Consider the following 48,354-nt stretch of genomic DNA (forward strand, 5'->3'; position numbering starts at 1 on the left):
AGGCGCGTGGCCGCTTCGCGCATGGTGTTGAAGCTGCCCTGCACATTGATGGCGAAGGTGCGCGCGAACAGTTCGTCGCTGGTATCGGCCAGCGGCACCGTCTTGAGGATGCCGGCATTGTTGACCAGGACGTCGACCTTGCCCAGCTCGCGCTCGGTGGTGTCGAACAAGGCGCGCACCTGGTCGGGCTGGGCGACGTCGGCCTGGATCGCGATGGCCGTATGGCCGGCGGCGCGCAGGGCGGCGACGGTTTTCTCGGCTTCCTGGGTATTGCTGGCGTAGTTGATGGCGACGCGGTAGCCGTCTTCGGCCAGGCGGCGGGCGACGGCGGCGCCGATGCCGCGCGAGGCGCCGGTGACGATGGCAACTTTGGATGGGGTCATGGATGCTCCTCGGGTTGGTTGAGGACTCCATGATGCGCTGCTATCGGAAAAAGATCATTCCTGCGAAACCACCATCATTGTTTCGTTGCGGATAATATTTAGTAGCAGGGATTATTATCGGCAGTCATGCAGACGGTGGCGACCCGTTTGCGTTCCACGTAGTCCGGCCGTGGGACGCTGCCGTCGTCCGGGCAAGCGCCGGGGCCATTGCGGTTGCAGGCGACCGACTGGATCGTGTAGATGTGCTTGACGGTCGCTTCCGGCTCGCCGTTGGCGCCGGGGTGTTGGCCTTCGCGGAAGACGCGGTAGGAGCAGGTGACCGTGACCCGGAAACCGCTGTCGTCGACGAAATCGCCGAGGTCCGTGGCGGCGCCCGTTTGCGTGCAACGGCTGCCGAGGCCCTGGTAGACCCATTCGATGCCGGCGCGCGCCGCCAGGCCGGCGCGGGCGCCGAGCAGGGACTGGTTGACGGTGGCCTGCTGGGTATTGGTCAGCTGCAGCAGGGCCACCGCGATCCCGGCGACCACCACCAGGAACACGATCGCCGCGATATAGGCGAAGCCGGATTGGGGGCGCGCTTGGCTCATGGCACGTTGTCCACGTGGGCGCCGATGGTGAGCGGGACCGACTCGCCCTTGTCGCTCAGGGTCAGCTGCAGCTGGATGAAGCCGCTTTCCTGGGTCGCGCCCTGGTTGGGAGAATAGATGAAGGCGCAATGCGATACCTTGTCCGCCACCAGCGCGGCGCCGGCCGGCGCCGCTGCCGGGCAGGTTTCGTTGAAGTGGAAGCTTGCGTCGGCGAGGCGGTACAGCTTGCCCGCGCCGGTGCCTCCGGCCAGCTCCGCGCCGAGGCACAGGTAGGTGACGACTTTTTCGTCCTTCGGCACGATGACGAAACGTCCGCCGTCATAGCCCGGCGGGACCCGGATGGGGGCGTCGAGGGTGATGCTGGACACCCCGGTGGCGGCGTTGGTGGGAGCGCCCGATGCATTGACGATGCCGACGTTCACCTGGTCATAAACGTCGCTCGTGTTCTGGTTGCCGATCACGATGGCATCGCCCGGCACGGGCGCATTGACGTAGTCGGTCAGCACGTCGAAGCGGTCCCTGGTTTCGGTATCGTCGAGGAAGTCGCCGGCCACAGTGTTGCCTTCGATGTGGGGACCCATGCGGTAGCGGCCGCCGTCTTTGGTCGGCACCAGTTCCATGCACGTTGACGATCCGAGCCGCAGCGAATTGGGCACCGCGCTGCGCACTTCGCCGACGATCTTGCGCAGGGCCGTGTCGGCCTGGTTGGTCAGCGCCGCGCGTTGCCCGACCAGCAGGTAGCTGCGGATCGCCGGCAGCAGCTGCAGGACGAGCACGCCGCCGATGATGCCGATCAGGACGATGACGACGATCAGCTCGACCAGCGTGAAGCCGCGCGCGAGGGGGCGCTTCATGGCTGTCATGGCCTGGTCCTCCAGCCGGTGAGCTGCAATTGCTGGCCGCCGCGTTCCGTCACCACCACCTGGATGCGCCGGACATTGTCTGCATCGGCGATGTCCGTCAGCGTTGCCGGTGTGACGCTGACCGCGACGTCGTAGCGGTCGAGGCCTGCGATCGGAGCGCCGGCCACGTCGACGATGCCGCCGCTGGTCGCATATCCGTTGTAGTGAGTGACTTCGGTATAGTCGGCGCGGTTTTCAGGCTGTGCGGCACTGCCGCCCTCTGTGACGTAGGGCTTGAGCATGACCTCTTCCATCATGGTTTCGGCGATCGCCAGCATCTGCTGGGTGATCAAGGGGTCGGCGCTGGCGACGTTGGCGCGGTTGTAGGCCGCGACCAGGCCGGCCAGCGCCGTGCCCACGATCGCGATGGCGATGATCAGCTCGACCAGGGTCATCCCGGCCATGCGCTTAATTGACAAGGCCGGTCCTCCCGTCGACGTGGATCGTGCGCCGCACGCCGCTCGAATCGCTGACCGTGATGTCGAAGCCCGCGAGCGGCGCATTGCCCGCCGCGGCGGCGACCGTGCCGTCCGGACGGAAGAACAGGGCGGGCTGCGGGTTGTTCATGCTGACCTTGCCATCGTTGCTGTCGAAGGCGCCATCGTTGGCGCCGTCGAGCTGCAGGTTGCAGGCGGCCGTGCCGGCAGCCGTGCTGATGCGCAGTTCAATGCGCCGCTCGAAGGTCGTCACGCACACGATGCGGCGCTTGGCCACCGCGCTCTTCTGGGCGGTGCGCAAGGCGCTGGCCACCTGGTCGCCGAAGACGACGGCATTGATGCTGTTCCCGCCCATCAGCCGCGGAATGCCGATCGCGGCCAGCACGCCGATCAGCACCATCACCGTGATCAGTTCGACCATCGAGAAGCCGTCCTGGCGCCGCCATGCGCGCTTCAATTGAACACCTCGCGCATGTGGATGATGCGTTTGCTCTCGGGCGCGAAGATGCCGAAGGTGGCGCGGCCGGATGGATCGGCGCAGCCGCCGAGCGATTGCAGCCAGGGCAGCTTGGCGCCAGCACTGGTGCGGATCGGGTCGGCCTTCAGGCAGGACTGGTCGTGCGTGGTGTCGATGCCGAGGTTGAAGGCAATGTCGATCCAGCCCGCCGCATCGCCCTGGACTGGCAATTTGGCCTTGCCGCCATCGAGCTTCAGATCGGAAAAGACCTGGGTCTTGGGCTTGGCGCCGCTGCCGTTGGCGTGGGCATGCGAGGTCTGGGCGATGGCCGCGGCAGGCACGATGGTGAAGTCATCCCTGTTGTTGAGGAGCCAGCTGGCGCCGCTCCAGTATTCCACCGTGACCGGTAGATCGAGCGTGGAGCCGGCGCGGCCGAACAGCGTGGCGATGCGCAGGCGCCCGCTGCGAATTTCCGGCTGCGCTTTTTCATGACTATCGTCGCCGCCCGAGCCGACCGTATTGTCGGCGTTCTGCGCACGCAGGCGCATCACGCCGGGCGCGAGCGGCAGTCGCTTGCCATTGGCGCCGGCCGGCGAGGAATAGGTGGGATTGGCGCGCGCCACGCCCTTGGCGAAGGCGCTCGCCGCGATCGTCGCGGATCCCAGGACACCGCCGTTCGGGTTCGCTGTCTTGCCTTCCTTGTCGTAGGCAGTGAGCGTGACAGTCTGGCTGACGATGCCGTCCGAATAGTTTTCGGTCGCCTGGCCCGCGGCGTTCATTGCCGTGACCTTGACGGGAATCGGCTCGCCCGCATAGAAGAAGTCGAGCGGCTTGCGTGGCTCGTTGAACTGCTCGACCAGGAAGTACTTTGGAATGACCGGCCCGACGCTGGTGCAATGGTCGGTTCCGTTGGTGGCCTGCGTGCTGCCCACGGTGTCCAAGCCGGTATTCAGGAATGTCGTCTCCGTCTTTGCCGTCAGCTGAAGGCTGCCGGCTTCGTTCCACGACACCGCCGCGGTGGCCTTTCCTTCGCCGAACTCGAATGCTTTCTTCGTGAGTTGACCGGCTATGGCGCCGACCGGACGCACGCAGTTCAGGGAAATATTCGTCATGGTCGCGCTAGGCGGCAGCTTCGCCTTGTCGAAGTTCGCCGTGACCTTGTTGTTCTTGCTGAGCGCCGACACTGCCACATCGAACGTATCGCCCGCGTGGATCGGCCCTGCCGGCGGTGTGAGCCCGAACTTGTAAGGTGCGACGCCAAAGGTGGCCTCGCCTTCCACTTCGCCGGACTTCGCTTTCAGGCCCAACTCACCGGCATCCTCGTAGGCCAGCGTTACCTTGGCGTCGCCATACCTGTCGAACGAGGTCGCCAGGGTTTGCGCCTTGCCGGCAGCGCAGGCGAGGGCGATGCCGCTGCCGCCGGTCACGTTCAGGGCTTCGCCGCCGGTGCCCGGCCGGACATAGGCGCAGCTGTATTCGACGTCGATCGTCTGTTCCTTGAACTTGGCGACGCAGGAGTCGGTGTTGTCGCTTTTCTCCCGGGCCTTGATGATCGCCTGGATGCTCTCGCCCGCCCTGAATGGCTGGACCTCGATCTCGAAGCCGGCGCCGGCAAAGCTCATGTCGCAGCTATTCACGCTGTTCTCGCCGGGAGTACTGCGGATGCAGCGTACCGGCGTGGTGCCGCCGGACGTCAGGCGCAGCGTTTCGGAGCCCACCGTGTGGCGCGAGACGGTCGCCTTGACCGTGCCGGTGCTGCCGGTGTCCGCGCTCACGTTGCCGGGGAATAGCTTGACCTGCGCGCCGCCGGTGAACTTGCTGCTGCAATCGGCATTGGCGCAGGCGGCGACCGTCACCGATTCCGGCGCGCACACCGAGCCGCTGCCATCGTGCGAAATCAGGAAGTGGTCGAGCGCCCCGGCTGCCGGCTTGGGTGCCTCGCAGCGTGGCCCGTTGGCGGTATTGACCGGATAGTCGCTCTGGTTGTCGACGCAATCGCAGTAACCCGGCCGCGTGCCCTTCTTGCAGAAGATCTTTTCGCTGACGCGGCCATGCCAGTACAGGGTCGCGAAGTCGACCGCCGCATTGCCGTTGATGAGCGCGTCGGAGGCTTCCAGCTTGAGCTGGCCGGTGTCGACGTCGCCGTTGATGCGCACCGCGTGTCCCATGGTGAGGTATGTCGACGCCGTGACCTTGCCGGTGACGATGCTGCTGGCCGCATACATCTCGATTTCAGGCGAGGTGATATTGCCGTTGACCGTGCTGCCCGACGCCAGCGTGAAGCGGCTGGTGGCGACGATATCGCCTTTCAGGGTCACCGGCGAGCCGGTAGTGACGACGGTGCCGCTGATCGCGCCATCGATGTTCGCGTGCGAGCCGATCGTGATCGGCCCTTTCGAGCTCACCGTGCCGACGATGGTCGACGGGGAGTTGAGCGTGATCGAGTTCGTGCCGCTGACCGGCCCGCGGATCGTCGAATGGGAGCCGACCGTCAGGACGTCGCTGGCCTTGACCGTGCCGGTGATCGTGACCGAAGCGTCGGTGGTGATGGAGGTGCCGGTGACATCCGCGCCGACGGTGCTGCTGGAGCCGATCGACACCTTCCCCGTCGCGGTCACGCTGCCGCTGATCTTGACCGATGAGTTGGTGGTGACCTGGGCGCCGCTGACCGAGCCGTTGACGATGCCGCTGGAGCCGATCGACACCTCGCCGGCCGACGCCACGTTGCCGGTCACGGTCACCGAGGAGTCGGCAGTGATGGACGAACCGCTGACTCCCGCGCCGATGGTAGTGCTGGAGCCGATCGACACGGCTCCCGTCCCGGCCAGGCCGCCGCTGATCCTGACCGACGAGCCGACGGTGACCTGGCCGCCGCTGACCGAGCCGTTGACGATGGCGCTGGTGGCGACCGACACCGCGCCTTTCGAGACCATATTGCCGGTGATCTGGAAGCCCGCTTCGCCCCCGAGCGTCATGGAGCCGGCCGTCACGTTGGCGGTCACGCGGACCGGCCTGGTCAGGGAGAACTCGCCGGCCGCGTCGAACGAACCCCCGGAGATTCTGATCTTTTCCGGGTTGATCCCGTTGAGGTTGATGGAACCCCCGCTGCTCAGGCGCGCGCTGCCGGACATCGACACGCCATAGTCCCAGCCCGGACTGATACTGGATCTGATATGGACGCTGTAGCCGTTGGCGATCGCCATCGAGTCGTCCCATGCGCTCGAGGGCAGGTTGCCGCAGGTGTATGCCTTGCCGTCGAGTTGGCAACCTTTCACCCTGCTTCCATTGAAGGCATGCACCTCGCCAGCTTGCGCCGGCGCCTGCGTCAGGCACAGCACGCACAGCAGCATCCACGTCCACAGGCGCAGCGCTGGAATTGCTGTAAGAACGAAAGGAAAATGCACGAAGACCCTGACGCTAAGCGTAATTCCCGAAAGTGTGCACCGGATTGCCGCCAGGCGACAATAAGTTTTTCACTTCGGCAACGATCTGGTCGCATTCCCGCCCAAGAATGCGTTCCCCGGACAACGGTGTGTGACTATCATGGAAACAGACTTACAATAGTTTCCACCTTACTAACGCTTGCGGACACCATGGCCCATATTCAACCAGCCGGCTGGCGCGAGATGGCGGTCACCGGCGCCGCCGCGCGCGAGATCGAAACCCTGACGTATCTCGAGCAGCGCCTGGCCGACACCCCCTACGTCATCTACCACGGCGTGCACTGGACCAATGTCGAGCAGGGTTACTCGGTGTATGGCGACGTCGATTTCATCGTCCTCGCCCCGAACGGCCGCATCCTGGTGATCGAGCAGGTCGCCGGCTTCCTGAACGAGACCCCGGAAGGCCTGGTGAAAAGCTACCAGGGCAAGCCGCGCAAGATCCGCAGCCAGATCCTGGCGACCATCGAGGGGCTGACCAAGCGCTACCACGGCACGCTGTCGGTCGACTATCTGCTGTACTGCCCCGACTACATCGTGCGCGACCAGCAGCTGGCCGGGATCGACCCGGACCACATCATCGACGCCACCAACAAGCCCAAGCTGGCGCGGGTGATCCGCGAGTCGCTGCCGGTCACGGACCGCACCGACGACTTCGACAAGGTCACGCGCTTTTTGGGCGACACGCTGAACCTGCGGCCCGATCCCAGCGCCATGATCGGCAATGCGGTAAAGATGGTGACGCGGCTGTCGGGCGGCCTGGCGACATGGGCCCGGCGGCTGGAATTTTCTCCGTTCCGCCTGCACGTGATCGGCACCGCCGGCAGCGGCAAGACCCAGCTGGCGCTGGCCGAATACACGGCCGCGCTCGACGCCGGCCTGCGCCCGCTCTACGTCTGCTTCAACCGGCCGCTGGCCGACCACATCGAACGCCTGGTCCCGGCCGGCGGGCGGGTGGCCACCTTCCACATGCTGTCCGACGCCTGGCTGCGCGCGCAGGACGTCACGCCCGACTACGGCGCGGCGGACGTCTGGGACAAGATCGAAACGTCGATGACGGGAGCCGAACTGCCCGAGACCTGGCAGTTCGACGTGGTGATCGTCGACGAGGGCCAGGATTTCTCGGTGGCCTGGCGCGACATCGTGCTGCGCATGCTCAAGCCCGGCGGGCGCGCGATCTGGATGGAAGACCCGGACCAGAACCTGTACGGCCGCGCGATGGTGCCGCTGCCGGGCTGGGTCACCCTGCATTCGCACACCAACTACCGCAGCCCGCGCCAGATCGTCGACATGCTGACGGCGCTCGGCGCCGCGCGCCAGCCGGTGGAGGCGGGCAGCCCGTTCAAGGGCGCCGACATCGAAGAGCTGACGTATCCGGAAGGGGACGAGGAAGCGATGCTGGCGCAGACCCGGCGCGCCGTCACTTCGTGCCTGGCTGCGGGCTTCGGGCGCCAGGACATCGCGATCTGCGCGTTTCGCGGACGCGAAAAATCGGCCATCCTGAAGCTCGACCGGCTGAGCGATTCGCACACGCTGCGCTCGTTCACCGGGGCCTATGACTTGTTCGGTAACCCGGTGTTTCGCGAAGGAGGCTTGCTGGCGGAGTCGGTGTACCGCTTCAAGGGCCAGTCGGCGCCGGCGCTGATCTTCACCGAGATCGACTTCGAGGAGCTGGACGAGCGCGCGCTGCGTAAACTCTTCGTGGGAATGACGCGCGCGCGCCTGAAGCTGGTGCTGGTGATGAGCGAGCGCGCCTCGCTGCAGATGCTGGACCGGATGAGCGGCCCGGGCGCCACGGCGTGAAGCGCGCGCCACCGGGCCCGCGTCGGCGTATAGTCGGTGCATCCGGCCACATCGGCAGGGCACAGGAGGCAGCATGCGCGAAGCGACCCCGGGCACCACGTTCCACGGCCTGCCATTGACCGCCGAACAGCATAGCGAGATCCAGCATTACATCCACCGCCGGCAGCGCGCCGGCGAAGACTGGGACACGCCGGAACTGCAGGCCATGCTGGCCGACATGCTCGATCCGCCCGAGGCGGCCGTCCATTCGCGAGCCGACGACGATGCGTCGACCGCGGCCGAACGCTTCACGGCCGGCCGCGACGACGGCGAAGAGCCGATGCCGCATTGAGACAGTACGAACATTATTTTGTGCGCCGCACAAAAATGCTGTTATACTCGGCTGCTCGATCAGGCCACGCCTGGTCGAAAGTCCTCCGATCCGTGACCGCGCCTGTGCAGTGCGCGACTTTCCGGAGGACGTGTTTTCGGTATGTCAGTCAGCCTGTACAGCGGACGCACCGCGCAGATAGCGCGGGCGCCCATAGCTCCGGCACCACGCAGATAGCATGGGCGGGAGCGGCGATAAATCGGTAATGCTTTGAAACGAAGCCCGCAGGATGCGGGCTTTTTTTTCATCCCTCTCCTGGCGCTCGATGCCGGGCCCCACGATCCCCCCGCATCAACGACGCCCGGCGCCTGCCGGCGCCGCACCTCCAGGAGAACCCGCATGGCAAAAGAAGAACTGATCGAAATGAACGGCCTCGTGTCGGAAGTGCTGCCCGAACTGCGTTTTCGCGTCGAGCTGGAAAACGGCCACAAGATGATCGCCTACACGGCCGGCCGTATGAAGAAGAACCACATCCGCATCCTGATGGGCGACCGCGTCACGCTGGAGCTCTCGCCCTACGACCTGACCAAGGGTCGCATCGTGTTCCGCCATCTCGAGTCGCGCGGACCGGCCGGCCCGCGCCGCGCCCCGCAGCGCCGCCGCTGATCGATCGGCGCAGGCAGGGCGTGCGCCGCCCCGCCTGGAACTTCAGGCCGCCAGCGCGGCCGGATTCTCTGCGCTCGCCGCCATGTGACGGTTCACCGCCGACAGCACCGACTTGAACGAGGCGGTCACGATATTGCTGTCGATGCCCACGCCGAACAGCGTCGGGCCATTCCCCACGCGCAGTTCGACGTAGCAGGCCGCGCGCGCATCGGCGCCCGAGCCGATCGCATGCTCGTGGTAGTCCATCAGGCGGATCTCCAGGCCCAGCGCGTTCACGAAGGCGTCGATCGGACCATTGCCGGTGCCGGCGAAGGCTTGCTGCGCATGGTGGCGCGCCACGTTCACGTCGAGCTGGACCTCGTGCTCGCTGTCTTCGACCATGCGGTGCGAGATGTAGTGATACGGCTCGTCCTGCTCCAGGTATTCGCGCGCGAACAGGGCGTGCAGGTCGCCCGCGTTGATCTCGCGGCCGCTCTCGTCGGCCACGCGCTGCACGGCGCGCGAGAATTCGATCTGCAGGCGCCGTGGCAGCTGCAGGCCGTATTCCTGTTCCAGCAGATAGGCCATGCCGCCCTTGCCCGACTGGCTGTTGACGCGGATGACGGCGTCGTAGCTGCGGCCCAGGTCGGCCGGGTCGATCGGCAGATACGGCACTTCCCAGATCGCGTCGGGCTGCTGCTTGGCGAAGCCCTTCTTGATCGCGTCCTGGTGCGAGCCCGAGAAGGCGGTGAACACCAGGTCGCCCGCATACGGATGGCGCGGATGCACCGGCAGCTGGTTGCAGTCCTCGACCAGTTGGCGCACGGCGTCGATGTCCGAGAAGTCCAGGCCGGGGTTGACGCCCTGCGTGTACAGGTTCATCGCCAGGGTGACCAGGTCGACGTTGCCGGTGCGTTCGCCGTTGCCGAACAGGCAGCCCTCGACGCGGTCGGCGCCGGCCATCACCGCCAGCTCGGCGGCGGCGACAGCGGTGCCGCGGTCATTGTGCGGGTGGACGCTGATGACCAGCGATTCGCGGTTGTTCAGGTGGCGGCACATCCATTCAATCTGGTCGGCATAGACGTTCGGCGTCGCCGCCTCGACGGTCGACGGCAGGTTGACGATCATCTTGTTATCCGGCGTCGGCTGCCATACGGCGCTGACCGCGTCGGTGATCTGCTTGGAGAAATCGAGTTCGGTGGTCGAGAACGATTCCGGCGAATACTCCAGGCCCCATTGGGTCTGCGGATGCTGGGCCACCAGTTCCTTGATCAGCTGGACGCCCTTGACCGCGATCTGCACGATCTCGTCGCGCTCCATGCCGAACACCACGCGGCGGAACACCGGCGCCACCGAATTGTAGACGTGGACGATGGCGCGCTTGGCGCCGACCGCCGATTCCACCGTGCGGCGGATCAGCTCATCGCGCGACTGGGTCAGCACGATGATGGTGACGTCGTCCGGAATGTGCTTGTCTTCCACCAGCATGCGCACGAAGTCGAAGTCGGTCTGCGAGGCGGACGGGAAGCCGACCTCGATCTCCTTGATGCCGATCTTGACCAGCATCTTGAAGAAGCGCAGCTTCTTCTCGACGCTCATCGGCTCGATCAAGGCCTGGTTACCGTCGCGCAGGTCGGTGCTCATCCAGATCGGCGGCGTGGTGATGGTGCGGCTCGGCCACTGGCGGTCGGCCAACGGGACGGCGGGGAAGGGACGGTATTTGGTGGCGGGATTGTTCAGCATGATCGGGGCTCCTGATGGGGTGGTCACTGGGCGACCTTGTGGGTCTGCGAGGTGGCGACAGGCTGCCGGACGGGCCACGAAAACGCTAGGCCCGGCAACCGATCGGTAGCTTTAGCAGCAGGCGAATGCCTGCGCGCGAGCCTGCCGCCAGGACGAGCCCGGTGGGAAAATGCGATGGTGCGAAAAATGGCGTGGTAGACATCGGTGCGAATCCTACTGCTGTTGGGGCCGGCGGTGCCGGGACGTACGGCGGAGCGTTACGCGCGTAGTAGCAGGGCAGCCAGCGATAGCGCGCCGGCGGCTGGTAGGGAGGTCGACAGATGCAGGGTGAAAGACATAATTTCGACTTTAAGGAACTCTTGGCCGTATGTCAAGCGGGAAAGTGCCGGTTGTGGAAAAGAAAGTACGGGAAATTCGCCGCGTTGATTACGTGGGTTGTTTGGCGAAAGTGTCACTTCGACGCCGTGGGGCGTACTGGCAATGCAGTTTATGCAGCTACCATGGCTGAGAACAGCGGCCGGTAGTTTGCTGCGTGGTAGCATCGAAGACGGACCTTTTTGGAGAGATTCATGACTCGCCGTTCCGTGACCGACACTGCCCGACTTCGCCTCAAGCTGTGTGGCGCCGCCGCCCTGATGCTGCTGTGCTCCGCCTGTGGCGACGGCATACCGAAGGACGAGGACGACGAGGATGGCGGCGAATCTCCCCCGCCGCAGGCCGCGCTGTCGATCCTGGCGGGCGATCCGACGATCGAGGGCACGATGGACGGCGCCGGCACGGCTGCGCGCTTCAAATGGCCGCAGGGTATTGCGATCGATGCCGATGACAATCTGTATGTCGCGGACACCGGCAACTTCGTCATTCGCAAGATCACGCCGGCAGGCGTTGTCACGACGGTGGCTGGGGCGGCCGGCACCAGCGGCTTTGTCGATGGCGACGCGGGCAATGCCCGCTTCGGTAATCCGGTGGCCGTGGCGGTGAACAGGCGCGGAACAATTTATGTCGCCGATAATCTGCGCATCCGGAGCATTACCTCCGCTGGACGCGTCAGCACGACGGCCACGATCCCCATCGGGAACAACGTCAGCGACGGCCGGCTGGCCTCCGTGGTGCCTGGCGCGATCGCGGTCGATGCTAACGATAACCTGTTCATCACCAACAGCTACAGTACGCGCAGGGTTGCGGGGGACAATACGCTGATGCTGGAAGGCCAATCCGTCGTCAACAACCTGACGGGGGGGAGCCTGTTCGAGCCGCGCGGCGTGGCGGTGGACAACAACAACAACGTGTTCGTGTTCGACCTGGATCGCGAGATCAGTCGCTGGAACCCGAACGGCGTGATTGGCGTCAACAATATGATTTTCCTGGCCGGCGCGGCGAATGCCCGGGGATCGAACAACGGCGTCGGCACCGCCGCGCGCTTCGAGCAGGTGGTGGCGCTGACGGTCGACCCGCGCGGCAATGTGTATGCAGCCGATGCGATCAACAACCTGGTGCGCAGGATCACGCCGGAAGGCGTGGTCACGACGGTGGCGGGCTCGACACGGTCGACCACCCTGCGCACCGGCGACCTGCCGGGCAGCCTGGCCGACGTGCGCGGCATCGTCACGGATGGCAAGGGCAATCTGTATGTCACGTCCGGCAATGCGGTGGTCAAGATCAGGCTGCCGTAGGCGCTGACCCGCATCTTCGGATGATCGTGCAAGCTTCCCGGATGATCGAGCTACCGCGCGCCGGCGCGTGCGCTGCACACTAGCCGGAAGCGGAAGAGCCGTGATGGCCTTCCCATTCAACGATCATCAAGGAGTGCGATATGAAATTCTTTCGATCCGGTTCGGATGGTTCGTCACGTTGGGCGGCCGCCTGGGTGTTGATGGCTGCACTGGTCTGGTCCGCGTCCTCGGCGCGTGCCGACAGCGGCTCGGCGCAAGCGCAGGCCAACAAGGAAGCGGTTAATAAAGCATTCGCGGCTTGGGCCGCCGGCGGCCGGACGTTCTTCGACGACATGCTGGCGCCGAATGTGGTCTGGACCATCAAGGGCAGCAGCCCGACCGCGCGCGTGCTTCGCGGCAAGCAGGAATTGATCGACGGCGCGGTCACGCCGCTGTCGACCCGCCTGCAACGCCAGATCCGGCCCACGATCCGCAACCTGTGGGCCGATGGCGATCACGTCATCATCGAGTGGGACGGCGAAGCGGTGGCGAAGGACGGCAAGCCTTATCGTAACAGCTATCTGTGGATTTTCCGCATGCAAGGCGGCCGCGCGATTGAGGTGACGGCCTATCTGGATCTGGCGCCGTATGAAGACGTGTTGCGGCGCGTGCCGGCCTCGCAATAGGTGCGATCAGGCCGGCATCACGACAGCCTGCTTCCCATACTCGACCATGCGCCCGCCATGTTCGCGCTGCCAGGCCGCAGCAGTCGGCTGGTCCGCAAACCAGATGTGTTCATGGTCGCCGAGCGCGCCGAGATCGAGCCGGAAGCGGTCCAGCACTTCCGGCGGACGGCGGTCGATATCGCGCTTGCACGCATCCCAGGTCGCGTAGCCCAGCTCCGCGGCCAGCGTGCGGAACATGTGCTTGAGCTGCAGCGTCGTGCGTGCGTGGTAGAGCTGTGTGACGCGCACATCCGCTGTCTTTCCAGTCGCATGCACGCGGCGGACGATGGGCAAGGCCTTGCTTGGCTGGTCCGAATGAGCGCTGCGTAGCATCCCGCGGGCGTAGCGGCGCAGGAAATCGGTATTGGTGTCTGGAGGGGTGTTTCGATGGAGGCGCATGCCAAGTCCTTTTCACATGGTATTGGCCGCTCTCGCTACGGCATCAGTGAATGAACAGGGGATGAACTCCTGAAAAACGGTCACGTCGTGGACGTCGGCAGGTGCGCTGGCTTTCGCGAGAGTGGGCGTCCTGCACAGCCCGGAGCGGATGGTAGCACGAGTTTCGCGCGGTGTAGCCGCTGTGTTGCAAACATGCCATGGCAAAAAAGGCGCAACCAGTGGGTGATCGTGTTTGATACCATCCCGAAATGAACGTTACCCCTACTCACCTGGTTGCGACTCCGCGCATCCGCTACCGCCAGAATCTGGCATTGGTCCTGCTGGTCGTCACCGGCGTCATCAACTACCTGGACCGCGCCACACTCGCCGTCGCCAATGAATTCATCCGCGCCGACCTCGGCCTCTCGCTCGGCGAGATGGGCGTGCTGCTGTCGGCCTTCTCGTGGAGCTATGCGCTGTGCCAGTTGCCGGTGGGCGCCCTGGTCGACAAGATCGGGCCACGCTGGCTGCTCGGTGCGGGACTGGTGATCTGGTCGCTGGCACAGGCGGCGGGCGGACTCGTCTCCACCTTCGGCTGGTTCGTGCTGGCGCGCGTCGTGCTGGGCATCGGCGAGGCGCCGCAATTCCCGGCCGCGGCGCGGGTGGTGAGCAACTGGTTCCCCTTGCGTGCGCGCGGCACGCCGACCGGCATCTATAACTCGGCCTCGCCGCTGGGCTTCGCACTGGCGCCCTTGTGCCTGTCGCCGCTGATTGCCGCGACCAGCTGGCACTGGGCCTTCTTCATCACCGGCGCGCTGGGCATCGTCGCGGCGGTTGTCTGGGTCATGCTGTACCGCGACCCGGTGCGCGAAGCGTTGACGGACGCCGAGCGGGCCTACCTGGACGAAGGACAGACCCTGGAGGCCGCTCCGGCGACGGGCTTCGCATCCTGGCGCGCGCTGTTTCGCCAGCGCGCCACCTGGGGCATGCTACTTGGCTTCTTCGGCTCGGTGTATTTGAACTGGGTGTTCCTTACCTGGCTGCCCGGGTATCTGCGCACGGAACGTCAGATGGACGTGGCCTATGTCGGCGTGGCCGCGACGATTCCCTTCCTGTGCGGCTTCCTGGGCGCACTGTCGGCTGGCTGGGCGTCGGACCAGATCACGCGCCGCGCGAAATCGGTCGTGGCGGGGCGACGGACGGCGGTGGTGCTGTCGATGCTGGGGATGGTGGCGTTCACGATTCCTGCCGCACTGGTCGAGAGCAATACTGCGGCGATTGCCTGCATCTCGGTCGTGATCTTCCTGGCCAATGCGGCGTCGGCCTGTTCGTGGTCGCTGGTGACGGCGGTGGCGCCGCGCAGCCGGGTTGCCTCGCTGGGCGCGATCCAGAATTTTGGCGGGTTTATCGGCGGCGCCCTGGCGCCCATCTTTACCGGATATATCGCGCAAAGCTGGTCGTTCGTGCCGGCCTTGCTGACTGGCGCCGGCATTGCTTTCCTTGGCGCGATGTCTTACCAGTTTTTGGTTGTGCAGCGTATTTTTGAAAGCGACTGACGAGCAATTTGCCGGAAAGTTTTGTTTTTAACTGTTAAGTATAGGGAATCAGAAATTTTAAGACTGCTCAGAAAATGGATTGGTGCTGACATTCAATGACCCGCTCGACACAATCTTTGACAAAAGATTCTATTCATAAACCATTTAAGCACATTCGCTAAGTTTCAGTAAAGTTAAGCGAACTTCATTCGGAGTCCGAGTTTCCCGAATGGGGGTGAGAAAGTTTTTCTCCCACTCAGCAATATCCGGATGTGCTGAACTTATAAAATCCTTAAAGGTGATAAATTCTAGGTTAATCCGAATTCCTTCTATCAGGGTTGTTTCGAATAGAGAGGATACTGCAAGACGATGAGCTACAAAGACTACTTCGATAGTCCAATCAGCTAAATCTGCTATGCCTTCAAGCTCTTGATTTCTGCTCTTTAAACTTTTTGAAATTGTGCGAAGGTGTTCATGTACGTAGACATCCGTTAATTCCCCTCCATGTGCTTCGTAAGCGACGATTAGTCGGCTGTCAGCATGTTGGAAGTCACAGTCACCTACTTTCCGCTTGCTTACATTCGTTGTATTTACGGAATCTCCTAGGCCTCGACTACGCCACCCATCAGACTGAGGGTGCTCAACAGCTGCCAATACATCAATAATCCTTTGTTCCAGTACTCCGAAGGTCTTTGAGTTTCCCTTAGCAATACCTTGCAATAAATTCGCAATCTCAGTTTGAGTGAAATTCTCAGGAATATTCACGGAATATGGAGCAGTTAAGCGCATAATTCGATGCAGCCACAGCCTTAATATTTTTGCCAGTTCACGCCGTGGCGCAAACTGCATATCGTTAAGGCCATCTAATACTTCAAATAGCGCTTTTGCACCGGGTCTATCGCGAAGTTTTTTGCTGCGAACCCAGGAGCTATCTATGGCTTCCACTGACTTTGCATTGTTCAGGAACGGATTACCTGCTTGCGACAAAATGTCAGGGTATTGTCCAAATAACCAAAGTGCTGCAATGCCGCGCGGAGAAAATTCGTACATGTCAGTCACAGCATGATCATAGTACTCAGCAATTGAACACTGATAGTGAAGAATTTGAAGATAGGGTGAGTATCGAGAAAGTTCCTCTGCTGGAGCGAGAGTGGTGAGAGCATCTTTCAGGGATTTGTTGAATCCCAGTCTATGCGCAGCACTTTCGACAGTGCTTGCTGCTAGGCCAATATCTGAGTCCGAGAAGTATGCAAGTTCGTTTGAAGAATCGCTAAGATACAAAGTCTTTAGCTTTTCGACCGAAAGCATACAACCTAAACCTAATGCACCAATAACATCGTTTACTGACTGTCGGCTAAACTGAAGTCCGTAACCCCGTCCGGTAAGAAGTCGAGAAATCTGAGCGCCAGACAGATGTTCAATTCGGGCCAAATCTGCCATTAGAAAAGTGGTCGAAAGTAATGCCCTTGCCTCGTCATGAGACATAAAATGGTTCTTTTGCAGCTCGCCGTGAACGATAAAATACTTCGAAGCTAATAGAGAGCCAAGTTTATCATCTGCATTTAAAAGAATGGTACAAACTAGTTGCTGTAAATCATAATTTGCCGAGCCAGTTTCGCGCCATTCATCAATACGAAGATGTATCCATGTTAGAAAATCGTGATGTGAGAGTTGAAGCTGCCCAAGATATTTCCCAACAATCCGTGCACAATTTACTTCACGTGTTGCTCGCATTGGAAGCAACAGTACACGAAGACAAGCCATGACATTCCCGCGCGAACTCATAAAATTATTTCACCATTTAAACAGAATTCATTGCTGCAGTTGTCGCAAGGCTGCAGGAGAAAGGAGATGGAAATCGCTAATGTGTGCTGAGTTTATGCAACACGTTAATGCCTGCATTTCGTTTGCCCCGCTACATTTAGTAATATGTGCGCGATATAATCATGCCAGTTCAGCAAGATCTTTCTAAGAAACGTCTGTTCTTAGCCGGGACTCACTAGGGTGTAATCCAAATTGGATTTTAGGATCAAGAACGAGGTGCGGCTGTCATAACCGCGTAATGGGTGCTTTGTCGACTTTGTGTCTACGAGCTATGAGTCATACTCTATAAACTGCGCAGTAATGCTTTGCCAACGGCATGTGCTAAAAGCGGGGGTACTGCATTTCCGATTTGTCGGTACTGCGCGCTTCTTGGGCCTAAAAATTCGAAATCGGACGGGAATGATTGGAGCGCAGCTGACTCTTTCACAGTTAGCCTTCGCACGCCTTCAACAATTCCACTTTTCACGTTTCCACCGCTTAGCAAATGAGAATGATAATTAAGTAGAATGCCGGTTTCATCAACAATATGAGTTCGATTGCCTCCTGCTGAGGCAGGAATTGTTTGCGAAGGAGCATCTAAATTAATTGGTCTTCCGCCGCCATTGACTAGCATTCCAGCCCAAGGACTAGGTCGAAGGATAGGAGATTTAGCGTAAGTAACAATTGCACTATTTGGTACGTCAGCCGGTGCGTTTAAGATTGCTTCACGTGCACTTTTATACGGACGCTGTTTAGTACCATGGGTCGGGGATGGAAATTTCGGAATTGAGCGATCGACGCCGATTACGATTACGCGATTACGTTCTTGAGGAACGCCGAATTGAGCAGAGTTTAAGACTTTAAATTCTACTTCATAGCCGAGTTCGGAAATTATAGCCAATTTTTCATTCAAGTATGTCTCATGACGGGAAGAAGCTAAGCCCGCAACATTTTCCATTAATACCAGTTTTGGTCGAATCTCAGCTACTGCTCGAACGAACTCAGGAAGCATGTCTCGGATATCATCTGCGGCTTTCTGATTACCAGCAACAGAAAACGGTTGGCATGGAGGACCTCCCGCCACTAGATCAATCTTTCCACGAAGACGAGTCCAGTCGACTGATCGTACATCACCTTGGTGTACATCAGTATCAGGGAAATTTCGCTTATAGGTAGCACATGCTTGGGCGTCAAAGTCAGCAGCGACCTTTGTTTTCCATCCGGCAAGTTCCAGCCCTAGGCTTAGTCCGCCAGCCCCGCAGAACAAATCTACACTTGTCGGTTTCTTCATAATTCTTAGCCTGTAACAAGCAAGTTGATTGCATCAATGTCAATTATCTTGCTTGCCACTGTTTATTGATACAGTGGTATTGTAGCGGATGCTGACTTCATATGGGGATTGCTAGCATCACTGATGGTTGTACGGGGTAGGCTGAAAGTTGCTTTAAACATATCAAAGTCTGCTGATGATGTTCTAACATGAGATTGGGAACGTAGTGTTCTCATAATTAGATTATTTTGACCTGATTGACAGACTGGGCGGTACGGTGGTAGAAGGCTACAAGATACTGAATTACGTGGACGGGACACTCATGAGTGCTGAAGGTACCAAGAAGTTCATGCTTCGTGAAGTGCAACCCTTATGCATAGGTCCGATGCATAGCGGGGGCAAATAGTACCACGACTGATGCATATTAAGACTTTATAGAAACTGAAAGCAAAAAGGGTCACCAACGGGTGACCCTTGCTAGAGTTACGCTTATTGATGATTAAACATCAATATTCCCCGCCCGCAACGCATTAGTCTCAATGAAGTTCCTCCGCGGCTCCACCTCATCCCCCATCAGCGTCGTAAAGATCTGATCCGCCGCAATGGCATCCTCGATCTGCACTTTCAGCAAACGACGCACGGTCGGATCCATCGTGGTCTCCCACAGCTGCTCCGGATTCATCTCGCCCAGACCCTTGTAGCGCTGCTTGTTCACGCCACGCTCGGCCTCTTCACGCAACCACTCCATCGCCGCGTGGAAGTCGCGCACAGCAAACTCCTTCATGCGCTCGCCTTCGCCACGGCGCACGATCGCGCCTTCGCCCATCAGGCCCTGGAAGGTGGCGGCCGAATCGGCCAGCACGGTGTAGTCGGCGCCTGCCACGAAGTCGGCGTCGATCGCGGTCACCTGCACGTTGCCGTGGTAGATGCGTTCGATGCGCAGGCCGTGCTTCTCGGACAGCTCGTCCGACTTGACCTTGACCTTCACCGCCGGATCGTTGATCGCCGCTTCCATCGCCTTGGCCGACGCTTCCGCGCCTTCGAGCGTGCTCAAGTCCAGCACCACGCCGCCGCTGACGATCGCGGTCAAGGCAGCGCGGTCGATCACGCGCGCCAGGCGCATCATGATGGCGTTGGCCAGGTTGTACTTGCGCGCCAGCTCGGCCAGCGCCTCGCCCGTCACCGCTTCGGCGCCTTCGCGCGGAATCAGCGAAGCGGTGTTCAGCGCCACGGTCATCATGTAGCTGGCTTCTTCGATATCATCCTTCAGATAACGCTCGTCGCGGCCGGCCTTGACCTTGTACAGCGGCGGTTGTGCGATATAGATGTGGCCACGCTCCACCAGCTGCGGCATCTGGCGGTAGAACAGGGTCAGCAGCAGGGTACGGATGTGGGCGCCGTCGACGTCCGCATCGGTCATGATGATGATGCGGTGGTAGCGCAGCTTGTCGACGTTGAATTCGTCCGGGCCGATCGAGGTGCCGAGGGTCGCGATCAGGGTCGTGATCTGTTCCGACGACAGCATCTTCTCGAAGCGCGCCTTTTCCACGTTCAGCACCTTGCCGCGCAGCGGCAGGATCGCCTGGAACTTGCGGTCGCGGCCCTGCTTGGCCGAACCACCTGCCGAGTCACCCTCGACGATGTACAGCTCGGCCAGCGCCGGGTCGCGTTCCTGGCAGTCGGCCAGTTTGGAGGACAAGCCAAGGCCGTCCATCACGCCCTTGCGGCGGGTCAGGTCGCGCGCCTTGCGCGCCGCTTCACGGGCACGGGCGGCTTCGACGATCTTGCCGCAGATGATCTTGGCGTCGTTCGGCTTTTCCATCAGGAAGTCGGTCAACGTCTTGGCGACGATTTCCTCGACCGGGCCGCGCACCTCCGACGACACCAGTTTATCCTTGGTCTGCGACGAGAACTTCGGCTCAGGCACTTTAACCGACAGCACGCAGGTCAGGCCTTCGCGCATATCGTCGCCCGAGATCTCGACCTTGGCCTTCTTGGCGAAGTCGTTCTCGTCGATGTACTTGTTGATCACGCGCGTCATCGCCGCGCGCAGGCCGGTCAGGTGGGTGCCACCGTCGCGCTGCGGGATGTTGTTGGTGAAGCACAGCACCTGCTCGTTGAACGAATCGTTCCACTGCATCGACACGTCGACCGAGATGTTCGTGCCCTGGTCCGACATGCGGTCGCCGGTTGCCTGGAACACGGTCGGGTGCAGGACGGTCTTCGACTTGTTGATGTACTCGACGAAGCCGCGGGTGCCGCCTTCGAAGGCGAACAGTTCTTCCTTGCCGGTGCGCTGGTCGCTCAGCTTGATGCTGACGCCATTGTTCAGGAACGACAGTTCGCGGATGCGCTTCGACAGGATTTCGTAGTGGAACTCCACCAGCGTGAAGATCTCTTCGTCGGCCCAGAAATGCACCTCGGTGCCGCGCTTGTCGGTCTCGCCGATCACCTTCATCGGGGATACTTCCACGCCGTCGACCACCTCGATCAGGCGATCCACCGGCACGCCGCGGGTGAATTCCAGCTGGTGCACCTTGCCGTTCTGGCGCACGGTCACGCGCAGCAGCTTCGACAGTGCGTTCACGCAAGACACGCCGACGCCGTGCAGGCCGCCCGATACCTTATAGGAGTTCTGGTTGAACTTGCCGCCGGCGTGCAGCTCGGTCAGGGCAATCTCGGTGGCCGAGCGTTTTGGCTCGTGCTTGTCGTCCATCTTGACGCCGGTCGGGATGCCGCGGCCGTTGTCGGCGATCGAAATCGAGTTGTCGGAGTGGATCGTGACGTGGATTTCGGTGCAATAACCGGCCAGCGCTTCGTCGATGGAGTTATCGAGGACTTCGAACACCAGATGGTGCAGGCCGGTGCCGTCCGAGGTGTCGCCGATATACATGCCCGGGCGCTTGCGCACCGCTTCGAGGCCTTCCAGGATCTGGATCGACGCTGCGCCGTATTCATCCGCCACTTCGACGGGCTTTTCTGCTGGGATATTCTCGGACATGGACTGCTTTCTATAAGACTATCTAGTTCAGGCAAATGCATACGGGCCGCCGGAGCGGCCCGCGCGACGCGTCAGATGCGCATCGGCATGACGACATACTTGAAGTCGCCATTGTCGGGAATCGAGATCAGGGCCGACGAATTCGAGTCGCCCAGGGCGATGTTCACCTGGTCGCACTTCAGGTTGTTCAGCACGTCGAGCAGGTAGGTGACGTTGAAGCCGATGTCGATCGCGTCGCCGCCGTAGTCGATCTCGAGTTCTTCGACCGCTTCTTCCTGGTCGGCATTGGTCGAGCTGATCTTCATGACGCCCGGCTCGATGATGCAGCGCACGCCCTTGAATTTATCGCTGGTCATGATCGCGGCGCGCTGCAGCGAACGCAGCAGTTCATCGCGGCTGATCGTGAAGTCGTTCTTGTAACCCTTCGGGATCACGCGGGTGTAGTCAGGGAACTTGCCCTCAACCAGTTTCGAGACCAGCTCGATATCGGCGAAGGTCAGTTTCACCTGCGAGGCCGCGATGTCCAGGCGCACGGTTTCATCGCTTTCTTCCAGCAGGCGCTGCAGCTCGATGATGGTCTTGCGCGGGATGATGACTTCCTGGCGCTCGAACTGCTGCTCGGTCTCCACCTGGCAGAACGCCAGGCGGTGGCCGTCCGTCGCCACGGCAATGATATTGCTGCCGTCCAGCACCAGGAGCAGGCCGTTCAGGTAGTAACGGATGTCCTGCTGGGCCATCGAGAAGTACACCATATTGAACAGGTGCTTCAGCGTCTTTTGCGGCAGGGTCACCGAGGCGTTGTAGCTGTCGGCCACCGAGACGGTCGGGAATTCCTCGGCCGCCAGGGTCTGCAGCGCGAAGCGCGACTTGCCGCTCTGGACCGCCAGGCGCTTGTTCTGCAGGGTCATGGTGACGTCGCCCGATTCCGGCAGCGCGCGCAGGATGTCGAGCAGTTTACGCGCGGCCACCGTGGTGCCGGTCACGTCGTCGCCCGAGCCGATATTGGCGTGCGTGGTGATCTGCACTTCGGTGTCGGTCGACAGGAAGGACACGCTCTCGCCGGTCTTGCGAATGAGGATATTGGCCAGAATCGGCATAGTGTGCCGACGCTCGACAATACCACTCACGATCTGCAGTGGCCGGAGAAGCGTATCTCGGGTGGTTTTGACCAATTGCATAGTTATCCTCAGTACGTTTGAAAGGTGGTGTGTTACTAAAGCGATATTGTGCCATTGCCTGAGGCAAACACAAATATTCCGCTCAAGGGCAGAAAATCAACCCTTGAGCGTCTGTTCCAGCACGTGCAGCTCGTGGTTGCACTCTGGATTCTTCTGGCGGTCGCCGGCAATCTTGCGCACCGCGTGCAACACGGTCGTGTGGTCGCGGCCGCCGAACAGTTCGCCGATTTCGGGCAGACTCTTTTGCGTGAGTTCTTTTGCCAGGTACATGGCGATCTGGCGCGGACGGGCGATGTTCGCCGGCCGGCGCTTCGAATACATGTCCGCGACCTTGATGTTGAAGAAGTCGGCCACCGTCTTCTGGATGTTTTCCACAGAGATTTGACGGTTCTGCACCGACAGCAGATCCTTGAGCGCTTCCTTGACCACGTCGATGGTGATGTCCTTGCCGTGGAAGCGCGAGTAGGCCAGGATCTTGCGCAGCGCGCCTTCCAGCTCACGGACGTTGGAGCGCAGGTGCTTGGCCACGAAGAAGGCGACGTCGTCCGACAGGGTCACGTCCTCGGACTGCGCCTTCTTCAAGAGGATCGCCACGCGCATCTCGAGCTCGGGCGGCTCGATCGCCACCGTCAGGCCGGAATCGAAGCGCGAGATCAGGCGGTCGTCCATGCCCGTGATCTCTTTTGGATACGTATCCGAGGTGATGATGATCTGCTTCTTGGCCGCGATCAGCGCCTCGAACGCATAGAAGAACTCTTCCTGCGTCCGGCTCTTGCCGCCGAAGAATTGAATATCGTCGATGAGCAGCATGTCGAGCGAGTGGTAATAGTGCTTGAAATCGTCGAAGCCCTTGCGTTGATAGGCGGTGACGACGTCGCGCACGTACTGCTCGGCGTGGATGTAGCGGATGCGCGCATTCGGCTGGTCGGCCATGACCTGGTTGCCGATCGCATGGATCAGGTGGGTCTTACCGAGGCCGACGCCGCCGTAGAAGAACAGCGGGTTGTACGACACGCCCGGATTGTTGGCGACCTGGATCGCGGCGGCGCGCGCCAGCTGGTTGGCCTTACCGGTCACGAAGCTGTCGAACGTCAGCTCGGTGTTGATGCGGCTTTGCTCGCGCTTGGGCGAGTTGGCGATGTTCAGGTTCTGGGTCGGGCTCGGGCTGGCGGACGGACTCGGGTTGTCGGCGCCGGGCGCAGGGCGCGGCGCATTGAAATCGACCGTGGCCGAATTGCCGGACGCGCTCGTGTCTGCCACCTTGCGGGCAGGATTGTTCTTTGGGTCGAGCACGAACTGCACCTCGACCGGCGCTTCCCAGTACTGGGCCGCCAGTTCGGTGATGCGAGTGGCGAACTGCGTCTTGACCCAGTCGAGCTTGAAGCGGTTGGGCGCAGCGATGCGCAGCTTGCCGTCTTCGTAGTCGAGGGCCACCAGCGGTTTGATCCACGCGCTGAATTGCTGCGGCGTGAGCTCGAGCTCAAGCTGCGCGGATGCTGACTGCCAAAAATTTTCCATACTTCGCTTTTGATTCGTAACACGCTATTTTACCTGTCTCGGCCGAAGTTATCCACAGGCGCTGCACATATTTTCCACCGAAACGGCAAGCCGGGGCGACCTCTTGCCAAGCTGGAAAGCTCGCACGATGGCGCTTGGCGAAACAACACCTGCCTTGACATGAGGGTGCGAAGTAGAGTCTAATTCAGGGTTCCCCGTCCGTGCGCCATGCCAGGCTGTGATTTTTCAGCGGCTGGTGGTTGGGCGACGAAAGACTTGCTGTGGCGTGACGCTGGTTTAACCTCGAGCGAAACTGTCATCGGCGCCGAATCTGACACGACGTCAGACCCGATTTTGCATCTTATTTTGCTTTAAGCGAGACCACCATGAAACGTACTTACCAACCTTCCGTCGTCCGTCGCAAGCGCACGCACGGCTTCCGCGCACGTATGGCTACCCGTGGTGGCCGTCAAGTCCTGAACGCTCGCCGCGCCAAGGGCCGCAAGCGTCTGGCTGTCTAAGTCACGCACCGCAGATCGATTGCGGTCGGTGATGACAGGCGAAGGTTCGCACGACTTCGCGCGCGTTCGGCGCATCGTTAAAACGGATGAATTTTCATCCGTTTTTCGTTTGCGGCCGACGCAAAAAACGGCGCATTTCGTGCTCTACACGCGTCCGAACGACCTGCCGCATGCGCGGCTGGGCGTCGTTGCGGCCAAGCGTTTCGCGCCGCGCGCGGTGACCCGCAATACGATCAAGCGCATGACGCGCGAGCTGTTCCGTACGAGCAGCCTGGCGCCGGTCGATTGCATCGTCCGCCTGTCGCGTCCCGTCAACGCCAAGGATGGCCCGGCCACCACGCGCGCCCTGAAGGCCGAGTTGAAAGTGGAACTGGCGCGCCTGTTCGCTTCCCAGAAGCCGCGCCCTGCGCGGGCCAGCTCGCCATGAAGACGCTGCTCGTCTGGTTGCTTCGCGGCTACCAGCTGCTGCTGTCCCCCATGCTCGGGCCGCGTTGCCGGTTCTATCCCAGCTGTTCCAATTACGCAATCGAAGCGCTGCGCGTCCATGGCGCCGCACGCGGTTCCTGGCTGGCCGCGCGCCGCGTGGGCCGCTGCCATCCGTGGAACGCGGGTGGCGTCGACCCGGTGCCGCCCAAAGACGGCGGCCCCAAGGAATCCCATTCAGCCGCTTGCGGTTGCAACCACTCCTGAAGACTCCAATGGAATTCAATAAACGTACTGTCCTGTGGATCGTGTTCGCCATCTCCCTGATTGTTCTCTGGAACAATTGGATGGTGGCTAACGGCAAGCAGTCGCTGTTCTCGGCGCAACCGCCGGCGCAAGTCGCTCAGCAGAATAAACCGTCGGACGTGCCGGCTGCCGCGCAGCCGGGCAGCGCCGCCGTGCCGGGTACTCCAGCAGCCGCGGCTACCGCCGTGCCCGGTGCTCCCGCCGCGCCGGCCGCGCCAGTCAGCCAGATCGTCACCGTCACCACCGACGTGGTGAAAGTCGACATCGACTCGGTCGGCGGTGTCATCAAGCGCCTCGAGCTGCTGCACTATCCGGATCACTTCGACAAGACCAAGAACCAGGTCCTGTTCAACGTAAACGGTCCGAACGTCTATCTGGGCCAGACCGGCCTGATCGGCACCAGCGCCGCCGGCGTGCTGCCGAACCACACCACGCCGTTCACCGTCAAGTCGGCGCAGACCACGCTGGGCGGCAACAACCAGGCGCAGGTCGTGCTGGAAGCCGAGCAGGGCGGCGTGCGCCTGACCAAGACGCTGACCTTCCGCAAGGGCGACTACCTGGTCGGCGTGCGTCATGACGTCACCAACATCAGCGCCGCGCCGATCCAGCCGTCGCTGTACCTGCAGCTGCAGCACGACGGCAACAAGCCGGCCACCGATTCGTGGTTCATGCCGAGCTACACCGGCCCGACCCTGTACACCGACGCCGACAAGTACCAGAAGCTGACCTTCGAGGAAATCGAAAAGGGCAAGGCCGATCACTCGACCAAGGCGGATAACGGCTGGGTCGCGATCTCGCAGCACTTCTTCGTCTCGGCCTTCATCCCGGCCGACAAGGCGCCGCGCGACATCTTCACCAAGAAGATCGCCAACAACCTGTATGCGATCGGCACCGTGCAATCGCTGGGCAACGTGGCGCCCGGCGCGACCGTGTCGACCGACACCCGCCTGTATTCGGGTCCGCAGGACGAGCAGATCCTGGAAACCATCACCCCGGGCCTGGAGCTGGTGAAGGACTACGGCATGCTGACCGTGATCGCCAAGCCGATCTTCTGGGTGATGACCCAGCTGCATTCGATGCTGGGCAACTGGGGCTGGACCATCGTCGCCCTGACCATCCTGATCAAGCTGGCCTTCTTCCCGCTGTCGGCCGCCGGCTACCGCAGCATGGCCAAGATGCGCGTCGTGACGCCGAAGATGCAGGCGATCCGCGAACGCTACAAGAGCGACCCGGCCAAGATGCAGCAGGCCACCATGGAGCTGTACAAGACCGAGAAGATCAACCCGCTGGGCGGCTGCCTGCCGATCCTGGTGCAGATGCCGGTGTTCTTCGCCCTGTACTGGGTGCTGCAGGCATCGGTCGAGATGCGCGGCGCGCCATGGGTCCTGTGGATCCAGGATCTGACCCAGCCCGACCCGTACTTCATCCTGCCGGTGATCTACGCGGTGTCGATGTACATCACGACCAAGCTGAACCCGCAGCCGACCGATCCGGTGCAGGCCAAGATGATGCTGTTCATGCCGATCGCGTTCTCGGTGGTGTTCTTCTTCTTCCCGTCCGGCCTGGTGCTGTACTGGGTGGTCAACAACATCCTGTCGATCGCCCAGCAATGGGTCATCACCCGCAAGTTCGAGAGCGGCGCGGCCAAGTAATTCGCAGCCTTCTCGTGAAAAGCCCGCGCTTCGAAAGCGCGGGCTTTTTGTTTTTGAAGATCCCGTATCCCTTACAATCGCCCCCATGAAACTCGATACATCACCCATCGCCGCCATCGCCACCGCTCCGGGCCGCGGCGGCATCGGCGTCGTGCGCGCCTCCGGAAAATCGCTCGCCTTCCTCGTCGACGCCCTGTTCCCCGGCGTGACGCTGGCGCCGCGCCATGCGACCTACATCCCGTTCAAGGCCGCCAATGGCGACATCATCGACGAGGGTCTGGCCCTGTACTTCAAGGGACCGCATTCCTATACCGGCGAGGACGTGCTCGAACTGCAGGGCCATGGCGGCCCGGTGGTGCTGCAGATGCTGCTGGCGCGCGTGCTGGAAGCCGGCGCGCCGTCCGGCCTGCGCCTGGCCGAGCCGGGCGAGTTCACGCGCCGCGCTTTTCTGAACGATAAACTCGACCTGGCCCAGGCCGAGGCGGTGGCCGACCTGATCGACGCCTCCACCGAAGCCGCCGCCAAGTCGGCCTCGCAATCGCTGTCGGGCGCCTTCTCGCAAGTGGTGCACAAGCTGGTCGACGGCACGATCAATCTGCGCATGCTGGTCGAGGCCACGCTCGACTTCCCGGAAGAAGAAATCGACTTCCTCGAAAAGTCGAACGCGCGCGGCCAGCTGGCCGGCATCATCGAAGCGCTGGAGAACGTGTTCCGCCAGGCGGCGCAGGGCGCGCTGCTGCGCGAAGGGCTGAACGTGGTGCTGGTCGGGCAGCCCAATGTTGGCAAGTCCTCACTCCTGAACGCGCTGGCCGGGGCCGAGGTGGCGATCGTCACCCCGATCGCCGGCACCACGCGCGACAAGGTGAGCGAGACGATCCAGATCGAGGGCATCCCGCTCAACATCATCGACACCGCAGGCATCCGCGCAGTGAGCGAAGAGATCGACGTGGTCGAGCGCATCGGCATCGAGCGCACCTGGGGAGAAGTCGGCAAGGCCGACGTGATCCTGCACCTGCTGGACGCGAATCTCGGCCCGAGCGCGGCCGACGAAGCGATCGTCGCGGCCTTCCCTCCCAACGTGCCGGTGGTGCGCATCTGGAACAAGATCGACCTGTCGGGGCACAAGCCGTCGAAGGACGAGAGCGCGGACGCCGTTCACCTGTATCTGTCGGCGCACGAAAAGCTCGGCATCGACCTGCTGCGCGCCGAACTGCTGCGCATCGCCGGCTGGCAGCAGACCGGCGAATCGCTGTACCTGGCGCGCGAGCGTCACCTGATCGCGCTGCGCGCCGCGCGCGAACACCTGGAGCTGGCGCGCCAGCATGCGATGCAGGACGACCAGTCGCTCGACCTGTTCGCAGAGGAGTTGAGGTTGGCGCAAGACCATCTGTCGAGCATCACCGGGCAATTCACGCCGGACGATCTGCTGGGCGTGATCTTCAGCCGCTTCTGTATCGGCAAGTAACGGTCAACAAGCGTCCAGCCGGCTCGTGCTAGGCTTGGAATATGGATCAATACAAGCCACCCCATCCCGCCGCGCCGATGCGGCGCACGGTCGCCAGGCTGGCCGCCATCGCGGTCGGCGCCAGCCTGCTGGCGTCCTGCTCCAGCCTGATCGGCCCGCGCCAGGTCGAGGTCCCGCTGCACAAGCTGCAGGCCGGACTGGACAAGCGCTTCCCCGTCAACGAGCGCCTGCTGGAACTGTTCGACATCCAGCTCACCCGTCCGCAACTGGCGATCCAGCCCGAGGATGACCGCGTCGCGCTGGCCGTCGAGGCCTTGGTCGCGCCGCCGTTCGCGCGCGCCTGGACCGGCAATATCGCGTTTTCCGGGCGCCTGTACATCGATCCGGGCCGCGCTGCCGTCATGATGGCCGAGCCGCGCGTCGATCGCCTGCAGCTCGGCAACCCCGAGGCGGAGCGTCACCTGACCCGCGTCGCCAACGGCCTGATCGACACCGTCGCGCGCGATATGCCGGTCTACACCTTCGAGCAGAAAGACTTGCGCTATGCGGGTGTGCAATTCGTTCCCACGCGGATCCAGACCACACGCAGCGGCCTGGTCGTGACGCTCGAGCCGGCAAAATAAGCCAGCGTACACAAGCGTGCACGCTGACAGTTGGCTTTACACTACGATTTTTGGCGGTGCATTGTGGCTCATACAGCGACAAACGTTGCACGCATGTCAAATCGCTCCCCGGCAGCCGGGCAGGGATTGCACCCGCCTGGCATTGGGCGCACACTGATACGCAACGAAAGTCGTGATGGGTTCGCCTGTCGCGGTCCGGCTTGCGCTTTCTCATGCGCACGGAGTTCCGCTGAAGTAATCTTTCTCTGACTAAAGGCTGCCGTATCAGGGGGTGGATCTTGGAAACGACACACGAGAGTCTTCCGGACAGTGGGCTGCCCGCCGAGCCGCCGGTGGCCGTCTCAATTGCCTCCACAGGCAGCATGCCGACCCGCGCCAGTCTTCCGGCCAAGGGCTCGTGCTGGTACTGCGAAAAGCCGCTCGACAGCGTGCGGCGCTTTTGCGGCAAGTCCTGCGCCGATTCATTCGACGAAGAAGCCGAGTTCACGCGCTGATGGTTAGCGCGGGCCGGCCTGCTCCAGCAGCGCCAGCGCGTTTTCGAAATCGAAGCGCCTGAGCGCCGCGTCGAACGCCGCCACCTTCTCGCTTCCCATGCCCGCCAGCAGGCGCGGACGCAGTTGCGCGGCCAGGTCCGGCGCGCGCCCGTCGCCGATGTCGAGCATGTCGCGCAGGCGCGCCAGGTCGTCCCGGGCGGCCGGCGAGGTGGTCGGCGAGCCTGCCGACGCCGGCGCCGCCGTTTCAGGCGCAGCCAGCAGCGCGTCGACTTCCGCCAGCACCCGCGCCAGCTCCTCGTCCAGCGCCGCGATCAGCGCCAGCGGCGCCGCGCCGCCGGCCTTCAGCGCCAGTTCGACGTCCAGCGCCAGCCGGCGCAGCCGGTTCGCTTCGATCATCCCCGCCGCGCCCTTGAGCGTGTGGGCGATGCGGTGGGCCAGCACGGCGTCGCCGGCATCCAGCGCCGCGTGCAGGCGCGCCGCGAGGTCGCGGTAGTCGCCGGCGAAGCGTCCCAGTACGCGCAGGAACAGCGGGCGGTCATCCATTACCCGCTCCAGTCCGGCCGCGAAGTCGATGGCCGGCGCGCCGGGCGCCGCCGCTGCGCCGCTCACCGCGTCGTGAACGACCAGGCGCGCGACACCGCCGCGCCATTGACCGTACCGGTGAAATTGACCTCGTAGGTCGTGGCCGCGCGCAGCGGGAGCACGGGGATGATGGAGGCCGCGGTCGGCTGCCCGAGCGGATCGACGCGCAGCACCTGCAGGTCGGCGCCGCCGCGCGGGCGCACCGTGAAGCTGCCGACCGCCAGCGTCGAATCGAGATTGGTGTGCACGCTGATCGGATACCCCACCTCGTTGCGGTCGGGGACCGGGTCCGGTTCCTCGGTGTCGCTCAGGAAGTTGGGCGCGACCCCGGTCTGGCCGTTGAAGGGCCAGGTGACGATCGCGCCGCGCGCGATGCCGGGGCCGTAGCCGTTGCGGCTGGCGAAATCGGCGGTGAAATAGTGGTAGCCGCGGCTGGCGCTGGCGGCGCCGGTGCCGATCTCGCGGAACATCGGCTCGAAGATCACGAAACGGTGATAGATCGCCGTGATCAGTTCTTCGGTCATGAAGAAGCCCGAGCCGTTGTTGCTGCCGGAGATGACCTCGCCATAGGCGAAACCGCGCGTCCGATCCAGCGTGTAGCCGGCCGCGTTCAGGCGATCTTCCAGCTTGGCGCCGGTGAATCCCTGGAGGCCCGGCTTCTGGTCGTGGCTCATCAGGTTGTTGATGCGCAGGTATTCGGAGTGCCCGAGCGCGGCATTGTCGATCTGCGCGTTCTGGCTGACCGTCGGCACGCCGGCCTGGGCGCGCCGGTAGTTGATCCAGTTGCGGCCATCGACGGCGATATTGGCGGTCAGGGCGGGGGCATCCGCGGCCGGGGTGGGCGCGGGCGCAGCGGGGCTTGGCGTGACCGCCATGCCGCCACCGGATTCTCCTGTCGGACTGCCGCCGCCACCGCCGCCGCATGCACTCAGGGCCAGGGCAGCGCCCAGGATCGCGGCAATCGACTGCCAGCGTGGCGTATAGCTCATCTTGCAACTCCTGTCAATACATAAGCGTGGGGCATCATTCTAGGCCAAAAACAGGGATCATGACCGCCGCTGCAACCATCGCGCAACACCCTCGCAGGGCACCCTGTAGAATAAGCCAACATTTCCCTTGTCGAGTCGACCATTGAAGCTATCTAACCAGCAACGCCTCGCGCGCGCCAAGTTCGCCCTGCCCAGTTCCGTGACGCTGCTGTCGATCGCCTGCGGCTTCGCCAGCATCGTGATCTCGGTCGACAACGCGCGCGTCGGCGACCCGGACGACTTCCGCCTGGCCGCGATCCTGCTGGTGCTGGCCGGCGTGTTCGACGCGCTCGACGGTTTCGTGGCGCGCGCCACCAATACCCAGTCCAGCTTTGGCGTGCAGCTCGACTCGATCGCCGACGTGATGAACTTCGGCTGCGCGCCCGGCCTGCTGCTGTACTGCTACGGCTTCACCCAGCTGGGCGACGTGCATCCGACCCTCGAACGCATGGGCGGCCTGGCCTGCTTCGTGTTCGTCACCTGCGGCGCGTTGCGTCTGGCGCGTTTCAATATCAGCCATGGCCGCACCGACCCGCGCTACTTCGTCGGCATGCCGATCACCGCCGGCGCGGCCTGCGTCGCCTCGGTGGTGGTGGCCTGGCCCGATCCCGTCATCGCGACGGCGCCGGCCTTCCTGGTGTGCGCACTGATGGTTTGCGTCGGCGCGCTGATGGTGTCGACCATCCGCTTCCCCAGCTCCAAGCACCCGAAGGGCAAGGTGATGCTGGCGCTGCTGGGCGTGTGCCTGGTGCTGCTGGCGCTGCTGCAGGAGCGCTTCTTCGTGCTGTTCTTCCTGCTCTACGTGTGCGCCACGCTGCTGCTGAACATCGGCTGGAAGCTGGGCTGGCGCGGCGTGGCGCCGCCCAAGGTGTTCGAAGATTAAGTCACGCGATTAAGTCACGCGAACTTGTCGAGCATCGCCGCCAGGTGCGCGGCGCGGGCGCGGGCGTCGTCCAGGTCCTCGGCGTCGCCGGTCTGGGTCAGGATCGATGAGGTCAGCAATTGCACGAAGGAGCGGTCGAGCGCCTTGCGCGCCGCCGCCATCTGCTGCGCGACGGCGTCGCAGTCCGACGGCGAGTCGGCCAGCGCGATCAGTTTCTGCACGCCGCGCAGCTGGCCTTCGATGCGGGCCAGCCGGTTCAGCAAATCCTTCTTTTGCTGCGCGCTGAGGGCCTTGCCCTCGACGATCCGGAGCGGGCCCTCGACCATCTCAGGCCACCTCGTGCCCGCGCGCGGCGCGCAGGATGCGGAACCAGTCCTCGCGTTCGAGCTCGAAGCTGGCGCCCAGCACCGCCTCGCGGATCGCCGCGATGCGCCCGCTGCCGGTGAGCGGGATTGGCCGGCAGGGCAGGCGCATGATCCACGCGAACACCACGCTGCAGAACGGCTTGCCGATGCGCTCGGCCACGTCCTGGATGACCTGGCGCAGCGCGGCGGCGCGGTCATCGGCCATGTCGAACAGGCGTCCGCCGCCCAGCGGCGACCAGATCATCGGCGCGATGCCCAGGTCTTGCAAGCCGTCGAAGGTCTGGTCGAACATCGGCGCGGTGTGCAGGGGAGAGAACTCGACCTGGTTGGTGGCCAGCGGTATGCGGCGGTTGAGCGACTCGAACTGGTGGCGCGTGAAGTTCGACACGCCGAAGTGCAACACCTTGCCGTCCTGCTTCAGGCGCGTGAAGGCCGCGGCGATCTCGTCGAATTCCATCAGCGGATCGGGACGGTGGATCAGCAGCAGGTCGAGGCGGTCGGTGCCCAGCTTGCGCAGCGACTCCTCGGCCGAGCGCATGATGTGGCTGGCGCTGGTGTCGTAGTGCTGGATGGTGTGGCCTGGGTGCTTGTTCGACAACAGCTTGATGCCGCACTTGCTGACCAGCTCCATGCGCTCGCGCAGCGACGGTTGCGCGCGCAGGGCTTCGCCGAACAACTCCTCGACGCCGTAGTTGCCGTAGATGTCGGCGTGGTCGAAGGTCGTCACGCCCAGCGCCAGGCACTGTTCGATGAAGTCGACGCGCGCCGCCACCGGCATGTCCCATTCGACCATGCGCCACATGCCGGCCACGATGCGCGACAGTTCGAGGCCGCCATCGCGCGTCGGAATGCGGGGGGTGAGAAGTTCGGCGGGCGCTTGCGGCATCGGGTTCTTTCGTGATGACTGGATGGCATCATTATAGCGGCCGGAAGCCTGGCCCGCGTCAGCCGCCGCGCATGAAAAAAGCCCGTCCGGCATAAGGCGCGGACGGGCTTTCGACGATCGAAGGCGGATGCTTACCGCATCCGGCTTATTGCATCCAGAGGCGCATCGAATCCCAGGCGCGTCCAAAAATGCTCGCTTCCTGCACTTCTTCCAGCGCCACCACCGGCAGCACCAGCAGCGGCTTGCCGTCGACCGTCATCTTGAGGGTGCCGACCTGGCCGCCCAGCGCCAGCGGCGCGACCAGCGGGTCGCGGCGCTCCAGCACCGGCTTGAGCTTGCCCGCCACGCCCTTCGGCACGGTGACCAGGATGTCGCGCGTGAAGCCGATCTTGACGGTCGATTGCGCGCCCTTCCAGATGGACGGGGTCTGGATTGCCTGGCCTTTCGAGTACAGCTTGACGGTGTCGAAGTTCTGGAAGCCCCAGTTCAGGAGCTTCTGGCTTTCCTGCGTGCGCACGTCGGTCGAGCTGGTGCCCAGCACCACCGAGATCAGGCGGCGTTCGCCGGTGCTGCCGTTGGGACGGCGCGCCGAGGTGATCATGCTGTAGCCCGAGGAGGTGGTGTGGCCGGTCTTCATGCCGTCCACGGTCGGGTCCAGCCACAGCAGGCGGTTGCGGTTCTGCTGGGTGATCTTGTTATAGGTGAACTGCTTGATCGAGTCGATCTTGTACAGGTCGGGGAAATCGCGGATCACGTGGGCGGCCAGCTGCGCCAGGTCGGCCGCGGTCGAGTAGTTGTTCGCGTCCGGCAGGCCGTGCGGGTTGGCGAAGCGGGTGCTCTTCAGGCCCATGCGCTGCGCTTCGCGGTTCATCAGGGTGACGAAGGTGGCTTCGTCGCCCGCCACCGCTTCGGCGATGGCGACCGCGGCGTCATTGCCGGACTGGATCATCAGGCCATGCAGCAGGTCGTTGATCGACACCGGCACGCGTGGATCGATGAACATCTTCGAGCTGCTGGCGTCGACTTTCCAGGCGCGCTCGGACACGTTCACCATCTGGTCCAGGGAAATGCGTTTGTCGCGGATCGCGGCAAAGGCGACGTAGGCCGTCATGACCTTCGTCAGCGATGCCGGTTCGATGCGCATATTCTGTTCTTGCGAGGCGATGACCTGGCCGCTCGTCGCGTCGAGCAGCAACCACGATTTGGCGGCGATGGCGGGCGCGGGCACGGTTTGCGCACTGGCCGAGACCATCACCAGGCTGGCGGCGAAGGCCGCTAACAGTTTTTTCATGGGGAGTATTTCGTCATTAAAAGTAGAGCGGTGGTGGAGCGCAAGGCAATGCCCCGAAGGAAGCATTGCCTCAAGAGAAGGGAATTATTATAGGGGGTTGTTGCGACTAAATGTCACGTCGCCACAGTTGAATCACGAGATTTTTAATGTGGCCGAGCTTGCGATGGAAGAAGTGGTCGGCGCCTGTAATGACGGTGACAGGCAGGTCGAGCGGTCGCGCCCAGTCGAAAACTTCCTTCAGGGTAATAGTATCGTCCAGTTCGCCGTGGATCAGGATCGTGTCCTGCGGCACTTCCGGCATCGGCCACTTGCCGGCCGCCGTGCCCACCAGCACCAGGCGCTCGGCCGGCCGGCCTTCGGCCGCCAGGCGCAGCGCGAATTGCGCCTGGACGAAGGTGCCGAACGAGAAGCCGGTCAGCGTGATCGGCAGGTCCGGATATTGTTCGCGCATGTGGGCATACATGACGGCCATGTCGTCGACCTCGCCCCGGCCCTCGTCGTGCACGCCTTCGGATTCGCCCACGCCGCGGAAATTGAAGCGCGCCGCCGCATAGCCGAGCGTCACGAAGGTGCGCGCCAGGGTCTGGGCCACCTTGTTTTCCATGGTGCCGCCATACAGCGGATGCGGGTGCGCCACCAGGGCGACGCCGCGCGGCGCGCCTTCCGGCAGGTCGAGCAGGCATTGCATCTTGCCGGCGGGGCCGTCGAGTTGGAACTTGTGCGAATGGATGTTCATAAAGCGTCTTGTCGGATCAGATCTTGAGGCGGTCGACGACCTTGCCGCCGACCAGGTGGGTATCGATGATGTCGTCGATGTCGTCGTTGTCGACGTAGGTGTACCAAGTGCCTTCCGGATAGACCACCAGCACCGGGCCTTCCTCGCAGCGGTCGAGGCAGCCGGCCTGGTTGATGCGCACCTTGCCCTGGCCGCTCAGTTCCAGTTCCTTGATGCGTTTCTTGGCATGCTTCTGCGCCTTCTCGGCGCCGCACTTGCCGCAGCTCGGGCGCGCATCCTTGCCCTCGCGGATATTCATGCAGAAAAATACATGATGCTTGTAAAACTGCTCGTCATTCACTTGGTCGTTCATGTCGTTCTCATTGGAAAGAGTGGCATGGCGTCGCGCCAAAGCGCCATGATACGCGCTCTTATTGCCGATTGAGTTTATGCGAGGGCAGCAGCAAGAACCACAGGGCAACGAAAGGCCAGGCCAGCGACAGGAACTGGGCCGCGCCATTAAAGTTGAGGAACTTGCCCTGCACCCAGCCCTGCAGGGTGGACGAGAAATACGGGTTCACCGGGATCGTATTGACCACCACCAGCGCCAGGATCAGGGTCACGACCGCCAGCCGGCGCTGCGCCACCTGCGGCGCGAACACCAGGCCGGACAGCATGATCAGGCCGATCAAAAAGCCGCCTTCGGCGCCCGGGGTGACCCAGACCAGCGCGTTATCGGGCCGGAACAGCAGCGAGCTGGCGAAAGCCTTCACCACGAGTGCGCCCGCCAGCAGGGCCAGCATGAGCCAGAAGCGCGGGGCGCCGCGGCGCACCAGGCACATCAGGGTGAGGGCGGCGCCGGTCATGCCGCAGGCGGTGATGATGGTTTCGGACAGCCAGTACTGCTCCACGCTCATGATGTCGTCGCCGGGGCGCAGCATGGCCACCAGGTCGATCTCGGTGTCGAGCCAGGACGACATCCAGCCGGACAGGATCGGCAGCACCTGGCCGTGGCCGAACAGGTAGCTCTGCGGGTAGATCTGGGCCAGCGGCCACATCGCCACCAGCACCAGGCCCTGGCTGGCGTGCGGCGCGAACCAGCGCTGGCGCAGCTTGAACAGGCGGCTGCGGTCGAGCAGGCCCGGGGCCCACAGCGCGCCGAGGATGGCGCCCAGGAAGCAGCCGCCGGCATTGGTGACGAAGTCGAGGTTCGACGGCACGCGGCTGGGCAGGTAGGTCTGCACCGCCTCCATCGTGCCGGTGGTGAGCAGCCCGGCGAGCGTGGCCAGCAGCACCGCCCACACGCCGCGCACGCGCGGATACATCGACAGCACCAGCAGCATGCCGAACGGGATGTAGCCGACGATGTTGACGCCGGCGTCGAAGCCGGTCCAGTAGCGCTGCTTGACCAGGTTCAGGAAGGCCAGCGGCGAGATGCCGCTGTCGCGCCAGCCGGTGAACGGAAACCAGCTGGCGTAAACGATCAGGAGCAGGTAGGCCAGCAGCGCGGCGCGCACGATGGGCGAGCCGCGCGAGCGGCCTGCCGCCACCTCTGCCGGGACTTCCGCTTCGGTCATTTGCCTTGCAGGTTCAGGGTGGCGAGCCAGGCGCCGATGTCTTCCGCCAGCCCGTCGGTGCTGGCCGCCAGCGCCGCCGCGCCGCCGGCCGCGTCCTGGCTCGATGCCGGCGTGCTGCGCTCGAAGCTGCGCTGGTCGATCAGGCGGTGTTCGGTAAACACCGAGGCGCGCAGCATGATCCGGCCTTCGCTGCGGTCCGCGCTAGGGAACGCGTGCACGAAGTCGTCGATCTCGATGCGCAGGATCGGCACGCCATTGGCGGCGTCGGTGGCCGACAGCACCTTCATGTGCGCCTGCGACAGGCGGGTCTTGATGCGGGTGGTGACCAGGGCGACCGGCGTGGCGCTCCAGCGGCTGCTGGCGTAGGTGCGCGCCTGCTGGGCATCGGCGTAGTTCAGGCGGTAGAACATGCGCTCGGTGTCGAGCCCGCTGGGGCCGGTGACGTCCATCACCACGATCGCGAGCGGAGCGGCGGGCGGCGTGGCCGGGGTGAATGGCCGCAGCGACGGCGCGCCGAAGTCGTAGACGGTGTTCTGCGCGCGTTCCTGGCTGGCGCAGCCGGCCAGCAGCAGAGCACAGGCGACGGCGGCCGCCGCGGGAAAGCGGAAGGATTGACGGTTCACGGTGGTCCTCATTTGGTCGGGGGCACGAAGCCCGGCTCGCCGGGGCCGGGCGCGTCGCCCGGGGTGCCGAACAGGATGCTCTGCGGGCGGTCGGAGAACGAGTTGGCGGTGCGCCGCACCGCGCGCAGCGAGGCGCGCGCCTCGTCGGTCATCCGCACCACGTGCGGCAGGGTTTCCAGTTCCAGTTCGCTGGTGGCCGCGCCGAGCGCGCCGATGGTGGTGTTCAGGCGCTCGATCGGGCCGTCCGGCGCCTGCAGGCGGGTCGCCAGCTGGTCGTAGTTGCGCGTCATCGCGGTGGCGCTGGTGGCCAGGGTGTCGATCGAATCCATGCTGCGGTCGACCTTCTTCACCAGGCCGGGCAGCTGGTCGAGCACCGGATCGAGGCGCTGCGGAATGGCGGCGTAGGCGTCGGCGGCGCGGTCGACGCTCTCGAAGGCGCCGACCATCTTGGCGCGGTTGTCTTCGCTCAGCAGCTCGTCGAGGCTGGCGGTCACTTTCTCTGCCTTTTCGAGGATCGCCAGGCCGCGGTCTTCGAGCTGGTCGAGCAGGCCCGGACGCAGCGGGATGCGGGCAATGCGTTCGCCATTCGTCGCCAGCCGCGGCGAACCGGTGCGCTCGTCGTCGAGCTGGATGAAGGCGATGCCGGTGACGCCCTGGTAGCCGAGGGTGGCGTAGGTGGTGCTGGTGATCGGCGAGGCGGCGTCCACCGACAGCTTGATGAGGATCTGGCCGGTGACGCGCGGGTCGAACACGATCTCGTCGACGCGGCCGACCTCCAGGCCGCGGTAGCGCACCGTGGCTTGCGGGTTCAGGCCGGGGATCGACTGGGTGGTGACGATCTCGTAGGGCACCAGCTCGGTCTTGTCGCGGTTGAACCAGAGGCCGACCAGGATGGTCGCCACCAGCAGCGCGATCGTGAAGATGCCGGTCATCAGGGCATGCGACCTGTTTTCCATAACTATCGATTCTCCGATTCATGCTGGGCGTGGCGCTCGTCGAGCACTTCCAGCGCCCGCTGGCCGCGCGGGCCCAGGAAAAAGTGTGTGATGAAGGGATGCTCGACCTGCAGCACGTCGCACGACGGTCCCACCGCCAGCACGTGCTTCTCGGCCAGCACCGCGATGCGCGAAGACAGCGCGAACAGGGTGTCCAGGTCGTGCGTGACCATCACCACCGTGAGCTTCAGTTCGCGGTGCAGGGTCTGGATCAGGGTGACGAAGGCGTCCGACAGGTCGGGATCCAGTCCGGCGGTCGGTTCGTCCAGGAACAGCAGCTGCGGCTCGAGCGCCAGCGCGCGCGCCAGGGCGGCGCGCTTGACCATCCCGCCCGACAGGTCGGCCGGCATCTTGTTGGCGTGCTCGGGGCCCAGGCCGACCATATTCATCTTGAGCAGCACGGCGTCGCGGATCACGTCCTCGGGCAGCGAGCGCAGCTCGCGCATCGGCAGGGCGATGTTGTCGAACACGCTCAGCGCCGAGTACAGCGCGCCCTGCTGGAACAGCATGCCCCAGTGGTTGCGCATGCGCTGCAGCTGTTCGGGCGAGGCCGCGCTGATGTCCTCGCCGAACACGTGCACGCTGCCCTGCGACGGCCGCTCGAGGCCCAGCATCTGGCGCAGCAGCACGGTCTTGCCGGTGCCCGAGCCGCCGACGATGGTGAGGATTTCGCCGCCGTAGATCTCGAGGTTCAGGTCCTGGTGCACCACCGTGCGTCCAAAACGGGTCCACAGGTTGCGGATCTGGACCACCGGCGCGCCGACTTCCTCGTCGGGGCGCAGGTTCAGCTCCTGGCGGCGTCGTTTGGTGTCTGGCATCAGAAGCCCGTCCCGCTGAAGATGATGGCGTACACCGCGTCGGCCAGGATCACCACCGTGATCGCGGTGACCACTGAGGTGGTGGTGCCGCGGCCCAGGCTCTCGGTGTTGGGCTTGATGCGCAGGCCGAAGTGGCACGAGATCAGGGCGATCAGCACCCCAAAAGTAGCGCCCTTGAGCAGGCCAATGGTGTAGTTCACGAACGGCACCGCGTCCGGCAGCTTTTGCAAAAAGTAGCGGAACGACATGCCCATCTCGATCTTGGCCGAGACCATGCCGCCCAACAGGGCCATGGCGTCGGTCCAGACCACCAGCAGCGGCATCGAGATCGCCAGGGCGACCACCTTGGGCATGATCAGGCGGTAGCCATGCGAGATGCCCATCACCAGCATGGCGTCGAGTTCTTCGGTCACCCGCATCACGCCCAGCTGGGCGGTGATCGAGGAGCCGGAGCGGCCGGCGACCAGGATCGCGGCCAGCAGCGGACCCAGTTCGCGGATCACCGCCATGCCCAGGATGTTGACGAGATAGGCGTCGCCCCCGAACATGCGCAGTTGCTGCGACGACAGGTAAGAGAGCACGATCCCGATCAGGAAGCCGACCATGGCCGTGATGCCCAGCGCCTGGAAGCCGGAGTGATAGATATTGGCCGAGATTTCGCGCCACGGCCCGGTCTGGGGACGGCGCAGGAAGCGGCCCAGGTCCTGGATCACGATCCCGATCAGGCCGATGAAGCTGCGCAGGTGCTCGAAGAAGTTCAGGATGCCGGCGCCGAGCACGATCACCCAGTGGAAGGGGCTGGTGCGGTGGCGCGGCAGCTTGATGTGGCTGGCTTCCTCGATACGGCGGAACAGGTCTTCCTGGCGCGGGTCGAGCTTGAGGCGCTTGGGGCGCTCCTTGTTCCAGGTATTCCAGAACATCTGGGCGCCGATATGATCGAGGCTTTCGATGCCGGACAGGTCCCATTCGCACGCCCCCTTGTCCTTGAGGCCGGCCAGCTGGCGCGTGATGCCCTTGAGGACGCCGCGCTGCGACAGGCCGTGGACTTGCCAGACCCCCTCGGCAATGACGGATTGGCCGGCCCCCTGGCCGGACTGTTGAATGGTTAATGTTGGCGCATTTTCAATCCGCATTGCGCCAGTGTAAAAGAGAATCGTTACTGTTGCCAGCCGCGATCCTCTTGCGTGTTTGCCCCGTCAGGCAGCCAGATGGCGGACCTGGCGCGCCGGAGCGACCGCTTTCGGCGCATCCGCCTGCTTTACCGGGCGGGTCGGGGCGTCGACCTTGCCGGCATAGTCGCTGGCCAGCAGCGCCGCCGCTTCGCCGGCATCCATGCCGCGCACCTGCAGCCACTGGGCCACCAGCTTGGCCAGGCGGTCCAGCGCGATGCGGTGGGTGGCGTCGGTGTTCGCATAGATCCAATCCGAGAAGGCCATGAAGTTGTCGAACGGCGCCTCGCCCAGCAGCACCGGGATGGTGTTGGCGAAGCGGCCCGAGTTGGCCACCAGGTCCCAGTAGCGGGCGAAGCGCACCAGGCGCTGCATGGTGGCGAAATCGATCCTGTTCGTCGCCAGCACGGTGTAGGGCGGGTAGGGATCGTAGACCATGCCGAAATCCTGGGTATGGCGGATGATCGGCGTGCCGCGCAGGCGCTTGAGGATGCCGAACTGGATCTCTTCGGCGCCCAGGCTCACCAGGTGGTCGAAGCCGCGCGCGAAGCTGGCCACGTCTTCGCCCGGCAGGCCGGCGATCAGGTCCACGTGCAGGTGGGCGGTGGAGTGCCGGGTTAGCCAGCGGATGTTCTCGGCCGCTTTTTCATTGTTCTGGCGCCGGCTGACCAGGGATTGCACCTCGGGGTTGAAGCTCTGGATGCCGATCTCGAACTGCAGCGCGCCGGCCGGGAATTTGGCGATGGTCTCCTTCAGCGCCTCGGGCAGGTGGTCGGGCACCAGTTCGAAGTGGGCGTAGACCGGGTCGTTCGGCGCCGCCTCGATCTTGTCGAGGAAGAACTGCATGATGCGCAGGCTGGTCTTGACGTTCAGGTTGAAGGTGCGGTCGACGAACTTGAACAGGCGCGCGCCTCGGGAGTACAACAGCTCGAGCTCGGCCAGGAATGTATCCAGGGGGAAGGGCCAGGCCGTCTTGTCGAGCGAGGACAGGCAGAATTCGCACTTGAACGGGCAGCCGCGCGAGGCTTCCACGTACAGGGTGCGGTGGGCGATGTCTTCCTCACTATATAAAGAGTAGGGCAGGACGATGTCTTCCATCGGCGGCTGCACACCCGCATGCACCTTCATGATCGGCTTCGGGCCGTCCAGGATCTCGCGGCACAGCTTGGGGAAGGTGACGTCGCCCCAGCCGGTGACGACGTAGTCGGCCAGCTTGACGATCTCTTGCTCGCCCGTCTCGTGCGAGACTTCCGGTCCGCCCAGGATGATGGTGAGCTGCGGCGCCACGCGCTTGAGCAGGGCCACCAGGCGGGTGGTCTCTTCCACGTTCCAGATATAGACGCCGAAGCCGACGATGCGCGGCGCGTGCGCCAGGATGCGCTCGACCAGGTCGGTGGTCTTGGCGCCGATGACGAATTCCTGGATCGTCGTCCGCTCTTGCAGCGGGCCCATATTGGCCAGCAGGTACCGCAGGCCGAGCGAGGCGTGCGTATAGCGGGCATTGAGGGTCGAGAGCAGGATCGTCATGGCGGGGAAAGGAGGGCGGCGGCGGGAAAGGCGGTATTTTACTGTGATTGCCAGCTCTCTTCTTTATATGGAAGCGTCTTTCGGGTGTGTTTTTGTGGCTTGGTGGGTAATAACGCTGGTGCTCGGCAGGATTGCTTGTTAGAATGCACGCCGGAATTCAGGAAGCCTGTTGCCCAGTAGCGGAACAGTTTTCCAGCAAGTTATGCCTGATGACCATAGCAAGTCGGTACCACCCCTTCCCATCCCGAACAGGACCGTGAAACGACATTGCGACGATGATAGTGCTGCAACCAGTGTGAAAGTAGTTTATCGTCAGGCTATTCAATAGAGAGAAAGCCCACCAGATGTCTGGTGGGCTTTTTTGCTTTCTGCGGTACTGAAACGACGGTGTTGCATAAAACTTATTTATTTTGAATATTTGCGCATAAGTGATGGTGCGTGGGCACTAGTTTAGAGCTAAAGTTGTTGCACCTTTTGCCCTTCGTTCCGCCATCTTCCAATATGCGGCCGTCGCCGCGGAAAGCGCCCTGATGAAACCTCCTGTCCCTGCGGTCCGGTTTCTGTTTGTCTCGATGCTCGCGCTGGCGCTTGGCGGTTGCAGCAGCGACGACGATCCCGCGCCACCACCACCGCAGCCGCCTTCCGAACCCGCCGCCCGCGTCCAGGTCGAGCTTGCACGCACGACGCATGGCGTGCCGCATGTGCGCGCCGATGATTTCCACGGCCTTGGCTATGGGCTGGCCTATGCCTATGCCCAGGACAATGTCTGCATGTTCGCCGACTCCCTGTTGACCGTGCGTGGCGAGCGCTCGCTGTTCTTCGGCGCCGATGCGCGTCCGCGCCAGCGCACGGGCGACGAGTATGGCGGCGGCAGCGGATTCATGGACTTGAACAATGAAGAGAGCGACTTCTTCTTCAAGGGCTACCTCGATATCGGTCAGTTGCGCGCCGGCTATGCCGCGGGGCCGCGCGAGCCGCGCGATCTGCTCGAAGGCTTTGTCGAAGGTTATAACCGCTACCTGAAGGATGCCGGCGGCAAGCTGCCGGCCGCCTGCGCCGACGCCAAATGGGTGCGGCCGATGACGCTCGACGATATGGTTCTGGTGGTGGCGGAGAAGGCGCTGCACGCCTCGGGCCAGGCCTTCGCCAGGGATTTCGTCGCGGCCGGGCGGGTGCCCGGGGCCAGCGTGAGCCTGGCTAAAAGGGCGTCGCGCAAGATCGACGCCTCGTCGCTGGTGGCGCAGCTGGACCAGCTCAACCGACAAGGGTTCGGGAGCAATGCGCTGGCGGTGGGCAAGGACTTGTCCGCCAATGGCCGTGGGCTGTTGCTGGGTAACCCGCACTATCCCTGGACCACGACCGACCGCTTCTACCAGGCTCACCTGACCGTGCCGGGGCGCTATGACGCGATGGGCGTGATCATCGGCGGCATCCCGGCCGTCGTGATCGGCTTCAATCGCGATGTGGCGTGGAGTCACACGGTGACGTTTGCCTATCACTTCACCACCTTCCGGCTGGCGCTGGACCCCGCCGACGCCAGCGGCACCACGTATGTATATGACGGCGAGCGGCGCAGGATGACGTCGAAGACGGTCCACGTCGATGCGCTGCTGCAGGACGGATTGATTGGCCGGCGCAGCAAGACCTTTTATTTCAGCCACCAGGGCGCCGTCATCAGCCGGCCGGCGGCGGGCATGACGTGGACGGCGGAGGCCGCCTATGTGCTGGCCGACCCGAACCGCAGCAATACGCGCCTGCTCGAGCAGTGGCTCGGCATCGGCACCGCCGGCGGCGTGCGCGCGCTCAAGGATTCGCTGGACAAGGTGGTGGGCCTGCCGTGGGTGAATACGGTTGCGGCCGACCGTGAAGGCAATACGCTGTACGCGGACGCCAGTGTCGTGCCGCACATGAACGCCGACAAGTTCGTCAACGGCTGCCTGTTGCTGCAGGCGGCGCTGCTGTTCGATGGTTCGCGTAGCAGTTGCGGCTGGGGGCAGGATGCGGGCGCGCCGCCCGGCATTTATTCTCCGGCCACTGCGCCGTGGATGATGCGCACCGACTATGTGGGCAATTCGAACGACAGTTATTGGCTGGCCAATCCCAAGGCTTTGCTGACCGGACCTGCGCCGCTGGGCTACTCGCCGTTGTATGGGCGGATCAATGTCGAGCAGAGCCTGCGCACGCGGATCGGTTTCCGCCAGGTCGAGGATGTGCTGGCCCAGCGCAGCAAACTGGGCCTGGGCGACATGCAGGCGCTGGCGTTCTCGAACCGCGTGTATGCGGCCGAGCTCGTGTTGCCGGAACTGTTGCCGGCCTGTGCGGCGGCGAGCGATGCATTGGTAAGACGGGCTTGCGCGGCGCTGCAGGGCTGGGATCGCCGCGCCGATCTCGATAGCCGTGGGGCGGTGCTGTTTCGCGAATTCTGGAGCAGGGCGACGGCGATTCCGAACAAATGGGCGGCGCCCTTCGATCTGGCCGATCCGGTGAATACGCCGTTCGGGGTGGCCTCCACAGCCATGCCGGCGATGCTGGCGGCGCTCAAAGGGGCGGCGGACAAGCTGCAGTCGCTCGGCGTGCCGTTCGATGGCCGGCTGGGTGACTACCAGGTCGAGCCGCGTAACGGCGTGCGCATTCCTCTGCATGGCGGCAACGGCAATCAGGAAGGAACCTATGGCTCGCTGACCATGCGCAGCGGATTGACGGCGCAGGGCTATGTCGGTGCACACTGGGGACAGAGCTATATCCAGACCGTGACGTTCGACGAGCAGGGCCCGGTGGCCCAGGCCATGCTGACCTATGGCCAGTCGACCGATCCCAGGTCGCCCTGGTATGCCGACCAGACCATGGTGTATTCGCGCAAGGAGTGGCCCAGCCTTCCCTTTACGCCAGAGAAGATCCGGGCCGATCCGCATTACACGACGGTCACGCTGCGGGAGTAGCGATCGCGTCCAGCTGCGCCAGGGCGTCTTTCGGTAGCACGAGCTGGGCTGCGGCCAGGTTTTCGCGCAAATGGACGGGCGACGAGGTGCCCGGGATCAGCAGGATATTCGGCGAGCGCTGCAGCAGCCAGGCGATCGCCACCTGCATGGGTGTCGCGCCGAGTTGCGCGGCAACGGCGGACAGGGCGTCCGACTGCAAGGGCGAGAAGCCGCCGAGCGGGAAAAACGGCACATACGGAATCCCCCGGCGCGCCAACGCATCGATCATGGCGTCGTCATTGCGGTGGACCAGGTTATACATATTCTGGACGCACGCGATCGGCATGATGCGCTGCGCCTCCTCGAGCTGGCGCGGCGTCACATTGCTCAGGCCGATGTGCCGGATCAGGCCGCGCTGGCGCAGCTCGGCGAGGGTGGCGAGTTGAGGTTCGAGCGAGCCCTCGGCCGGTTTGTAGGGGTCGAACATGGCGCGCAGATTGACGACCTCCAGGGTATCCAGCCCCAGGTTGCGTAGATTGTCGTGCACGGCCTGCTCCAGTTCGGGCGCCGAGAAGGCGGGCAGCCAGCTGCCATCCGCGCCGCGCCGCGCGCTGACCTTGGTAACGATGACCAGCTCGTCGCGGTAAGGGTGAAGCGCTTCACGAATCAACTGGTTAGTGTCGTGGGGGCCGTAGAAATCCGAGGTGTCGATGTGATTGACGCCGAGTTCCAGCGCTTCACGCAGCACCGCACGCGCGACGACCGCATCCTTGGGCGGGCCGAAGGCGTTCGGGCCGGCCAGTTGCATGGCGCCATAGCCGAGGCGCCGTACCGTGCGGTTGCCGAGTGTGTAGGCGCCGGCTTGATCGATCGTGGTGGACATGGTGTCGCTCCTTAGTGAGTTGGTGCGATCAAGATAAGTCGCGCCGATCTGTGTGACAATCCGCTTAAATTCACACAAGCTGTGCGAAAAAACGAACAATGAAGATTGAACTGGGAGATTTGTCGGCTTTCGTCGCCGTCGCACGCGCCGGCGGCTTTCGGGAGGCGGCACGCGCGACCGATGGCAGCGCGTCCGGCTTGAGCGAGGCGGTCCGGCGCCTCGAAGCGCGCCTGGGCGTACGCCTGCTGAACCGGACGACGCGCAGCGTGGTGCCCACCGAGGCCGGCAGCAGCCTGCTGGCGCGCCTGGATCCGGTATGGAGCGAGATCGACAGCGCCCTGGACGTGGTCAATGGCTTTCGCGACACGCCGACCGGCACCTTGCGCCTGAATGTCTCGATGAGTGCGGCGCGCCTGGTGCTGCCGTCTATCGTGCCGGCGTTTCTCGCCAGATATCCGGAGATCCGCCTGGAGGTGGTGGCCGAGGAGAGCTTCGTCGACGTGCTCGCGGCTGGCTGCGACGCCGGCATTCGCTATGAGGAACGGCTGGAACAGGACATGATCGCCGTGCCGATCGGCCCGCGCACGCAGCGCATGGCGGCGGCGGCCTCTCCCGCCTGGCTAGCCCGGCATGGGATGCCCGGGCATCCGCGCGAACTCCCGCCGGGCGCATGCATCAGGGCGCGCTTCGCCAGCGGTGCGATGATCCACTGGACGTTCGAGCGGGGCGGGGAGGCGGTGACCCTCGAGCCGAACGGGCAGTTGCTGGTGCAGGTGGGCGGGGCGCTGGACCTGGCGATCGATTCGGCGGTGCAGGGCCTGGGTGTGATCTACCTGTTCGAGGATTGGCTGAAGCCGTATGTCGAGCGTGGGGAGCTGCAACCTGTGCTGGAGCCGTGGTGGCCGCAGTTTTCCGGTCCCTATCTGTACTACTCGGGCCGCCGGCTGGTGCCAGCGCCGCTGCGGGCCTTCGTCGACTTCATCCGCAACGAAGCGGTTTCGTCACAAAACTGAAAAATTAGGTGTTGACGAAGCTCAGCAGGACGAGCATAATCTCATTCCTCTGCTGCTGACGAACAAAACGATTCGAAGCAAACAGCAGATGATGCAGTACCGAATAAAGTTCTTTAAAAATTAACAGTCGATAAGTGTGGGCGTTTGATGAAGGTGCCAGCTGACTTGTTCAGCTGCATACTTAAAATATCAAATGTTCGCACAAAGTATTAAACGTTACCTCAGCAATGAAACGACGGTCAGTATTTTGAGTGAGCGACCTCGCTAGCAATAGCGAGTGACTCGAAAGAGTCAACAAACAGAGATTGAACTGAAGAGTTTGATCCTGGCTCAGATTGAACGCTGGCGGCATGCTTTACACATGCAAGTCGAACGGTAACAGGGAGCTTGCTCCGCTGACGAGTGGCGAACGGGTGAGTAATATATCGGAACGTACCCAAGAGTGGGGGATAACGTAGCGAAAGTTACGCTAATACCGCATACGATCCAAGGATGAAAGCAGGGGACCTTCGGGCCTTGTGCTCCTGGAGCGGCCGATATCTGATTAGCTAGTTGGTGAGGTAAAGGCTCACCAAGGCGACGATCAGTAGCTGGTCTGAGAGGACGACCAGCCACACTGGAACTGAGACACGGTCCAGACTCCTACGGGAGGCAGCAGTGGGGAATTTTGGACAATGGGCGCAAGCCTGATCCAGCAATGCCGCGTGAGTGAAGAAGGCCTTCGGGTTGTAAAGCTCTTTTGTCAGGGAAGAAACGGCAGAGGCTAATATCCACGGCTAATGACGGTACCTGAAGAATAAGCACCGGCTAACTACGTGCCAGCAGCCGCGGTAATACGTAGGGTGCAAGCGTTAATCGGAATTACTGGGCGTAAAGCGTGCGCAGGCGGTTTTGTAAGTCTGTCGTGAAATCCCCGGGCTCAACCTGGGAATTGCGATGGAGACTGCAAGGCTAGAATCTGGCAGAGGGGGGTAGAATTCCACGTGTAGCAGTGAAATGCGTAGAGATGTGGAGGAACACCGATGGCGAAGGCAGCCCCCTGGGTCAAGATTGACGCTCATGCACGAAAGCGTGGGGAGCAAACAGGATTAGATACCCTGGTAGTCCACGCCCTAAACGATGTCTACTAGTTGTCGGGTTTTAATTAACTTGGTAACGCAGCTAACGCGTGAAGTAGACCGCCTGGGGAGTACGGTCGCAAGATTAAAACTCAAAGGAATTGACGGGGACCCGCACAAGCGGTGGATGATGTGGATTAATTCGATGCAACGCGAAAAACCTTACCTACCCTTGACATGTCAGGAAGACCGAAGAGATCTGGCTGTGCCCGAAAGGGAACCTGAACACAGGTGCTGCATGGCTGTCGTCAGCTCGTGTCGTGAGATGTTGGGTTAAGTCCCGCAACGAGCGCAACCCTTGTCATTAGTTGCTACGCAAGAGCACTCTAATGAGACTGCCGGTGACAAACCGGAGGAAGGTGGGGATGACGTCAAGTCCTCATGGCCCTTATGGGTAGGGCTTCACACGTCATACAATGGTACATACAGAGGGCCGCCAACCCGCGAGGGGGAGCTAATCCCAGAAAGTGTATCGTAGTCCGGATCGTAGTCTGCAACTCGACTACGTGAAGTTGGAATCGCTAGTAATCGCGGATCAGCATGCCGCGGTGAATACGTTCCCGGGTCTTGTACACACCGCCCGTCACACCATGGGAGCGGGTTTTACCAGAAGTAGGTAGCTTAACCGTAAGGAGGGCGCTTACCACGGTAGGATTCGTGACTGGGGTGAAGTCGTAACAAGGTAGCCGTATCGGAAGGTGCGGCTGGATCACCTCCTTTCTAGAGTAGCACC

43 protein-coding genes and 2 rRNA genes (1 of these 45 cut by a window edge) are annotated in these 48,354 nt (G+C 62.9%); 18 read left to right on the plus strand and 27 right to left on the minus strand.

Annotation, left to right across the window (positions count from 1 at the left end):
* From HMPREF9710_RS05275 to HMPREF9710_RS05300, 6 genes are all read right to left on the minus strand, one after another.
* On the minus strand, positions 1-383 hold the 5' portion of the coding sequence (locus HMPREF9710_RS05275) for an SDR family oxidoreductase (protein WP_005664545.1). Its footprint begins 352 nt before the window's first position; 383 of the gene's 735 nt are visible here — the first part of the coding sequence; its start codon is at positions 381-383; its stop codon lies off the left edge, out of view.
* 98 nt (positions 384-481) lie between these two features.
* Positions 482-970 carry a hypothetical protein gene (locus HMPREF9710_RS05280; RefSeq protein WP_005664546.1) on the minus strand — a complete coding sequence of 163 codons (489 nt, stop codon included), beginning with the start codon at positions 968-970 and terminating at the stop codon, positions 482-484.
* Positions 967-1,824: a prepilin-type N-terminal cleavage/methylation domain-containing protein gene (locus tag HMPREF9710_RS05285; protein WP_051205024.1), complete on the minus strand. Its 858-nt coding sequence runs from the start codon at positions 1,822-1,824 to the stop codon at positions 967-969. Before HMPREF9710_RS05285 ends, HMPREF9710_RS05280 begins: the two co-directional genes overlap by 4 nt.
* Before the next feature lie 5 nt (positions 1,825-1,829).
* The gene (locus tag HMPREF9710_RS05290) at positions 1,830-2,291 is read right to left on the minus strand and encodes a type II secretion system protein (RefSeq protein WP_005664548.1); all 462 of its coding nucleotides are present in this window, start codon (positions 2,289-2,291) and stop codon (positions 1,830-1,832) included.
* The gene (locus HMPREF9710_RS05295; protein ID WP_040775049.1) at positions 2,281-2,766 is read right to left on the minus strand and encodes a GspH/FimT family pseudopilin; all 486 of its coding nucleotides are present in this window, start codon (positions 2,764-2,766) and stop codon (positions 2,281-2,283) included. The genes HMPREF9710_RS05290 and HMPREF9710_RS05295 overlap by 11 nt, the downstream gene beginning before the upstream one ends.
* Positions 2,763-6,116, minus strand: a complete 3,354-nt coding sequence (locus HMPREF9710_RS05300) for a DUF6701 domain-containing protein (protein ID WP_005664550.1) — start codon at positions 6,114-6,116, stop codon at positions 2,763-2,765. Before HMPREF9710_RS05300 ends, HMPREF9710_RS05295 begins: the two co-directional genes overlap by 4 nt.
* 243 nt (positions 6,117-6,359) lie before the next feature.
* Here HMPREF9710_RS05300 and HMPREF9710_RS05305 point away from each other — a divergent pair, with 243 nt between their 5' ends.
* The 3 genes from HMPREF9710_RS05305 to infA all read left to right on the plus strand — a co-directional run bounded on the left by HMPREF9710_RS05305 (position 6,360) and on the right by infA (position 8,985).
* Positions 6,360-8,009: an ATP-binding domain-containing protein gene (locus tag HMPREF9710_RS05305; RefSeq protein ID WP_005664551.1), complete on the plus strand. Its 1,650-nt coding sequence runs from the start codon at positions 6,360-6,362 to the stop codon at positions 8,007-8,009.
* 73 nt (positions 8,010-8,082) lie between these two features.
* Complete coding sequence (locus tag HMPREF9710_RS05310) at positions 8,083-8,340, plus strand: hypothetical protein (protein WP_005664552.1); 258 nt, start codon at positions 8,083-8,085, stop codon at positions 8,338-8,340.
* 378 nt (positions 8,341-8,718) lie between these two features.
* Entirely contained in the window at positions 8,719-8,985 is a 267-nt protein-coding gene (infA, locus tag HMPREF9710_RS05315; protein WP_005664553.1) for a translation initiation factor IF-1, read from the plus strand.
* Positions 8,986-9,027: 42 nt separating this feature from the next.
* Here the strand turns inward: infA and leuA are convergent, their stop codons facing one another.
* Positions 9,028-10,710 (minus strand): 2-isopropylmalate synthase, encoded by a 1,683-nt coding sequence (leuA, locus tag HMPREF9710_RS05320; RefSeq protein ID WP_040775737.1) that lies wholly within the window; start codon positions 10,708-10,710, stop codon positions 9,028-9,030.
* Between the two features lie 566 nt (positions 10,711-11,276).
* On the opposite strand from leuA, the gene HMPREF9710_RS05325 reads away from it, so the two are divergent.
* Positions 11,277-12,380, plus strand: a complete 1,104-nt coding sequence (locus tag HMPREF9710_RS05325; RefSeq protein WP_005664556.1) for an NHL repeat-containing protein — start codon at positions 11,277-11,279, stop codon at positions 12,378-12,380.
* A gap of 140 nt (positions 12,381-12,520) precedes the next feature.
* Positions 12,521-13,045, plus strand: a complete 525-nt coding sequence (locus HMPREF9710_RS05330) for a nuclear transport factor 2 family protein (protein WP_005664558.1) — start codon at positions 12,521-12,523, stop codon at positions 13,043-13,045.
* A 6-nt stretch (positions 13,046-13,051) separates the two neighbouring features.
* Here HMPREF9710_RS05330 and HMPREF9710_RS05335 read toward each other — a convergent pair whose 3' ends face one another.
* Positions 13,052-13,483 (minus strand): hypothetical protein, encoded by a 432-nt coding sequence (locus HMPREF9710_RS05335; protein ID WP_005664560.1) that lies wholly within the window; start codon positions 13,481-13,483, stop codon positions 13,052-13,054.
* Between the two features lie 248 nt (positions 13,484-13,731).
* Here HMPREF9710_RS05335 and HMPREF9710_RS05340 point away from each other — a divergent pair, with 248 nt between their 5' ends.
* A complete protein-coding gene (locus HMPREF9710_RS05340; protein ID WP_005664562.1) occupies positions 13,732-15,018 on the plus strand; it encodes an MFS transporter in 1,287 nt (428 codons plus the stop codon).
* Between the two features lie 144 nt (positions 15,019-15,162).
* On the opposite strand, the gene HMPREF9710_RS27710 is transcribed toward HMPREF9710_RS05340, so the two are convergent.
* The 5 genes from HMPREF9710_RS27710 to dnaA all read right to left on the minus strand — a co-directional run bounded on the left by HMPREF9710_RS27710 (position 15,163) and on the right by dnaA (position 23,767).
* Complete coding sequence (locus HMPREF9710_RS27710; RefSeq protein ID WP_005664564.1) at positions 15,163-16,761, minus strand: hypothetical protein; 1,599 nt, start codon at positions 16,759-16,761, stop codon at positions 15,163-15,165.
* 343 nt (positions 16,762-17,104) lie between these two features.
* The gene (locus HMPREF9710_RS26950) at positions 17,105-18,091 is read right to left on the minus strand and encodes a DNA cytosine methyltransferase (RefSeq protein WP_005664566.1); all 987 of its coding nucleotides are present in this window, start codon (positions 18,089-18,091) and stop codon (positions 17,105-17,107) included.
* Between the two features lie 478 nt (positions 18,092-18,569).
* Entirely contained in the window at positions 18,570-21,071 is a 2,502-nt protein-coding gene (gene gyrB, locus HMPREF9710_RS05350) for a DNA topoisomerase (ATP-hydrolyzing) subunit B (RefSeq protein WP_005664569.1), read from the minus strand.
* Between the two features lie 71 nt (positions 21,072-21,142).
* Positions 21,143-22,249, minus strand: a complete 1,107-nt coding sequence (gene dnaN / locus HMPREF9710_RS05355; RefSeq protein WP_005664571.1) for a DNA polymerase III subunit beta — start codon at positions 22,247-22,249, stop codon at positions 21,143-21,145.
* Between the two features lie 96 nt (positions 22,250-22,345).
* Positions 22,346-23,767, minus strand: coding sequence for a chromosomal replication initiator protein DnaA (dnaA, locus tag HMPREF9710_RS05360; RefSeq protein ID WP_005664573.1), 1,422 nt, complete (start codon positions 23,765-23,767; stop codon positions 22,346-22,348).
* A gap of 365 nt (positions 23,768-24,132) precedes the next feature.
* On the opposite strand from dnaA, the gene rpmH reads away from it, so the two are divergent.
* The 7 genes from rpmH (at position 24,133) to HMPREF9710_RS05390 (ending at position 29,230) form a co-directional block, all read left to right on the plus strand.
* Positions 24,133-24,267 (plus strand): 50S ribosomal protein L34, encoded by a 135-nt coding sequence (gene rpmH, locus HMPREF9710_RS26955; RefSeq protein ID WP_040378179.1) that lies wholly within the window; start codon positions 24,133-24,135, stop codon positions 24,265-24,267.
* Positions 24,268-24,298: 31 nt separating this feature from the next.
* Positions 24,299-24,694 carry a ribonuclease P protein component gene (gene rnpA, locus HMPREF9710_RS05365; protein ID WP_005664575.1) on the plus strand — a complete coding sequence of 132 codons (396 nt, stop codon included), beginning with the start codon at positions 24,299-24,301 and terminating at the stop codon, positions 24,692-24,694.
* On the plus strand, positions 24,691-24,957 hold the full coding sequence (gene yidD / locus HMPREF9710_RS05370; protein ID WP_005664577.1) for a membrane protein insertion efficiency factor YidD: 267 nt from the start codon (positions 24,691-24,693) through the stop codon (positions 24,955-24,957). The genes rnpA and yidD overlap by 4 nt, the downstream gene beginning before the upstream one ends.
* 8 nt (positions 24,958-24,965) lie before the next feature.
* Positions 24,966-26,648 (plus strand): membrane protein insertase YidC, encoded by a 1,683-nt coding sequence (yidC, locus tag HMPREF9710_RS05375; protein WP_005664579.1) that lies wholly within the window; start codon positions 24,966-24,968, stop codon positions 26,646-26,648.
* A gap of 85 nt (positions 26,649-26,733) precedes the next feature.
* Positions 26,734-28,113, plus strand: a complete 1,380-nt coding sequence (mnmE, locus tag HMPREF9710_RS05380) for a tRNA uridine-5-carboxymethylaminomethyl(34) synthesis GTPase MnmE (RefSeq protein ID WP_005664580.1) — start codon at positions 26,734-26,736, stop codon at positions 28,111-28,113.
* Positions 28,114-28,154: 41 nt separating this feature from the next.
* Positions 28,155-28,736, plus strand: coding sequence for a DUF1439 domain-containing protein (locus tag HMPREF9710_RS05385; protein WP_005664581.1), 582 nt, complete (start codon positions 28,155-28,157; stop codon positions 28,734-28,736).
* Between the two features lie 278 nt (positions 28,737-29,014).
* Positions 29,015-29,230 carry a hypothetical protein gene (locus tag HMPREF9710_RS05390; RefSeq protein ID WP_040775060.1) on the plus strand — a complete coding sequence of 72 codons (216 nt, stop codon included), beginning with the start codon at positions 29,015-29,017 and terminating at the stop codon, positions 29,228-29,230.
* Between the two features lie 3 nt (positions 29,231-29,233).
* Here the strand turns inward: HMPREF9710_RS05390 and HMPREF9710_RS05395 are convergent, their stop codons facing one another.
* Both HMPREF9710_RS05395 and HMPREF9710_RS05400 read right to left on the minus strand, forming a co-directional pair.
* Positions 29,234-29,839 carry an Hpt domain-containing protein gene (locus HMPREF9710_RS05395; RefSeq protein WP_040775063.1) on the minus strand — a complete coding sequence of 202 codons (606 nt, stop codon included), beginning with the start codon at positions 29,837-29,839 and terminating at the stop codon, positions 29,234-29,236.
* On the minus strand, positions 29,836-30,801 hold the full coding sequence (locus HMPREF9710_RS05400) for a CAP domain-containing protein (protein WP_005664586.1): 966 nt from the start codon (positions 30,799-30,801) through the stop codon (positions 29,836-29,838). Before HMPREF9710_RS05400 ends, HMPREF9710_RS05395 begins: the two co-directional genes overlap by 4 nt.
* A gap of 142 nt (positions 30,802-30,943) precedes the next feature.
* Between HMPREF9710_RS05400 and pssA the strand changes: the two genes are divergently transcribed.
* The gene (pssA, locus tag HMPREF9710_RS05405) at positions 30,944-31,723 is read left to right on the plus strand and encodes a CDP-diacylglycerol--serine O-phosphatidyltransferase (RefSeq protein WP_005664587.1); all 780 of its coding nucleotides are present in this window, start codon (positions 30,944-30,946) and stop codon (positions 31,721-31,723) included.
* 14 nt (positions 31,724-31,737) lie between these two features.
* On the opposite strand, the gene HMPREF9710_RS05410 is transcribed toward pssA, so the two are convergent.
* The 11 genes from HMPREF9710_RS05410 to HMPREF9710_RS05460 all read right to left on the minus strand — a co-directional run bounded on the left by HMPREF9710_RS05410 (position 31,738) and on the right by HMPREF9710_RS05460 (position 41,689).
* Positions 31,738-32,049, minus strand: coding sequence for a metal-sensitive transcriptional regulator (locus tag HMPREF9710_RS05410; protein ID WP_005664589.1), 312 nt, complete (start codon positions 32,047-32,049; stop codon positions 31,738-31,740).
* A 1-nt stretch (position 32,050) separates the two neighbouring features.
* The gene (locus HMPREF9710_RS05415; protein WP_005664590.1) at positions 32,051-32,974 is read right to left on the minus strand and encodes an aldo/keto reductase; all 924 of its coding nucleotides are present in this window, start codon (positions 32,972-32,974) and stop codon (positions 32,051-32,053) included.
* Between the two features lie 145 nt (positions 32,975-33,119).
* Entirely contained in the window at positions 33,120-34,265 is a 1,146-nt protein-coding gene (locus HMPREF9710_RS05420) for a D-alanyl-D-alanine carboxypeptidase family protein (protein ID WP_005664592.1), read from the minus strand.
* 106 nt (positions 34,266-34,371) lie between these two features.
* Positions 34,372-35,001, minus strand: coding sequence for an alpha/beta hydrolase (locus HMPREF9710_RS05425; protein ID WP_005664594.1), 630 nt, complete (start codon positions 34,999-35,001; stop codon positions 34,372-34,374).
* A gap of 16 nt (positions 35,002-35,017) precedes the next feature.
* Complete coding sequence (locus tag HMPREF9710_RS05430; protein WP_005664596.1) at positions 35,018-35,353, minus strand: (2Fe-2S) ferredoxin domain-containing protein; 336 nt, start codon at positions 35,351-35,353, stop codon at positions 35,018-35,020.
* Positions 35,354-35,411: 58 nt separating this feature from the next.
* Entirely contained in the window at positions 35,412-36,557 is a 1,146-nt protein-coding gene (locus HMPREF9710_RS05435) for a VanZ family protein (RefSeq protein WP_005664598.1), read from the minus strand.
* Positions 36,554-37,180 carry an ABC-type transport auxiliary lipoprotein family protein gene (locus HMPREF9710_RS05440; RefSeq protein WP_229409732.1) on the minus strand — a complete coding sequence of 209 codons (627 nt, stop codon included), beginning with the start codon at positions 37,178-37,180 and terminating at the stop codon, positions 36,554-36,556. Before HMPREF9710_RS05440 ends, HMPREF9710_RS05435 begins: the two co-directional genes overlap by 4 nt.
* Before the next feature lie 8 nt (positions 37,181-37,188).
* Positions 37,189-38,136: an MlaD family protein gene (locus HMPREF9710_RS05445; protein ID WP_005664602.1), complete on the minus strand. Its 948-nt coding sequence runs from the start codon at positions 38,134-38,136 to the stop codon at positions 37,189-37,191.
* Positions 38,137-38,138: 2 nt separating this feature from the next.
* On the minus strand, positions 38,139-38,993 hold the full coding sequence (locus HMPREF9710_RS05450) for an ABC transporter ATP-binding protein (RefSeq protein ID WP_005664603.1): 855 nt from the start codon (positions 38,991-38,993) through the stop codon (positions 38,139-38,141).
* Positions 38,993-40,126, minus strand: a complete 1,134-nt coding sequence (locus HMPREF9710_RS05455) for an MlaE family ABC transporter permease (protein WP_005664606.1) — start codon at positions 40,124-40,126, stop codon at positions 38,993-38,995. The genes HMPREF9710_RS05450 and HMPREF9710_RS05455 overlap by 1 nt, the downstream gene beginning before the upstream one ends.
* Before the next feature lie 63 nt (positions 40,127-40,189).
* A complete protein-coding gene (locus tag HMPREF9710_RS05460) occupies positions 40,190-41,689 on the minus strand; it encodes a B12-binding domain-containing radical SAM protein (protein WP_005664609.1) in 1,500 nt (499 codons plus the stop codon).
* Positions 41,690-41,894: 205 nt separating this feature from the next.
* On the opposite strand from HMPREF9710_RS05460, the gene rrf reads away from it, so the two are divergent.
* Positions 41,895-42,007 (plus strand): 5S ribosomal RNA (rrf, locus tag HMPREF9710_RS05465).
* A 212-nt stretch (positions 42,008-42,219) separates the two neighbouring features.
* On the plus strand, positions 42,220-44,628 hold the full coding sequence (locus HMPREF9710_RS05470) for a penicillin acylase family protein (protein WP_229409733.1): 2,409 nt from the start codon (positions 42,220-42,222) through the stop codon (positions 44,626-44,628).
* Here the strand turns inward: HMPREF9710_RS05470 and HMPREF9710_RS05475 are convergent.
* Entirely contained in the window at positions 44,612-45,490 is an 879-nt protein-coding gene (locus HMPREF9710_RS05475) for an aldo/keto reductase family oxidoreductase (RefSeq protein WP_005664612.1), read from the minus strand. The genes HMPREF9710_RS05470 and HMPREF9710_RS05475 overlap by 17 nt on opposite strands.
* A 98-nt stretch (positions 45,491-45,588) precedes the next feature.
* Between HMPREF9710_RS05475 and HMPREF9710_RS05480 the strand changes: the two genes are divergently transcribed.
* Both HMPREF9710_RS05480 and HMPREF9710_RS05485 read left to right on the plus strand, forming a co-directional pair.
* Positions 45,589-46,503 (plus strand): LysR family transcriptional regulator, encoded by a 915-nt coding sequence (locus HMPREF9710_RS05480; RefSeq protein WP_005664613.1) that lies wholly within the window; start codon positions 45,589-45,591, stop codon positions 46,501-46,503.
* A gap of 307 nt (positions 46,504-46,810) precedes the next feature.
* Positions 46,811-48,341 (plus strand): 16S ribosomal RNA (locus HMPREF9710_RS05485).
* Positions 48,342-48,354 lie beyond the last annotated feature (13 nt).

Origin of the sequence: Massilia timonae CCUG 45783 (assembly GCF_000315425.1) — a bacterium.
In the GTDB taxonomy this organism is placed as follows: domain Bacteria; phylum Pseudomonadota; class Gammaproteobacteria; order Burkholderiales; family Burkholderiaceae_D; genus Telluria; species Telluria timonae.

Bases quoted from the DNA above. Each gene is read 5' to 3' on its own strand.
- rpmH (WP_040378179.1), top strand. From the start codon at position 24,133: ATGAAACGTACTTACCAACCTTCCGTCGTCCGTCGCAAGCGCACGCAC.
- HMPREF9710_RS27710 (WP_005664564.1), bottom strand. From the start codon at position 16,761: ATGGCTTGTCTTCGTGTACTGTTGCTTCCAATGCGAGCAACACGTGAA.
- HMPREF9710_RS05400 (WP_005664586.1), bottom strand. From the start codon at position 30,801: ATGAGCTATACGCCACGCTGGCAGTCGATTGCCGCGATCCTGGGCGCT.
- yidC (WP_005664579.1), top strand. From the start codon at position 24,966: ATGGAATTCAATAAACGTACTGTCCTGTGGATCGTGTTCGCCATCTCC.
- HMPREF9710_RS05280 (WP_005664546.1), bottom strand. From the start codon at position 970: ATGAGCCAAGCGCGCCCCCAATCCGGCTTCGCCTATATCGCGGCGATC.
- yidD (WP_005664577.1), top strand. From the start codon at position 24,691: ATGAAGACGCTGCTCGTCTGGTTGCTTCGCGGCTACCAGCTGCTGCTG.
- HMPREF9710_RS26950 (WP_005664566.1), bottom strand. From the start codon at position 18,091: ATGAAGAAACCGACAAGTGTAGATTTGTTCTGCGGGGCTGGCGGACTA.
- rnpA (WP_005664575.1), top strand. From the start codon at position 24,299: ATGACAGGCGAAGGTTCGCACGACTTCGCGCGCGTTCGGCGCATCGTT.
- gyrB (WP_005664569.1), bottom strand. From the start codon at position 21,071: ATGTCCGAGAATATCCCAGCAGAAAAGCCCGTCGAAGTGGCGGATGAA.
- HMPREF9710_RS05410 (WP_005664589.1), bottom strand. From the start codon at position 32,049: ATGGTCGAGGGCCCGCTCCGGATCGTCGAGGGCAAGGCCCTCAGCGCG.
- HMPREF9710_RS05425 (WP_005664594.1), bottom strand. From the start codon at position 35,001: ATGAACATCCATTCGCACAAGTTCCAACTCGACGGCCCCGCCGGCAAG.
- HMPREF9710_RS05450 (WP_005664603.1), bottom strand. From the start codon at position 38,993: ATGCCAGACACCAAACGACGCCGCCAGGAGCTGAACCTGCGCCCCGAC.
- HMPREF9710_RS05480 (WP_005664613.1), top strand. From the start codon at position 45,589: ATGAAGATTGAACTGGGAGATTTGTCGGCTTTCGTCGCCGTCGCACGC.
- HMPREF9710_RS05285 (WP_051205024.1), bottom strand. From the start codon at position 1,824: ATGAAGCGCCCCCTCGCGCGCGGCTTCACGCTGGTCGAGCTGATCGTC.
- dnaN (WP_005664571.1), bottom strand. From the start codon at position 22,249: ATGCAATTGGTCAAAACCACCCGAGATACGCTTCTCCGGCCACTGCAG.
- HMPREF9710_RS05305 (WP_005664551.1), top strand. From the start codon at position 6,360: ATGGCCCATATTCAACCAGCCGGCTGGCGCGAGATGGCGGTCACCGGC.
- HMPREF9710_RS05470 (WP_229409733.1), top strand. From the start codon at position 42,220: ATGAAACCTCCTGTCCCTGCGGTCCGGTTTCTGTTTGTCTCGATGCTC.
- infA (WP_005664553.1), top strand. From the start codon at position 8,719: ATGGCAAAAGAAGAACTGATCGAAATGAACGGCCTCGTGTCGGAAGTG.
- HMPREF9710_RS05415 (WP_005664590.1), bottom strand. From the start codon at position 32,974: ATGCCGCAAGCGCCCGCCGAACTTCTCACCCCCCGCATTCCGACGCGC.
- HMPREF9710_RS05385 (WP_005664581.1), top strand. From the start codon at position 28,155: ATGGATCAATACAAGCCACCCCATCCCGCCGCGCCGATGCGGCGCACG.
- HMPREF9710_RS05330 (WP_005664558.1), top strand. From the start codon at position 12,521: ATGAAATTCTTTCGATCCGGTTCGGATGGTTCGTCACGTTGGGCGGCC.
- HMPREF9710_RS05420 (WP_005664592.1), bottom strand. From the start codon at position 34,265: ATGAAAAAACTGTTAGCGGCCTTCGCCGCCAGCCTGGTGATGGTCTCG.
- HMPREF9710_RS05335 (WP_005664560.1), bottom strand. From the start codon at position 13,483: ATGCGCCTCCATCGAAACACCCCTCCAGACACCAATACCGATTTCCTG.
- dnaA (WP_005664573.1), bottom strand. From the start codon at position 23,767: ATGGAAAATTTTTGGCAGTCAGCATCCGCGCAGCTTGAGCTCGAGCTC.
- HMPREF9710_RS05455 (WP_005664606.1), bottom strand. From the start codon at position 40,126: ATGCGGATTGAAAATGCGCCAACATTAACCATTCAACAGTCCGGCCAG.
- HMPREF9710_RS05300 (WP_005664550.1), bottom strand. From the start codon at position 6,116: ATGCTGCTGTGCGTGCTGTGCCTGACGCAGGCGCCGGCGCAAGCTGGC.
- HMPREF9710_RS05435 (WP_005664598.1), bottom strand. From the start codon at position 36,557: ATGACCGAAGCGGAAGTCCCGGCAGAGGTGGCGGCAGGCCGCTCGCGC.
- HMPREF9710_RS05310 (WP_005664552.1), top strand. From the start codon at position 8,083: ATGCGCGAAGCGACCCCGGGCACCACGTTCCACGGCCTGCCATTGACC.
- HMPREF9710_RS05340 (WP_005664562.1), top strand. From the start codon at position 13,732: ATGAACGTTACCCCTACTCACCTGGTTGCGACTCCGCGCATCCGCTAC.
- HMPREF9710_RS05460 (WP_005664609.1), bottom strand. From the start codon at position 41,689: ATGACGATCCTGCTCTCGACCCTCAATGCCCGCTATACGCACGCCTCG.
- mnmE (WP_005664580.1), top strand. From the start codon at position 26,734: ATGAAACTCGATACATCACCCATCGCCGCCATCGCCACCGCTCCGGGC.
- HMPREF9710_RS05445 (WP_005664602.1), bottom strand. From the start codon at position 38,136: ATGGAAAACAGGTCGCATGCCCTGATGACCGGCATCTTCACGATCGCG.
- HMPREF9710_RS05325 (WP_005664556.1), top strand. From the start codon at position 11,277: ATGACTCGCCGTTCCGTGACCGACACTGCCCGACTTCGCCTCAAGCTG.
- HMPREF9710_RS05475 (WP_005664612.1), bottom strand. From the start codon at position 45,490: ATGTCCACCACGATCGATCAAGCCGGCGCCTACACACTCGGCAACCGC.
- HMPREF9710_RS05430 (WP_005664596.1), bottom strand. From the start codon at position 35,353: ATGAACGACCAAGTGAATGACGAGCAGTTTTACAAGCATCATGTATTT.